The 52,785-nt window shown below is 64.0% G+C and carries 66 protein-coding genes (1 of these 66 cut by a window edge); 62 read left to right on the top strand and 4 right to left on the bottom strand.

Translation table 11 applies throughout. The features are described 5' to 3' along the window. Positions 1-414: 414 nt before the first annotated feature. The 3 genes from ACODSN_RS11995 to ACODSN_RS11985 form a co-directional block, all read right to left on the bottom strand. The gene (locus tag ACODSN_RS11995; RefSeq protein ID WP_489055689.1) at positions 415-609 is read right to left on the bottom strand and encodes a helix-turn-helix domain-containing protein; all 195 of its coding nucleotides are present in this window, start codon (positions 607-609) and stop codon (positions 415-417) included. A gap of 282 nt (positions 610-891) precedes the next feature. After that, a complete protein-coding gene (locus ACODSN_RS11990; protein ID WP_489055687.1) occupies positions 892-1,101 on the bottom strand; it encodes a hypothetical protein in 210 nt (69 codons plus the stop codon). Positions 1,102-1,229: 128 nt separating this feature from the next. Further along, positions 1,230-1,958, bottom strand: coding sequence for a helix-turn-helix domain-containing protein (locus ACODSN_RS11985; protein WP_489055685.1), 729 nt, complete (start codon positions 1,956-1,958; stop codon positions 1,230-1,232). A gap of 40 nt (positions 1,959-1,998) precedes the next feature. Between ACODSN_RS11985 and ACODSN_RS11980 the strand changes: the two genes are divergently transcribed. The 53 genes from ACODSN_RS11980 (at position 1,999) to ACODSN_RS11720 (ending at position 39,426) form a co-directional block, all read left to right on the top strand. Next, a complete protein-coding gene (locus ACODSN_RS11980; protein WP_489055684.1) occupies positions 1,999-2,274 on the top strand; it encodes a helix-turn-helix domain-containing protein in 276 nt (91 codons plus the stop codon). A 3-nt stretch (positions 2,275-2,277) separates the two neighbouring features. Continuing rightward, entirely contained in the window at positions 2,278-2,979 is a 702-nt protein-coding gene (locus ACODSN_RS11975) for a BRO-N domain-containing protein (protein WP_489055682.1), read from the top strand. Continuing rightward, a complete protein-coding gene (locus ACODSN_RS11970) occupies positions 2,979-4,214 on the top strand; it encodes a Ros/MucR family transcriptional regulator (protein ID WP_489055680.1) in 1,236 nt (411 codons plus the stop codon). Before ACODSN_RS11975 ends, ACODSN_RS11970 begins: the two co-directional genes overlap by 1 nt. After that, complete coding sequence (locus ACODSN_RS11965; protein ID WP_489055679.1) at positions 4,207-4,518, top strand: hypothetical protein; 312 nt, start codon at positions 4,207-4,209, stop codon at positions 4,516-4,518. Before ACODSN_RS11970 ends, ACODSN_RS11965 begins: the two co-directional genes overlap by 8 nt. Beyond that, positions 4,508-5,176, top strand: a complete 669-nt coding sequence (locus ACODSN_RS11960) for a hypothetical protein (RefSeq protein ID WP_489055677.1) — start codon at positions 4,508-4,510, stop codon at positions 5,174-5,176. The genes ACODSN_RS11965 and ACODSN_RS11960 overlap by 11 nt, the downstream gene beginning before the upstream one ends. Next, the gene (locus ACODSN_RS11955; protein ID WP_489055675.1) at positions 5,176-5,589 is read left to right on the top strand and encodes a hypothetical protein; all 414 of its coding nucleotides are present in this window, start codon (positions 5,176-5,178) and stop codon (positions 5,587-5,589) included. Before ACODSN_RS11960 ends, ACODSN_RS11955 begins: the two co-directional genes overlap by 1 nt. Then, positions 5,586-5,816, top strand: a complete 231-nt coding sequence (locus tag ACODSN_RS11950; RefSeq protein ID WP_489055673.1) for a hypothetical protein — start codon at positions 5,586-5,588, stop codon at positions 5,814-5,816. Before ACODSN_RS11955 ends, ACODSN_RS11950 begins: the two co-directional genes overlap by 4 nt. A gap of 4 nt (positions 5,817-5,820) precedes the next feature. Further along, positions 5,821-6,045, top strand: coding sequence for a hypothetical protein (locus ACODSN_RS11945; protein ID WP_489055671.1), 225 nt, complete (start codon positions 5,821-5,823; stop codon positions 6,043-6,045). A 169-nt stretch (positions 6,046-6,214) separates the two neighbouring features. Then, on the top strand, positions 6,215-6,571 hold the full coding sequence (locus ACODSN_RS11940) for a hypothetical protein (protein ID WP_489055669.1): 357 nt from the start codon (positions 6,215-6,217) through the stop codon (positions 6,569-6,571). Continuing rightward, positions 6,568-6,912 carry a hypothetical protein gene (locus tag ACODSN_RS11935; protein ID WP_489055668.1) on the top strand — a complete coding sequence of 115 codons (345 nt, stop codon included), beginning with the start codon at positions 6,568-6,570 and terminating at the stop codon, positions 6,910-6,912. Before ACODSN_RS11940 ends, ACODSN_RS11935 begins: the two co-directional genes overlap by 4 nt. Before the next feature lie 200 nt (positions 6,913-7,112). Beyond that, entirely contained in the window at positions 7,113-7,598 is a 486-nt protein-coding gene (locus tag ACODSN_RS11930; protein WP_489055666.1) for a hypothetical protein, read from the top strand. Next, the gene (locus tag ACODSN_RS11925; RefSeq protein ID WP_489055664.1) at positions 7,576-9,573 is read left to right on the top strand and encodes a transposase domain-containing protein; all 1,998 of its coding nucleotides are present in this window, start codon (positions 7,576-7,578) and stop codon (positions 9,571-9,573) included. The genes ACODSN_RS11930 and ACODSN_RS11925 overlap by 23 nt, the downstream gene beginning before the upstream one ends. A 73-nt stretch (positions 9,574-9,646) precedes the next feature. Then, positions 9,647-10,588, top strand: coding sequence for an AAA family ATPase (locus tag ACODSN_RS11920; RefSeq protein WP_489055662.1), 942 nt, complete (start codon positions 9,647-9,649; stop codon positions 10,586-10,588). 24 nt (positions 10,589-10,612) lie between these two features. Then, a complete protein-coding gene (locus tag ACODSN_RS11915; protein WP_489055660.1) occupies positions 10,613-11,269 on the top strand; it encodes a DUF3164 family protein in 657 nt (218 codons plus the stop codon). After that, entirely contained in the window at positions 11,269-11,514 is a 246-nt protein-coding gene (locus ACODSN_RS11910) for a hypothetical protein (protein WP_489055658.1), read from the top strand. The genes ACODSN_RS11915 and ACODSN_RS11910 overlap by 1 nt, the downstream gene beginning before the upstream one ends. Further along, positions 11,511-11,711 carry a hypothetical protein gene (locus ACODSN_RS11905; protein ID WP_489055656.1) on the top strand — a complete coding sequence of 67 codons (201 nt, stop codon included), beginning with the start codon at positions 11,511-11,513 and terminating at the stop codon, positions 11,709-11,711. Before ACODSN_RS11910 ends, ACODSN_RS11905 begins: the two co-directional genes overlap by 4 nt. Further along, positions 11,708-12,055: a helix-turn-helix domain-containing protein gene (locus tag ACODSN_RS11900; protein WP_489055654.1), complete on the top strand. Its 348-nt coding sequence runs from the start codon at positions 11,708-11,710 to the stop codon at positions 12,053-12,055. Before ACODSN_RS11905 ends, ACODSN_RS11900 begins: the two co-directional genes overlap by 4 nt. A 2-nt stretch (positions 12,056-12,057) precedes the next feature. Next, positions 12,058-12,759, top strand: a complete 702-nt coding sequence (locus tag ACODSN_RS11895; RefSeq protein ID WP_489055652.1) for a gp16 family protein — start codon at positions 12,058-12,060, stop codon at positions 12,757-12,759. Then, positions 12,756-13,040, top strand: coding sequence for a hypothetical protein (locus ACODSN_RS11890; protein ID WP_489055650.1), 285 nt, complete (start codon positions 12,756-12,758; stop codon positions 13,038-13,040). The genes ACODSN_RS11895 and ACODSN_RS11890 overlap by 4 nt, the downstream gene beginning before the upstream one ends. Before the next feature lie 3 nt (positions 13,041-13,043). Next, on the top strand, positions 13,044-13,313 hold the full coding sequence (locus ACODSN_RS11885; RefSeq protein WP_489055648.1) for a hypothetical protein: 270 nt from the start codon (positions 13,044-13,046) through the stop codon (positions 13,311-13,313). Beyond that, positions 13,310-13,732 carry a hypothetical protein gene (locus ACODSN_RS11880; RefSeq protein WP_489055646.1) on the top strand — a complete coding sequence of 141 codons (423 nt, stop codon included), beginning with the start codon at positions 13,310-13,312 and terminating at the stop codon, positions 13,730-13,732. The genes ACODSN_RS11885 and ACODSN_RS11880 overlap by 4 nt, the downstream gene beginning before the upstream one ends. A 96-nt stretch (positions 13,733-13,828) precedes the next feature. Beyond that, positions 13,829-14,380, top strand: coding sequence for a lysozyme (locus ACODSN_RS11875; RefSeq protein ID WP_489055645.1), 552 nt, complete (start codon positions 13,829-13,831; stop codon positions 14,378-14,380). After that, positions 14,377-14,988 (top strand): hypothetical protein, encoded by a 612-nt coding sequence (locus ACODSN_RS11870; RefSeq protein ID WP_489055643.1) that lies wholly within the window; start codon positions 14,377-14,379, stop codon positions 14,986-14,988. The genes ACODSN_RS11875 and ACODSN_RS11870 overlap by 4 nt, the downstream gene beginning before the upstream one ends. A gap of 11 nt (positions 14,989-14,999) precedes the next feature. Then, positions 15,000-15,353 (top strand): DUF2730 family protein, encoded by a 354-nt coding sequence (locus ACODSN_RS11865; RefSeq protein WP_489055641.1) that lies wholly within the window; start codon positions 15,000-15,002, stop codon positions 15,351-15,353. Beyond that, a complete protein-coding gene (locus tag ACODSN_RS11860; RefSeq protein ID WP_489055639.1) occupies positions 15,350-15,646 on the top strand; it encodes a VpaChn25_0724 family phage protein in 297 nt (98 codons plus the stop codon). Before ACODSN_RS11865 ends, ACODSN_RS11860 begins: the two co-directional genes overlap by 4 nt. Position 15,647: 1 nt before the next feature. Beyond that, the gene (locus ACODSN_RS11855; protein ID WP_489055637.1) at positions 15,648-16,238 is read left to right on the top strand and encodes a phage protein Gp27 family protein; all 591 of its coding nucleotides are present in this window, start codon (positions 15,648-15,650) and stop codon (positions 16,236-16,238) included. Beyond that, a complete protein-coding gene (locus tag ACODSN_RS11850; protein ID WP_489055635.1) occupies positions 16,238-17,635 on the top strand; it encodes a phage terminase large subunit family protein in 1,398 nt (465 codons plus the stop codon). The genes ACODSN_RS11855 and ACODSN_RS11850 overlap by 1 nt, the downstream gene beginning before the upstream one ends. Beyond that, the gene (locus tag ACODSN_RS11845) at positions 17,632-19,692 is read left to right on the top strand and encodes a phage portal protein (protein ID WP_489055633.1); all 2,061 of its coding nucleotides are present in this window, start codon (positions 17,632-17,634) and stop codon (positions 19,690-19,692) included. Before ACODSN_RS11850 ends, ACODSN_RS11845 begins: the two co-directional genes overlap by 4 nt. A 4-nt stretch (positions 19,693-19,696) precedes the next feature. After that, complete coding sequence (locus tag ACODSN_RS11840) at positions 19,697-20,410, top strand: HK97 family phage prohead protease (RefSeq protein ID WP_489055631.1); 714 nt, start codon at positions 19,697-19,699, stop codon at positions 20,408-20,410. A gap of 313 nt (positions 20,411-20,723) precedes the next feature. Beyond that, entirely contained in the window at positions 20,724-22,034 is a 1,311-nt protein-coding gene (locus ACODSN_RS11835) for a phage major capsid protein (RefSeq protein ID WP_489055629.1), read from the top strand. Positions 22,035-22,164: 130 nt separating this feature from the next. Continuing rightward, positions 22,165-22,710, top strand: coding sequence for a hypothetical protein (locus ACODSN_RS11830; RefSeq protein ID WP_489055627.1), 546 nt, complete (start codon positions 22,165-22,167; stop codon positions 22,708-22,710). Between the two features lie 11 nt (positions 22,711-22,721). Next, on the top strand, positions 22,722-23,441 hold the full coding sequence (locus ACODSN_RS11825; RefSeq protein ID WP_489055625.1) for a hypothetical protein: 720 nt from the start codon (positions 22,722-22,724) through the stop codon (positions 23,439-23,441). A gap of 3 nt (positions 23,442-23,444) precedes the next feature. After that, positions 23,445-24,011 (top strand): hypothetical protein, encoded by a 567-nt coding sequence (locus ACODSN_RS11820; RefSeq protein ID WP_489055623.1) that lies wholly within the window; start codon positions 23,445-23,447, stop codon positions 24,009-24,011. Then, a complete protein-coding gene (locus ACODSN_RS11815) occupies positions 24,008-24,292 on the top strand; it encodes a hypothetical protein (protein WP_489055621.1) in 285 nt (94 codons plus the stop codon). The genes ACODSN_RS11820 and ACODSN_RS11815 overlap by 4 nt, the downstream gene beginning before the upstream one ends. Further along, positions 24,289-24,474: a hypothetical protein gene (locus ACODSN_RS11810; protein WP_489055619.1), complete on the top strand. Its 186-nt coding sequence runs from the start codon at positions 24,289-24,291 to the stop codon at positions 24,472-24,474. Before ACODSN_RS11815 ends, ACODSN_RS11810 begins: the two co-directional genes overlap by 4 nt. After that, complete coding sequence (locus ACODSN_RS11805) at positions 24,471-25,007, top strand: hypothetical protein (protein WP_489055617.1); 537 nt, start codon at positions 24,471-24,473, stop codon at positions 25,005-25,007. Before ACODSN_RS11810 ends, ACODSN_RS11805 begins: the two co-directional genes overlap by 4 nt. Continuing rightward, positions 25,004-25,690 carry a DUF7168 domain-containing protein gene (locus ACODSN_RS11800; RefSeq protein WP_489055615.1) on the top strand — a complete coding sequence of 229 codons (687 nt, stop codon included), beginning with the start codon at positions 25,004-25,006 and terminating at the stop codon, positions 25,688-25,690. The genes ACODSN_RS11805 and ACODSN_RS11800 overlap by 4 nt, the downstream gene beginning before the upstream one ends. Beyond that, positions 25,687-26,034, top strand: coding sequence for a hypothetical protein (locus ACODSN_RS11795; RefSeq protein WP_489055614.1), 348 nt, complete (start codon positions 25,687-25,689; stop codon positions 26,032-26,034). Before ACODSN_RS11800 ends, ACODSN_RS11795 begins: the two co-directional genes overlap by 4 nt. Continuing rightward, positions 26,034-26,501 (top strand): hypothetical protein, encoded by a 468-nt coding sequence (locus tag ACODSN_RS11790; protein WP_489055612.1) that lies wholly within the window; start codon positions 26,034-26,036, stop codon positions 26,499-26,501. The genes ACODSN_RS11795 and ACODSN_RS11790 overlap by 1 nt, the downstream gene beginning before the upstream one ends. Further along, positions 26,494-26,910 (top strand): hypothetical protein, encoded by a 417-nt coding sequence (locus tag ACODSN_RS11785; RefSeq protein ID WP_489055610.1) that lies wholly within the window; start codon positions 26,494-26,496, stop codon positions 26,908-26,910. Before ACODSN_RS11790 ends, ACODSN_RS11785 begins: the two co-directional genes overlap by 8 nt. A 55-nt stretch (positions 26,911-26,965) precedes the next feature. Beyond that, entirely contained in the window at positions 26,966-27,565 is a 600-nt protein-coding gene (locus ACODSN_RS11780; RefSeq protein WP_489055608.1) for a hypothetical protein, read from the top strand. 12 nt (positions 27,566-27,577) lie between these two features. Beyond that, positions 27,578-28,048, top strand: coding sequence for a hypothetical protein (locus ACODSN_RS11775; protein WP_489055607.1), 471 nt, complete (start codon positions 27,578-27,580; stop codon positions 28,046-28,048). Further along, complete coding sequence (locus ACODSN_RS11770; RefSeq protein ID WP_489055605.1) at positions 28,045-28,275, top strand: hypothetical protein; 231 nt, start codon at positions 28,045-28,047, stop codon at positions 28,273-28,275. The genes ACODSN_RS11775 and ACODSN_RS11770 overlap by 4 nt, the downstream gene beginning before the upstream one ends. Then, a complete protein-coding gene (locus ACODSN_RS11765; protein WP_489055603.1) occupies positions 28,268-31,015 on the top strand; it encodes a hypothetical protein in 2,748 nt (915 codons plus the stop codon). Before ACODSN_RS11770 ends, ACODSN_RS11765 begins: the two co-directional genes overlap by 8 nt. Continuing rightward, positions 31,012-31,620 (top strand): hypothetical protein, encoded by a 609-nt coding sequence (locus ACODSN_RS11760; RefSeq protein WP_489055601.1) that lies wholly within the window; start codon positions 31,012-31,014, stop codon positions 31,618-31,620. Before ACODSN_RS11765 ends, ACODSN_RS11760 begins: the two co-directional genes overlap by 4 nt. Continuing rightward, complete coding sequence (locus ACODSN_RS11755) at positions 31,604-32,197, top strand: hypothetical protein (protein WP_489055600.1); 594 nt, start codon at positions 31,604-31,606, stop codon at positions 32,195-32,197. The genes ACODSN_RS11760 and ACODSN_RS11755 overlap by 17 nt, the downstream gene beginning before the upstream one ends. Further along, on the top strand, positions 32,182-32,610 hold the full coding sequence (locus ACODSN_RS11750; RefSeq protein ID WP_489055598.1) for a hypothetical protein: 429 nt from the start codon (positions 32,182-32,184) through the stop codon (positions 32,608-32,610). The genes ACODSN_RS11755 and ACODSN_RS11750 overlap by 16 nt, the downstream gene beginning before the upstream one ends. Further along, positions 32,595-34,445 carry a phage tail protein gene (locus ACODSN_RS11745; RefSeq protein ID WP_489055596.1) on the top strand — a complete coding sequence of 617 codons (1,851 nt, stop codon included), beginning with the start codon at positions 32,595-32,597 and terminating at the stop codon, positions 34,443-34,445. Before ACODSN_RS11750 ends, ACODSN_RS11745 begins: the two co-directional genes overlap by 16 nt. Then, the gene (locus ACODSN_RS11740) at positions 34,446-35,249 is read left to right on the top strand and encodes a hypothetical protein (RefSeq protein WP_489055595.1); all 804 of its coding nucleotides are present in this window, start codon (positions 34,446-34,448) and stop codon (positions 35,247-35,249) included. 62 nt (positions 35,250-35,311) lie between these two features. After that, positions 35,312-35,653: a hypothetical protein gene (locus tag ACODSN_RS11735; RefSeq protein ID WP_489055593.1), complete on the top strand. Its 342-nt coding sequence runs from the start codon at positions 35,312-35,314 to the stop codon at positions 35,651-35,653. Continuing rightward, positions 35,650-38,211 carry a hypothetical protein gene (locus ACODSN_RS11730; protein ID WP_489055591.1) on the top strand — a complete coding sequence of 854 codons (2,562 nt, stop codon included), beginning with the start codon at positions 35,650-35,652 and terminating at the stop codon, positions 38,209-38,211. The genes ACODSN_RS11735 and ACODSN_RS11730 overlap by 4 nt, the downstream gene beginning before the upstream one ends. Beyond that, positions 38,208-38,972: a hypothetical protein gene (locus tag ACODSN_RS11725; RefSeq protein WP_489055589.1), complete on the top strand. Its 765-nt coding sequence runs from the start codon at positions 38,208-38,210 to the stop codon at positions 38,970-38,972. The genes ACODSN_RS11730 and ACODSN_RS11725 overlap by 4 nt, the downstream gene beginning before the upstream one ends. Positions 38,973-39,228: 256 nt before the next feature. Beyond that, positions 39,229-39,426, top strand: coding sequence for a hypothetical protein (locus ACODSN_RS11720; RefSeq protein WP_489055588.1), 198 nt, complete (start codon positions 39,229-39,231; stop codon positions 39,424-39,426). Between the two features lie 241 nt (positions 39,427-39,667). Here ACODSN_RS11720 and ACODSN_RS11715 read toward each other — a convergent pair whose 3' ends face one another. Further along, positions 39,668-40,654, bottom strand: coding sequence for a GlxA family transcriptional regulator (locus ACODSN_RS11715; RefSeq protein WP_489055586.1), 987 nt, complete (start codon positions 40,652-40,654; stop codon positions 39,668-39,670). Between the two features lie 430 nt (positions 40,655-41,084). On the opposite strand from ACODSN_RS11715, the gene ACODSN_RS11710 reads away from it, so the two are divergent. The 9 genes from ACODSN_RS11710 to ACODSN_RS11670 form a co-directional block, all read left to right on the top strand. After that, positions 41,085-42,338, top strand: coding sequence for a hypothetical protein (locus ACODSN_RS11710; RefSeq protein WP_489055584.1), 1,254 nt, complete (start codon positions 41,085-41,087; stop codon positions 42,336-42,338). A 1-nt stretch (position 42,339) separates the two neighbouring features. Next, a complete protein-coding gene (locus ACODSN_RS11705) occupies positions 42,340-43,806 on the top strand; it encodes an acyl-CoA reductase (RefSeq protein WP_489055583.1) in 1,467 nt (488 codons plus the stop codon). Then, on the top strand, positions 43,803-44,687 hold the full coding sequence (locus ACODSN_RS11700; RefSeq protein ID WP_489055581.1) for an SDR family oxidoreductase: 885 nt from the start codon (positions 43,803-43,805) through the stop codon (positions 44,685-44,687). The genes ACODSN_RS11705 and ACODSN_RS11700 overlap by 4 nt, the downstream gene beginning before the upstream one ends. A 182-nt stretch (positions 44,688-44,869) precedes the next feature. Beyond that, positions 44,870-47,059 carry a TonB-dependent receptor gene (locus tag ACODSN_RS11695; RefSeq protein ID WP_489055579.1) on the top strand — a complete coding sequence of 730 codons (2,190 nt, stop codon included), beginning with the start codon at positions 44,870-44,872 and terminating at the stop codon, positions 47,057-47,059. Positions 47,060-47,161: 102 nt separating this feature from the next. Then, positions 47,162-48,433 carry an MFS transporter gene (locus ACODSN_RS11690; RefSeq protein WP_489055577.1) on the top strand — a complete coding sequence of 424 codons (1,272 nt, stop codon included), beginning with the start codon at positions 47,162-47,164 and terminating at the stop codon, positions 48,431-48,433. A gap of 76 nt (positions 48,434-48,509) precedes the next feature. Further along, the gene (locus ACODSN_RS11685; protein ID WP_489055575.1) at positions 48,510-49,529 is read left to right on the top strand and encodes a DUF6473 family protein; all 1,020 of its coding nucleotides are present in this window, start codon (positions 48,510-48,512) and stop codon (positions 49,527-49,529) included. A 369-nt stretch (positions 49,530-49,898) separates the two neighbouring features. Further along, the gene (locus ACODSN_RS11680) at positions 49,899-50,123 is read left to right on the top strand and encodes a hypothetical protein (RefSeq protein ID WP_489055573.1); all 225 of its coding nucleotides are present in this window, start codon (positions 49,899-49,901) and stop codon (positions 50,121-50,123) included. A 7-nt stretch (positions 50,124-50,130) separates the two neighbouring features. Further along, positions 50,131-50,991, top strand: coding sequence for an alpha/beta hydrolase family protein (locus tag ACODSN_RS11675; protein ID WP_489055571.1), 861 nt, complete (start codon positions 50,131-50,133; stop codon positions 50,989-50,991). Positions 50,992-51,193: 202 nt separating this feature from the next. Further along, positions 51,194-52,785 carry the 5' portion of a TonB-dependent receptor gene (locus ACODSN_RS11670; protein WP_489055570.1) on the top strand. Its footprint extends 823 nt past the window's final position, so only the first 1,592 of its 2,415 coding nucleotides appear in the window; its start codon is at positions 51,194-51,196; its stop codon lies beyond the right edge, outside the window.

The following is a 52,785-nucleotide window of genomic DNA, read 5'->3' as shown; positions in this document are numbered from 1 at the left end:
GGAAATCCTGGACCTCGAAGCTCTTGTCGAGCGCGGCCAGTTCGATCCGGATTATTGTTAGATGACAAGAGAGGCTGGACTCCGGGATTTTCCGGGGAGACCCGACCTTTCGCGATTCAAACCAACAGAAAATGGGGTTTTCTGCCGTTTCTCTCGCGGCGGGTCCCGGTGAAACGACTGTCTGGACTCTTAGTTAATTTAGGCGGTCGATTGCCGCGACAGGCTGGAGTTTGGCCTGATCGTGTGAAACGCGTCTGAGGCGCGGAAAACGGGCGGTTGAGAGCCGTCTGAGGCACGAGCGAGACGCATATAAGTGGGGATGAAGTGGGGTTTTCGCGTCCCCACTTTGAAAACGGGCCGAAAATGGCTGAAACCCGACAGTTTTACCGATCGTCGCCCGTCATTGAGCAGCTCTTAAGTGGGGCCGTTTTCGGCGGCGTCGGGATGATCGCGCAGATAGAGAGCGGCCAGCCAGGTGCGTCGTTCCACCGGCTTCTCGCCGCGCTCCATCAACCCGATGAAGGTGCCCGAAAGGGCGAGGGCATCGGCCATCTGCCCTTGCGTCCAACCAAGGCCCTTGCGGATCGATTTGAGTTCGTCACCTTGCATTAACTGCGCTCCGCCTATATTTTCGCAGTTGGAGTTCGGTGCCGATATTTCGGTCACCGAACCCCGGTTAGGTTAGAAGCGGATTTCCAGTTCTATGGTCATCCACTTTGTTACCAACCGAATGATGAACCTAATCATAGGTTTCTCCTTCGGTTTGTCGTCAGGGCTGCTTCCCTGCCGACATCACTTTAGTAACCCAGTTACTGTTTTCGATCAAGCGAAAATACGTAACTGGGTTATCTTTTTTATCTATTCAGTTGGCCACATGGGAGTCATTTCGTCCTACTTGCAATCCGAAATGAGCTTTACCTGCCAAAACTGATACTGCTCCTGATTTCCATCCTCTAAATACCCAGCGGATACTTTTCTCGCTTGCTCGCACAGCTGGCTTTCGCGATCAACAACAGCGGATTGTCGCACGATTTCATACCGCTTTTCCTCGGCTTCTCCCTTGCTGCAAGCACAGACGATCAAACAGCCGACGATTATCATGGGAAATCTCATGGAATATCCTTTAGTCTGTCATCTGACCCCACCCTGCCGCAATCAATTAGAGGAAGGACGGCTCGATCGAAGAGGTTGAGGATTATCTGTAACGAGCTGGCGAGGATCGGGACGCCTCAATCTTCGCCGCGATAATTTGGCTTTGTGCTGTGGAGAGTGGCCTGTTCATCCATGATTGCGACTTCCCCCGATCGAACCCTAGCCACCATAGATTCTATCAGGGTTTCATAGGGCCAGCTTAGCAGATCGAGGGAAACATCTTCGAGCTTCGTCAATATCAACTGACCTGACAGGGACAAGAGAGCCGTTCTGAGGCCTTCTCCCAGATCAAAGCCGGTAATTCGTTCCGCATTTTCCAGCGCTTCCGCAATGGTTTTTCGCGCATTGGCGCGCTTTTCTTCCCATTTTGTAATGAACGTCCCCCGACGTGCCCTAGCGCTCATGTCGCCCATCATCGACAATATAAAATCGGCCCGGTTTTGCAGCGCATCCTCAAGATCGGGATCATGGGCAATGCCTTCCAGATCGGCCCGCAACGCATTGACCGCGTCATCATCCCCGGCCTCGATCAGCTTGTCGATCTGGTCGAGCAAGCGACTGGCCGTTCCATTGACGCCGCCTACCAGCCATCGCGGATCTATCTCAAGTGCGTCGGCCAACGCGATCAAATTGTCACGCGATGGGCGGGTCTTACCATGCCAATAAGAGCTAATCAGCTGACGGTCTAATCCTGCACGACGGGCTAACTCCGCCTGGTTCCAGCCTTTTTTGGCCGCGCTTTCACGCAAGCGCACCTCCAGAGCCATTTTCGCAATGTCGCCTTGATTGTCTTGCTCAATTGACATATTGTCAGTCCATCATGACAAAAGTTAGCGAGGCATGACAATGACCACGGAAGAGCGGCACCGTCGCGAGGACATCAAGACGATGATCCGCAAGCGGTTTCTGAGCATCCGCCAATTCCAGCGGGATTTCGGCTTGCCGTATGGTTCGGTGAACGACGTGCTGGGCGGCAAGAGCCGCCCGCAAGTCGCGCAGGTGATGGCCGACGCGCTGGGCGTTGGGATTCATGAGCTGTTTCCTGATCGCTACACTGCCAATGGCGACACCATTATCAGGCGCACAAGAAAGACGCATCGTCTAAGTGCGGAGGCGCAATAAGCGATGGGCGCCCTTGTCCCCTTCGCTTACGGCGACGCGCTGGTGCGTGTGGTCGAGGTCAATGCCGCGCCCTGGTGGGTCGCAGGCGATGTCGCCAAGGTGCTTGGCTATCGCGAAGCCCGCGATATGACCCGCCACCTCGACGATGATGAAAAGGGTCCGCACATTGTGCGGACCCTTGGCGGTGAGCAGGAGATGACCATCATCTCCGAGAGCGGCCTCTATCACGCGATCCTCAAATCGCGCCGGTCCGAAGCGAAGCCGTTTCGCAAGTGGGTGACCTCCGAAGTCCTGCCCGCAATCCGCCGAAACGGCTTCTATGCGATGCCCAGCGCCGAACCCGCGCCCCGCGATGACGATGCCTGGCGGCGGATGGAACAGCGGATCGTCGACCTTGAGCGGCTGCTCCAGTCGCAAGCGATGGCGGAAAGCCCATCTTACGCCGTGGCGATCACCTATGCGCCATCTGTGTTCCGGCTGGAGCGGCCGGACGGGACGCTGCGCAGCCAGCGCTATGCCAAGTGCTGGGCGGACGTACCGGTTCGCGAAGCGGTCATCGCCTTGCACCGGCAGATGACCATCGCGCAGGCGGTGGAAGAGATAGCAGCCCGCTTCGGCGTGGTGCGTGCGCCATCGAGATCGGCACTTCATCGCATCTGGAAACAATTGGACCTGATCCGTGGCGTCAAAGGGAGGGTCCACTGATGAGCGGTCGCGCAGACTTGCTGGCGGGTGCCACGCTGTTCGAGCTGGAGCCCTCCGAAATCGAGACGGGAGACCGCATCGGTTTCCTGCACACGGACAAAGCCGCCGCGCTGGGCCGGCTGATGGCGGTCGATGGCCAGCGCGATCCGATCAAGGTGGTCAAGAACCGCAAGGCGGCTACGCGCCCCTGGCGGCTGGTCACCGGCATGCATCGCACGCACGGCGCCGAGCTGGAGGGCATCCGCGTCTGGGCAATTGAGGTTTCCGGTAAGCCGGAAGACTTGGCTGAACTGGAGGCATCCGAGAACCTGCATCGCAGGCCGCTGGGGCCTATCGAACGGGCGAAGTTCACGGCTGCGCTGGCGCAGGCTGCACGTGAGCGTATCGCGCGCGCTCGTGGAGACCTCAAGCAACAACAGATTGCCGTCAAAGCGCGCTGGGCTCGGGTCAAGTCCGGCGAAGTTCGCGCCGAACAGGCGCTCCAAGAGGAGGCCGAGGATACGCAGTGCCAGTTTGGCACTGCGTATTCATGGGAGGAATCCGTTGGAGCAGCGCTCGATCTGGCGCGGCGGGATATCTATCGCGACCTCAAGCTGTACCGCCTGCTAATCGAGCCGTTTCCCGATCTCATCGAAGCGTTAGCGCGGCATCCCCTTGTCGGCGAGACGGCTTCGCAGTTGAACGTGATCACAAGCCTCCACGGCGAAGAAGCGCGTCGTGCCGTTATCGAAGCTTTGTTGGCTAATCACGGCCTCAACGCTGTCGATGCGTGCTTGTCGGCCGGTGTGTCGCCGAAAGACGGGCCGACCCCGCTGGAGCATGAGAAACATGTCAGTGCCGTTAAGGGCGGCCTTAGCCGGCTCAACGCCACACTGCAAAAGCGCCATCTTCCCGACTTCATTCTTCAACTGAAAACGGATGAGGTGAAGCGGCAATTGCGCGACCTGCTCAATGAGGAGCTGGGCGATGCCAAGGTTCCCGTTAATGTCGATAAGCCCGTGCCGGCCGTCGCCGTCCGCGCGTCGGTGAGACTTGAATACATCGTGTGTCTCGACTGCGGCGAGCAGCATCAGCAGCTAAAGCGCCATCTGCGATCGGCGCATGGCCTTCAACCCGGCCAGTACATCGCAAAATGGGGCCTCCCCACGGACTATCCGCTGGTTGCGCCCAACTATGCCGAGGAACGCCGCCGCCAGGCGATGAAGCTTGGGCTGAAAGGCGAGACCGATGCATAGGAAGATCGTCGTCGGCATGGCGGAATTCCATGCGTTTCAAGCAGATGAGCGTTGTCATGATGCCGCAGCGGTTCGCTACGCCGCGTTGGCGATGGTCGATGCCTACCGCTGCTGCGGTCATGACGTAGCAAAGGCGATATCGCGCGCAGCGCGCCAAATGCGTGTTTCCGAGCAGTCGATCAAACGCTGGCTTCGCCGGGTGGAAGGAATCTCCAGACTTCCCGTTCAAGACAGGCTCAAGGCCCTGATATTTGAGCCTGAAGATCGTCTCGCGCGAGGGGAAGGATGCCTTGATGCGCGGTGATATCTCCACGGGCCGCGCGAAGAACCGGCATCCGCTTGACTGGTATGTCGAGGAAGGTTGGGAATGGCATCAGGTCGCGCGCGAGATCGGTCTCGCGCCCGAGCTGGAACCGGACTGCCATATCTGGGACCCTGCGGCTGGCTATGGCCATTCCGCGCAGGGGCTTGAGGGCCTTGGCGTCGATGGGCGGTTCATCCTGTCCGACCTGGTCGAGAATGTCGAATGGGACATGTTCGATACCCCGCCGACGTTTTTTTCGGCCGATTTTCTTGAACTGGATCATCGGCCGCTGGGCGTGGCGCGCTGCTCGATCTGGACGAACCCGCCCTATTCCTATCGCAAGGGCATATTGGAAGCCTTTGTGCGGCAGGCGATGCGCCTGGCGACGGACCGCGTCGTCATGCTGGTGCCGCTCAAGTGGCTGGCGCCGGGCCGGAAGCGCTCCGTGCTGGTCCGCCGCGACCATCCGCCCAAGCTGATCCTGATCTTTACCCAGCGGCCATCGATGCCGCCCGGCGACCGGGTCCATGCCATGGGCAACCGGGCCTATCGCGGCGGCGTGATCGACTATGCGGCGTGCGTCTGGGACGTGCGCGAGCCGACCGCGCCCGGCGACACGCGGACGATCTGGCTGCCGTTGCTGGGAGGGCAAGCCTGATGGTTGCCTATTCCTACAAAAAGCGGTTTTCGCCACTCATTGTCACGCTGGAAAAACGGCAGACGGTCCGGGGCAGGCGCAAGCGCCACGCGCGGCCAGGCGAGCCGATGCAGCACTATGAGGCAATGCGCACAAAGCATTGTCGCAAGCTGCTGGATAATGACCCGATCTGCCGCGACGTGCGCGATATCGAGATCGTCATAGATGCCGACCATGCCGAGCTGATCGGGTCCATATCGATCGACGGCGTTGCTCTGGACGAAGGCCAGATAGAGGCGTTCGCCTGGGACGACGGCTTCCGGCCTGATGCCGAGAGTGCATCGGCGCGCCGGGATATGGGCCGGTTCTGGCTGCAAGAGCATGGCGAAGCGCTTTTTGAAGGCGTCGTGCTGCGCTGGGACCCCGTACCGTGACCCCCGCCGATCGCTTCCGCGCGGCCCGTGAGGCTTTTGAGCTGGCGATGCGGCTGGGCTGCACGCCGTGCGAGGCGGCGCGTGAACTGCGCAAGCGGCGGCTGGCCTGCGGGCGGCGGGCGGAAGCGACCGAGGCCGCGCCGATCGGCGCCGATGACGCGGGCGAGACGCCCGCACCGGCCAGCAATTTCCAAGCCTGGAACAACCCCTGGATGATGAGGGAGTAGCGCCTTGAGCAATGTTCGCCCCGCGCCTTTGTGGCTCACACCTGAGATCGTTCGATCGCAGACGGTCGGCACGCCAGCCCGTAAAACCCTGCACCTGCGGATCGAGCGCGAGAATGTCGTACCCGCCGCTCGCACGCCGGACGACTTTCGCAACGCGGCGATCCGTGGTGCCAGCAAGAAGTTGATCGAGGCGCTCCGGCTTCACCATCCTGAAAGGTGCGGCCAGTGAGTGTCCCGCGCATCTTGGGCCGCCCTGGTCCCGCCCAGCGCCATCCGCGCGGGCATCGCGAAATGATCCTGCCGTTGTCGCGCCGCGCGCCGCGCGCCGTGGGCTGCGGCGAGTGCATCGTGTGCCGCTCAGACATGGCCGATATCGTGCCCTGCCTGCGGAGGCCGTCATGAGCGGCGAGCATCAGAAAAGCGACATTCAGAAGCTGATCGTCTGGGCCAGCGGTATGGTCGAGTTCATCGGCGGCCGAAAGGAACCGGATGGCGCCATTCTCGTCTGCACGGCGCGCGGTGAAGCGGCAATAGAGGCCCTATTCGTCGAAACCGCAGCCTGCATCTGGTTTCATGATTTTGGCGGCCGGGTCGCGGCGCGCATTCCCGAAATTGATCCGGATCGGCCGAATGTGGGCGAGGATATAGACCCCGCCGTGCAGGCGCTGATTGAATGGGGCGACCTGATCCGCGAGGGCATTGAGCGCAATTTCGAGCCTGAGTGCGCAGTCGGCATTGAATGGGTGCGGGCATGAGCAGCCCCAAGCCCACGCTCGGCTATCCCACACGCACCGCTGCTATTCATGGTCTTCGTGCCGAGAGCCTCGATACGCGCCAGATCGCCATAGCCATCGGCATCGAGCCGAAGACGGTCTGCGCTTTGGAGGCGGGTTCAGGGCGGCGGAGGCCCATGCGCGCGGAGCGCCCTTCCGAGCAGCTTGGCCGGACTGTCGTGGTGCCGACGGATGTCCTTGACGCACTCGGCCCGCACGCAGCCAGGCGCGGTATCCACGTCAATTCGCTGGCTCGGCTAATCATCACCACCGTGGTCGATGACTGCATGATCGATGCCGTCCTGGACGATGGCGATGACTGATTTGTTCGGCAACACTCGCCCGCGCCGGTCGCCGCGCGTCATGATGAGCGTCGTCGATGCCGGAAATTTCCCGGACGATCGGTCCTGCGCACGTCTGCACTGTGGCCGTTGCGAGCATGACACTGGCTGGATCGCCTTTCCTGCGACCCGGACGGCGTTGCTGCGCGGCCTGCCTTGCCCTGTGTGCAATGGAGAGCCTGATGCCCAAGGCTAAGGCGCATCCCGGCCAGATCGGATTCGCGTTCGACGCGCCGACGCTGCCACGCGCGGCAGCGGCGCTGGCGGGGCTGGAGAAGCGCATTTCCGCGATGGTCGGCACCATCCTGGCCAGCGCCGCCGCCGAGGGGCGTAGCCGGGCGGTGATCGCCGCCGAGATGGGCGAGCTGCTGGGCGAAGAGATCAATGTCGCGATGCTCGACGCCTATGCCAGCCCCGCGCGGGAGGGGCACAAGGTCATCATGTCGCGCTGCCTGGCGCTGGTCGCCGTGTGCGACCGGCAGGATTTGCTGGACCCGATCATGCGGGAGATCGGGGCGGCGCTGCTGGTCGGCGAGGAAGTCCATACCGCGCGCCTGGGTCATATCGACCGGCAGATCGCCCAGCTCAGAGAAGAACGTCAGCGGATCGCCGGACAGGCGCCGCTCATCCGGGGGGAAAAGAATCGTGACAGCCATCGCGCTCATTAAGGCCGGGGACATTGATTTCGGACGCCAGCAAGACGGCGATGAAACGGCGGCGGAATGGTTCACCGCCGCCGAGCTGGCGGACCTGCGCCTGCCCGGCCTGCCGACGGACAAGAGCGCGATGAACCGCCGCATCCGGGACGAACGGTGGCGGTTTCGCCAGCAGGACGGCGCGCCGCTGTGCCGACCGCGCAACGCGCGCGGCGGCGGCACCGAATATCATGTCTCGCTGTTGCCCGGCTCCGCCCGACTGGAGCTGGCCAAGCGCGGAATCGGGGCGCGCCCGGCCCCGGCCGAAGCGGAAGCCGTCGCGAGCGGTAGCTGGCGCTGGTTCGACCTCCAGGGCGAGGCGACCAGGGCCGAGGCGGAGAAGCGCCTGGGCATCGTGCGCGACATCTATCTTTTGAAGGAGAGTGGAATGACCTGGACGGCGGCGGTGATTGGCATCGCACGGCGGGAGCGCGTCGGCGTGTCCACCGTGCGGGTATGGATGTCTTTGGTCAAAGGGGTGGCGCGGGCCGACTGGCTCCCGGCGCTGGCCCCGCGCCGCCAGGGCGGCGGCAAGGAAGCCGAGATCGATGCCGAATTGTGGACCATCTACAAATCGGACTGCCTGCGCGCATCCGGCGCCACCTATGCGAGCTGCTACGAGCGCGTCGCCGATATCGCCAAGGCCATGGGCCGCGTGCTGCCGTCCGAACGGACGATGCGCCGCCGCCTGGAGAGCGAGGTCCATCCCGATGTGCTGAAGCTGGCGCGCGAGGGCGAAGAGGCCCTGCGCCGCGCGATTCCGGCCCAGCGCCGCACCGTCGAGCATCTGCACGCGCTCGAATGGGTCAATGTCGATGGCCACAAGTTCGACGTGTGGGTCACGCCGCCGGGCGGCGGCAAGCCGATCCGTCCGATCATGATCGGGTTGCAGGACGTGCATTCGAGCAAGGTGCTGGCCTGGCGGATCGGCGAGACCGAGAGCGCGGCGCTGGCGCGGCTTGCCTTTGCCGACCTCATCACGAACTGGGGCATTCCGGTCCATTGCCTGCTGGACAATGGCCGGGGCTTCGCCAGCAAATGGCTGACGGGCGGCGCGCTGACCCGGTTCCGCTACAAGGTGCTGCCGTCCGATCCGACCGGGCTGCTGACGGCGCTGGGCATCCAGATTCACTGGGCGCTGCCCTATCGCGGTCAGTCCAAGCCGATCGAACGCGCCTGGCGCGACCTGTGCGACACGATCAGCCGCCATCCCGCGACCGAGGGCGCCTATACCGGCAACAACGCGCTGAACAAGCCGCATAATTATGGCGCGCGCGCCATGGGCTGGGCCGAGTTCGTCGCGCATGTCGATCGCGGAATCGCCCGGCACAATGCGAAGCTGGGCCGCCGTGGCCGCCATTATGCGGGGCGCAGCTTCGACGATGTGTTCGCGGCCAGCTACGCCGCCGCGCCGATCGGCAAGGCCAAGCCCGAGCATATGCGCATGGCCCTGCTCGCCGCCGAGCAGAAGCGGGTGAACAGGGAAACCGGCGAAATCGACCTGTTCGGCAACCGCTACTGGGCGGAAGGGTGCAGCCATCTGCGCGGCGAACAGGTGACCGTGCGCTTCGATCCCGACGATCTGCACCGCGAGATCTACCTTTATGACCGGGGCGGCCATTTCCTCACTGCCGCGCAGCTGATCGCCGACAGCGGATTCGGCGATGCCGAAGGCGCGCGCACGACCGCCAAGCGCTGGAAAGACCATCGCCGCCGCATCCGTGACGGGCTGGAGGCCGAGCAGCTGCTTGCGGCCGAACAGGTGGCAGCGCTTCAGGTCGATGCCCCGACCCCGGCCATGCCCGAGCCGGGCGCGGTGCGGATGGTGCGGCATCGCGGCCAGACGGCCGCCGCGCTCAAGGCCATCGCCCCGGCGCCGGCATCGGATCCCAAACCATCGGAAAGCAGGATTTTCGGCGCGCTCGGCAGGTTGCGGGCGGTCGATTGAAATGGGCGCGCGGGCAGTTTCTCACCGCCACCCGCGCGCCCGCCCCACCGAAGAGAGACAGGAGACGCATAGCATGAATGACGAAACCACACAGGCCATCGATGTCGAGGAAGAGCGGCGATGGATCATCGATCATCGCACCGCGATTAATGTCGGCACGCGCGAGATCGCGCGGCTGACCGGCATCCCGCATGGCACGATCAGCCAGTTCATGTCCGACAAGGGCTATGGCGGTCGGGAAGAGAATGTTGCCGAGAAGGTCGCGCGCTATCGCCAGTCGCTTGCCGCGCAGGCGGCGGTCGAAATCGAGCCGCGCACCATGCCCGACTGGTTCGACACGGGGACCAGCGCCCGCCTGTTCAAGCTGTTCAACTTCGCTCGCCTGGGCGAGCTGGTTGCGGCCGCCATGGTGCCCGGAACGGGCAAGACGAAAGCCGCCAAGCGCTTTGCCTGGACATATCCGAACGTCTTCCATGTCACGATGACTTCATCGACGGCCGGCGTACCGACGATGCAGGCGGCCGTGCTGGAGGCGATGGGCGAACGCGACGCGAAGGGAACGCCGCAGGCCCTGTCCCGCAAGATTCGCAACCGCGTCGAGCAATTGCGCAATGCCCTCATCATCATTGACGAGGCACAGCATCTGTCGGCGAAGGCCCTCGACGAAATTCGATCCTGGAACGACCTGTCCGGCGTCGGCATCGCCCTGCTGGGGGACACGAACCTGCTGACCCAGCTGGCGAAATTTTCGCAGCTCTTCAGCCGCATTAGCGCCCACCATGTGCAGACCCAGGCGATGGAAACCGACGTGGCGCCGCTCGCCGCTGCGTGGGCCATCGAAAAGCCGGAAATGATCGCCTTCATCCGTGACCTCGCGATGCGGCCCGGTGCCCTGCGCCGGACCAGCAAGGCCCTGCGCCTCGCCCACATGATGGCCGATGCGGAAGGCCTGCCGCTGGAGCTGGCGCATCTCAAGGACGCCGCCGCGCAAGTCTCTGTCCAGGCCCGCGCCTGATCCCCGTATCAAAGGAGTTTTATCATGAACGCACTGAACCCCACTGCCATCGCCCCGACCGATGGCCGCCGCGAGATCGACGGCACCATCTACCTGATCGACGGCAAGGGCGGCCTGATCCCGCTGACAGCGGTCAAGCCGCAGGACGTGTTGCAGGACGAGCTGGTCCGCAAGATCATGGGCTTTGCCGAGCCGATCAGCGCCCAGGTGGCGCGATTCCGACAGCATACGCTGGATGATGTCGATGCCTTCGTCGCGCTGCTCGAACAGGAATATGGCGCGCGCCGCGGCGGCAAGAAGGGCAATCTGTCCTTCCTGTCCTATGACGGCCTGCAAAAGGTGGATGTCGGCGTCGGCGAGAATATCGCGTTCGGCCCGGAATTGCAGATCGCGAAGGAACTGGTCGACGATTGCCTGCGCGACTGGAGCCAAGGCACCCGCGATGAGCTGAAGGCGGTCATCAACCGCGCGTTCGACGTGGACAGCCAAGGCAAGGTCAACCGCAACGACCTGTTCTATCTGCTGCGCCTGGAGATCGAGGACGAACGCTGGAAGCGGGCGATGAAGGCGATCCGCGATTCCATCCGCGTCATCGGGTCGAAGCGCTATGTCCGCATCTATCGCCGCCCGAACAACCAGGCGGCGTGGGAAGCCGTCTCCATCAACATGGCGACGCTGTGATGGGCGGCCCTCCGGAAATAGGGATCGGCACGGCGGTCGATGACAGCGGCGAGGCTGTCGTGCGCCTCGTCTTCGTCCTGGACGGCGCGCAGCAATGCGTTGCCGACCTGATCCCAGATCAGGCGCGGCAGATGGCCGGCGTCCTGATCGATGCGTCAGCGCGGGCGGAGATCGAGGACGCCGACAACACGCGCGTAGCTAAGGCTCTGCTCGCCGATTTGGAAGCGCGGGAGGCCGGGCAATGACGCGCGCGCGCGATCAGCAGCGGGCGAGCGCGCCGATCCTCGCCAGGGCGATGGACGCGCTGTTCGTCGATCCCGACACCGGCGCGCCGGTGCGCAACACGCTCGACCGCATCTCCATCCTGATCGGGGCGATCCAGGGCGTGGTGCTGGTCACCGCGATCCTGGCCATAGCGCTCGGGCTGGGAGGCGGTCGATGATCGGCCTTGCATTCTTGCCCGGCCGCGCGACGCAGCCGGTCCGGCTGGTCAGCGTCGCGGCGATCATCGCAGAGGTCGGCTATCAAATGGGGCTGCGTCGCGCGGACATCATCGGCCCCGTTCGGACCATGCCGCTGTCGCGGGCGCGATTCGCCGTGGCCTGGCTTGCCCGCGAGGTCACGCCTGCGAGCTGGCATGTCATCGCCCACGCGCTGGGCGGACGCCATCACAGCACGATCATCAGCGCGCGCCGCAGGGGCGATGCCCTGCGCCAGCGCGATCCCGCCTTCCGCCGCCTGACCGATCGGCTGCGCGAACATTTCCGCGACCTTCAGGAGGATTGACCATGGCTTACGCTGCCCGTTCCGGTGCCGCAGATCCGCGCCGGCTGCTGATCGCCAAGCTGCACATCGCACCCAAGCAACTGGGTATCGAGAAGGAGGATTATCGCGACATTCTGGCGCGGGTCACCGGCAAGCGCAGCTCGGCCGACATGGACATGGGCGAATTGTCGGACGTGCTGGCCGAGTTCGAACGGCTGGGCTTTACATCGTCCGCGCGGTCCGGCGCCCAGCGCAAGCCGCAGGCTGAGGCGCGCGTGGAGAATCCATCAACCCGCAAGGCGCTGGCGCTTTGGATTTCGCTCTACCAGCTGGGCGTGGTGCGCAATCCTCGCCGGTCCGCACTGGAGACATTCGCGGCACGGCAGATGAAATGCGAGCGCATGGCCTGGATGCGCCAGTCCGAAAGCTACAAGTTGATCGAGGCGCTCAAGAATATGGCCGAGCGCAATGGCTGGGCACAGCGCGGGCTGGACGGCGAAGCGCTGTCGGTCGAGCAGCTCCAGCGCGGGCTGTGCATCGCGATATTGGGCCGGCTGAAAGCGGCCGGCGTGGCACGGCAGGACATGACTGTCGAAAGCGCGACATTCGTCTTCGGTGGCCTGCGCCAGGGACGCGACGCGATCTGCTGGAAGCGTGCGTCGGCCAGCATGGGCGACTGGCTGCGCAAGGCCGGCCTCGCCCGCGCAGAGGAGGATCGGCCATGACGATCGCGGACGCCATTGCGCTGGTCGATCGCCTGGTCGCGGATCACAACGCCGCGACCGATCATGTCCAGGCCTCCACGAACTATGATGCGTGGCGGAAAGCGCATCGTGAAGCCGATGCGGCGCTGGCATCCGCCCTGGTCGCGGCCGGCGCGACGGTTCGGGAGAACTGGCAGGGCGCCAGCGTCAAGCTGGCTGGCGTCCGATCGACATCGACCGGGGGGCTGAGGGGCGCGACCACGAACTGGCTGCGCGCCGCGCAGCAGCGGCTGGAGGCCTGATCCATGGCCGGCCCGCGCATCTCCGACAATGTGCTGCTGCGCTTCCTCGACGGCGGCGACGCCCTGTCGGCCGAGCAGACGCGCCAGGCGCTGTCGGCCTCGCTGGCGCGGGCGCATTGCGCGGCCCGTTCGATTGGCGCGACCGATTTCCTCATCACCTTGGACCACACCAGCTTCGTCGTCCGTGACGATGTCGTGGTGACGGTGATCGCTGAGCCGCGCCCGGCCTGTCGCTTCATGGCGATCGGCCAGGATCGGAAGGCCTACCGGTGACTGTCAACGCGCCCCTTCCTCTGCCCGGCGTCCTCGCCCAGATCGCCGCAGTGGCGGGCGAGGAGGCGGCGCTGGCCATCGCGCGGGCGCGTGGCGGCACGCAAATCTATGTGCCGCCAGCGCCTGGTCCCGATCACTGGCTGAGCCAGCTGGTCGGCAGCGAGGCGGCCAGCGCGATCGGCGAGGCACTGGCCGATGGCCATGCCGGCGTGCGCATCGATCTGCCCCTGGGGCCGACCGGCGCGGTCGCGCGGCAGGCGGCGGCGCGCAACGCGCAGATGGATGCGATGATCGCGGCGGGCCGCTCCGAACGTGACATCGCCCTGGCCACGGGCTACACGGTCCGCTCTGTCCGCCGTCGCATCGCCAGGGTCGGCCGGCCGGTCGATGATCGCCAGTTGGGGCTGTTTTCGAACTAGGCCGGACAGGCGTCCGGGGCGCTTGAGCCGCTTACCTCCCGCACAAGGCGGGCATGGGCAAAGGGCAAAAATTCTATCATCAGGCGGGGTTCCGCCGTGGCTGACGCATCGGGCCGGTCCCTGGTCGGCGTCGCCGCCGCCGCCGCGCTGGTGACGGCGCCAACCGCGATCGTCGTGAGCGATCCGGCGGCGCAGGTTGCGAGCGGGCTGATCGAGAAATGGGAGGGCACGCGCACCGTCCCCTATCGCGATATCGTCAAGAAATGGACCGTCTGCACCGGCGAAACGCGGGTGAAGATGCGTCCCTACACACTGGCCGAATGCCACGCTTTTCTCAACAAGGCGATCCGCAGCGACTACGGCCTTGGCGTTCTGAAATGCACGCCCATGCTCCAGCGGAGCGTCTATCAGCTCGGCGCCGCGATCAGCGTCGCCTATAATATCGGGGTCGCCGGCTATTGCGGATCGACCATGGCGCGGCAGTTCAAGGGCGGCGACTGGTACGGCGCCTGTCAGGCATTCGCGCTGTGGAACAAGGCGGGGGGCGTCGTCGTCACCGGCCTCGACAATCGCCGCAATGACGAAATGCGCGCCTGCTTCACCCTGTTGCCGCCAGAGCGGACGATGACGCCGAAGGTGGCGGCATGATCGCGCTGTTTCGCCTGCTATCCGGCATCGGCCCCGGCCTCGCGCTGCTGGCGCGGGCGTTCCGCTGGCTGGTCGAACGGCCGGTGCGGCTGTTCATCCTGCTGCTGGTCCTCAACCTGCTGTGGCTGTCGGTTTCGTTGCAACAGGCGCGTGAGCTTGCCCAGCACCGGCAGGCCCAGGCGGCGGCGTGGCACGGCAAGTTCTTAGGCCAGAAAGCGGAAATGCAGAAGTTCGTCGGCCTGGTCGCCGCCGCCCGGATCGAGGCGGCGCGGCGCGACCGCGCCAATGCCGCACGGGTCGCGGGCGAATGGCAGGGCCATCTTGCGGAGGTGACATATGATTATCGGACGGACCTTGCCGCTGCTCGCGCTGCCCTTGCTGCTCGCCTGCGGGGCGCAGGAGCGGGTGCAGACGGCGGTGCCGGTGGTGGCGCAGGCGCGGCAGTGCCCGGCCTTCCCACCCTGTCCAGCGGCGCTGTGCGGCCCGGTGGAGCCGCTATCGTGGATGCCGCCGATCTCGACGCCTGCACCGTCAACTCGCTGAGGCTCACCCATCTGATCGACGCCTGGAAGCGGGCCGCCTCGATCGACATTGACGGCCAGCCCTGAGGGGGTCGGCCATGCTCACGGAATCGGGCGGCACGGGGGATATTGTGGAAAGTGGCGGCGTCAACCTGACTGCATTGCTGGCCCTGCTGGTCAGCGGCGCGAACATGCTGTGGACCTGGTATGAAAAGGGGCGCGGGGCGGAAGCCGAGCGGGTCAAGAAGGTCGAGGATCGCCTTGACCTGATGGAGGACCGCCAGCTGCGCGTCGAGGGCGAACTGGCCCATCTTCCGACCAAAGACGATGTGGGCGCGGTGAAGCTGCAACTGGTCGAGTTGCTGGGCATCACGAACCGCCAGCAGAGCGAACTGGGCACGATCGTCCACACCGTCCGCCGCATCGACGATTATCTGCGAGAGAAAGCATGAGCTACGACGCCAAGGTGAACGAGGATGGCCGGCTGATCATCCTGAAGGAACTGGTCCGCCAGGTGGACGGCCGCATGAACGAGGTCAGCCTGATGCGGGTGCTCGACGCCTTCGCCATCCGCCGATCGCGCGAATGGGTGCGCACGCAACTGCTCAAGCTGGCCGAGCTGGGCGCGATCGAGACCAGCGAGGCCGGGACGGTGATGATCGCGCATGTCACGAAGCTCGGCCGCAACCATGTTGCCGAGCGGGAAGTGGTCGTGGGCATCACGCGTCCCGGCGACGACAACTGAGATGAGCGACGGCGGCTCCGATCCGCGCCCCGATCGCCGTGACGGGCGCGGCCGGCTGTCGTCGATCGACCAGCTGCCCGACGATGCCGATCCCGAAATCATGTGGGCGGCCGAGCAGCTGCGCGATCGGAGCATGCCGCAGACGGCGATCCTCAAAGAGTTCAACGCGCGCCTCGCCGATCGTGGGATCGGCAGCGTCAGCAAGTCCGCCTTTTCGCGCTGGTCGATCCGCAAGGCGATCCAGTTCCGGCGCCTGGACGAAGTGCGCCACATCACCGGGGAAATGGTGACCAACCTGGGCACGGATGGCCCGGACCAGGTGACGATCGCGGTTGCCGAAATGGTCAAGGTCGCCGCCTATGAGCTGCTGGAGGGCGGCAAGGTGGACAGCAAGGGCCTTCAGGAGATCGCGCGCGCCGTGCAGTCTTCCGTCCTCGCGCAGAAATCGTCCGCCGAGGCGCGGCGCAAGCTGGAAGAAGATGTCGCCCAGCGGCTGGCGAAGGCGCGCGCCGATATCGAGAGCGTGGGCAAAAAGGCGGGCGTTTCGCCCGAAACGCTGGCGGAGATTAATCGCGCGCTTGGGGTCGGTTGATGGGCAACGCCAGGATCATCCCGGCCAATCGCGACGCGATTTTCCTGCCGTTTCAGGGCAAATGGATCGCCGACGAAGGCCGGCTGAAGCTCATGGAGAAGAGCCGGCAGATCGGCATCAGCTGGTCCACCGCCTATGCCGCCGCCGCGCGGACCGGACGCCAGGGTGCGCGCTTTGATCAGTGGGTTTCGTCGCGGGACGACGTTCAGGCGCGGCTGTTCCTGGAAGACTGTAAGCTCTTCACCGGCATTCTCGACATGGCGGCGCGTGACCTGGGCGAACAGGTGATCGACCTGGATCAGCGACAGACGGCTTATGTGCTGAGTTTCGACAACGGCCGCCGCATCAACTCCATGTCGTCAAATGCCGACGCGCAGGCGGGCAAGCGCGGTGGGCGCATACTGGACGAGTTTGCCCTTCATCCCGATCCCCGGAAATTGTGGGCCATCGCCTATCCGGGCATCACCTGGGGCGGTTCGATGGAGCTGATCTCCACGCATCGCGGCAGTCATAATTTCTTCAACCAGCTGGTTCGCGAGGTGAAGGAAAGCGGCAATCCCAAGGGCATCAACCTGCACACCGTCACCCTTCAGGATGCGCTGGATCAGGGCTTCCTCTACAAGCTCCAGCAGTCCCTGCCCGACGACGACGAACGCCAGGCCATGGACGAAGCCGCCTATTTCGACTTCGTGAAGTCGGGCTGCGCCGACGAAGAAAGCTTCCTCCAGGAATATATGTGCCAGCCGGCGAACGACGACGCGGCGTTCCTGGAATATGACCTGATCGCCTCGGCCGAATATCCGGCTGGAACCGACTGGGCGCGGGTAGAGGGCGGACAGTTGTTCCTCGGCCTCGATATCGGCCGCAAGCATGACCTGACCGTCCTGTGGGTGCTGGAGCTGCTGGGCGACGTTCTCTACACGCGCCACGTCGAATCGCTCAAGAACATGACCAAGGGCGAGCAGGAAAAGATCATCTGGCCTTGGGTACAGCGCTGCCAGCGATCCGCCTTCGACGGCACCGGCCTTGGCATCGGCTGGGTCGATGACGCGCAGAAAATGTTCGGCGGTTATGCGGTCGAAGGCGTCACCTTTACCGCTCAGGTAAAAGAAAAGCTGGCCTATCCGGTGCGCGGCAAGATGGAGGACAAGCGGCTCCGCATCCCATACCGCCCTGAAATCCGCGCCGATCTTCGCGCCGTCACCAAGCAAACCACGGCGGCGGGCAATATCCGCTTCACGGCCGAGCGCACGAAAGACGGCCACTCGGACCGCTTCTGGGCGCTGGCGCTGGCGATCCATGCGGCGTCCAGCGCCAACACCGCCCAGTGGCGCCCGATGATCGCGGCGCCGACCGGCCGTACCCTCACCCTTGACGATGTCTGGATTCCCGGATGAGCTGGCTCACCAAGGCGGCGAAGGCCGTCACTTCGATGTTTCATCCGGGCGGCGTGCCTTTCGTGCAGCAGCTGCTGAAGCGGACGCGGTTCGACTATCGCAAGGAAGTCGGCGACGGGCTGGACAGTTCGGTCGTTACAGCGCCGGTGCTGTGGATCGGCCGCGCGCTTCCCGAGGCCAATCTGTGCGTGAAGCGGCGCACCGGCAAAGGCGATCTGGAGGATGTCCAGGCCAACCCCATGCTGGCGCTGATCCAGCAGCCCAATCCCTTTTACGGCGATATCGCGCTGTGGATGGCGACGCTGGTCAGCTTCCTGATTTCCGGCAACGCCTATTGGATCATCGTGCGCAACGGCGCCGGCCGGCCGGCCGAGCTATGGTATGTGCCGCACTGGATGATGGAACCCAGATGGTCGCAGCAGGGCGACGATTTCATCAGCTATTATCGCTACAGCCCAGGCGGCGGCATGGAGGCGATGAAGATCGAGCCGGCCGATGTCGTGCATTTCCGCCATGGCATCGACCCGCGCAATATCCGCATGGGGCTTTCGCCGATGGATGGCGTCATCCGCGAGATCTTCATCGATCTGGAAAGCAGCAACTTCGTCGCCTCGCTCCTGCGCAACATGGGCGTGCCCGGCGTCGTCATCAGCCCCAAGGGCGGGGCCATGCCCGCGCCCGAGGATGTCGAAGCCACCAAGGCCTGGTTCAAACAGGCGTTCGGCGGCGACAATCGCGGCGGGCCGCTGGTGATGGGCGCGCCGACCGACGTGCAGGCCTATGGCTTCAACCCGCAGCAGCTCAACATGAGCGAGGGCCGCGACGTGGCCGAAGAGCGCGTGTGCGCATGCCTGGGCGTGCCGGCCGCCGTGGTCGGCTTCGGCGCGGGCCTGCAAGCGACCAAGGTCGGCGCGACCATGGAGGAGATGCGCAAGCTCGCCTGGAACAATGGCGTCCTGCCCTTTGCCCGCATGCTGGCGGACGAGTTGCAGCGTTCGCTGCTGGGCGAGTTCGGCAATGCTGCCGGCTTGGTCGTGAGCTGGGACACGAGCGAGGTGCTGGCGCTCCAGGAAGATGAGGACAAGCGCACCGACCGCTGGGGCAAGAAGCTCGCGACGGGCGGGATCACCGTCTATGAATATCGCGTCGGGATCGGGGAGGACGCCGACGACAGCCACCGCTTCTACCTGCGCCCGATCAACCTGATCGAAGTGCCCGAGGGCCAGCCGGCGACGCCGCGTGTCGTGCCCGCGCCGAAAGGCAGCAAGGCCGAGCGCCGCGCCAGCCAGGACGCGATGAAACGCGGCGAGGCCTTCGTGCTGATGACGCAGCGGAGCGGCGACGCGCTGGCAAAGGCGTTTGAGACGCCGCTCAGAAGCGTCTTCAACGGGCTGGGCCCGGCGGCGATCGACGCGGCGCTGCCGCTGCTGGAGGCGGATGTGTCGCTTCCGAAAGAACGCGGCGAGAAGTCGGATGACCTGCTGGTCGCGATGATCCTGGACAAGCTCGGCATCGACGCGTGGTCGGGGCGGATGCGCGCGGGCTATGAGGCGCAATATCTGGAAGTCGCCAAGTCGATCCAGGAAGCCTCGGAACATGCGGGCCTCGGCGCGTCGATGCCCGACCAGGTGGCGCGCGCCATCGTCGCGGCGGGCGGGCGGCGCGCCGGCCTCATCGACCTGTCCGGGCAGAGCCGGTCCGCGCTGTACGAGGCGCTGGCCGAAGGGCGCGCGGCGGGTGAAGGCGCGCAGGCGCTAGCCAACCGGATCGGCGGCCATGTCGAGGGCGGTCCATGGGCCAGCGCCGAAGTGCGCGCCCGCGTGATCGCGCGGACCGAGACCAAATATGCGCAGAATATCTCGACGATCGAGCGCGGCAGGGCGGCCGGCGTCGGCAGCTTCATCATATTCGACGGGCGGCTGGGGCCGGGCCGGTCGTTGCTGACGCACATGGCCCGCAACGGCCAGATCGTGTCGGCCGATGCGGCGCTGGCCATGGCGGCGGCCGAGCATCCCAACGGCACATTGAGTTTCGCACCCAGTTTCGAGGAGGACTAGAGTCATGATGTTTTCGGGCATCACCAAGAGCGTGACGATCGAGAAGATGGACGAGGCCGGCACCGGCCGCGCCCGCATCGCCCAGCTGGCCGCGATCGACAGCGACGGCGATACCTATGCGCCCGGCGCCTTCAGCTGGAAGGAAGGCGGCGGCCAGTGGGTGCAGATGATCCCGGCGCATGACCGGCGATCGATGCCGTTCGGCAAGGCCTGGCTGCACGAGACGGACGGATGGGCCGTCGCCGACTTCACGCTCAACCTCGCGAGCCAGGCGGGCAAGGAATGGCATGCGGCGCTGTCCTTCGATCTGTCGAAGGGCCGGCCGGTGCAGGAATGGTCTTACGGCTTCCAGGTGATGGACGCGGGCTATGAGCAGCGCGACGGCAATCGGGTGCGCGTGCTCAAGCGCCTGGACGTTGACGAAATCTCGCCGGTGCTGCGCGGCGCGGGCGTGGGCACGGGGACGCTGGCGATCAAGGCGCTCAAGGATGCGGCCTTCGCCCCGCTCATCACCCAGCTGGGCGAACTGGCGGGCGCGCTGGCCACCGATCCGTCCAGCCTGACCGCGACCGGCCGCAAGCAACTGGCCGATATTCATCTGGCGATCGGCAAGGCGCTGGCGCCCGATACCGACCGGAGCGCGCAGGAACTGGCCGCGACCGATACGGCGCTGGCCGGTTATCTCAAGACCCTCGCGCGCGACCATCTCAAGAGCTGATCTGGCCGGCCCCGTAGGAGGCTCAGGAGGCCCCGCCAGAGTGTTTCCGCACTCTGTGGGCCTCCATCGGCATCGCCTGCTGTCTTAGAGCGTCTCAAATCGCTTTTCGGGCCGTTCTGATCCCGGCCGGCGCGTCCGTCCTGCGGCGGGCCGTCGTCGGCGTTGCGCGTCGCCCCCGTGATGGGGTAACAGGCATGCCACCCCATTCCATCGTCGGCCCGCTCAGCCACGGACACGCGTCCGGGGCGAACGGCCCCCGCGCCTCCCGCCATATGGCTCCAACATCAACGGGCCGGTGAGCGGGAGCAAATATATGTCGGTAGCGGAATTGACCCTGAAGGCGGCGCGCGAAAAGCTCGTCGCCAAGCAGGACGAACTGGGCAAGGTATTCGCCGAGGCGAAGTCGGACGAGGGCTATGATTTCCGGAAGGTGACCTGCCTGGGCGCCGACGTGAAAGGCTCGATCGCGGTGGCCGAGAAGGTCAAGGCGATGAACGCCGAGATCAACGAGATCGCCGAGCATGCCGAAAAGCTGGAAGGGGCCGAGCTGGCCGCGAAGGAGCATGCCGATCGCGAGAAGTCGCGCCGCCGCTTCCCGCTGCCGGGCCAGGGCAAGGGCGGCGAGGATGGCGGTCAGGTCATCAAGTCGCTGGGCGAGCTGGTTTCCGAGGAAAAGCGGTATCAGGATTTCGCCACGCGCGGCGAGAAGGGCGGCATCACCTTCAATTTCGAGGATTTGTGGCCGTCGGATATGCTGGCCAAGGGCGCGGCGTTCGCCACGATCGGTTCCAAGACGCTGATGTCGCGCGGTGCGGGCTTCGCGCCGGAAAGCATCCGCGCGCCCGGTTTCGTGGAAATGGCCGCGCGGCCAATCCAGCTGCTGGACATCCTGCCGATGTTCCGCACCGATCAGGCCGCCTATAAATATATGGAGGAAACGACCCGCACGCATGGCGCGGCGGGGACGGCCGAGGGCGGCACCTTCGCCGAATCCACCTTCGCCTTCACCGAGCGCAGCCGCAATGTCGAGAAGATCACGGACAGCGTGCCCGTCACGGACGAGCAGCTGGAGGATGTGCCGGCGATGTCGGGCTATCTCAATGGACGCCTGACCTTCGGCATCCGCCAGAACCTCGACTATCAGTCGATCGCGGGCGACGGCAGCACGCCCAACCTGCGCGGCATCAAGAATACGGCGGGCATCCAGACGCAGGCGAAGGGCGCCGATCCCGTGCCCGACGCCTATTTCAAGGGCATGACCAAGGTTCGCCTGGTCGGCCGCGCGGTGCCGACCCATCACCTGATGCATCCGACCGACTGGCAGGGCATCCGCCTGATGCGGACGGCCGATGGCGTCTATATCTGGGGCAGCCCGAGCGAGGCCGGACCGGAACGGCTGTGGGGCCTGCCCGTCATCCAGCAGGACGCGATCGCGGCCGGCTGGGGCATGACGGGTTCGTTCCAGCCCGCCTGGATCAGCCTGTTCGAACGCAAGGGCGTGGATATCCAGATCGGCTATGTCGGCACCCAGTTTGCCGAGGGCAAGCGCACCGTGCGCGGCGACATGCGTGCCGTCCTGGTCGTGTTCCGCCCCGCCGCCTTCTGCGAGGTCACGGGCCTCTAAAAGGTCAAGGCCTCTAAAGGTCACTGGCCTTTTAACGGCCAGTCGTCAGGAGCGCCCGAGCCGGGGGGCAGTCGGTGCAAGCATGCACTGGCCGGGCGCTCCTTCTTCCGTCCTCCCAGGAGACACAGCCATGAAAGTTCCCGGTTCCTCCTCGCGCGTCCTATCGCTGCTGCTCGGCGTGGCCGCGCTCGGCGTCAACAGCGCGGTGCTGGCCGATACGGCCATGGCCAGCGGCGCGACCACCGTCGTCACCGTGTTTGCGGGCCAGCCGGACATCGCGCGCTGCCTGACGGTCAAGGGCAATGACGCCAACGTCACTGGCAACGTCGTGATCGTCGGCACCAATATCGGCGGCGAGATCATTACCGAGACGATCGCGCTGGCCGGCGTCGCCGTCGTGTCGGGCAACAAGGCGTTCAGGACGATCACGCAGGTGACGCTGCCCGCCTATGCGGTGGCGAATACCGAGCGCGTGCGCGTCGGCACCGGCGCGAAGCTCGGCCTGCGCTTGTTGCTTACTCGCAACAGCGTGCTCTTCGCCTTCCTGGGCGGAGTTCGCGAGGGCACGGCACCGACTGTCGCTTTCTCCCCCACCGCGCTGGAGAGCAACACGGTCACTCTCAGTTCGGCGCTCAATGGCTCGGCCGTGATCGTTGATCTCTACGAAACCCTCTGAGGAGCATCCCGATGAAAGCTACAGCCAGGCTCTATCTGACCGCTTGCACGACCGCCCTGGTCGCGGCGGGCGATCCACGCGCCGCCACGCTCTACGCCTCGCCCGGCGACGACATCCCCGACAGCGCCGCCGAGAAGTTCGGCCTGGTTGATGGCGATATCGCGGACGGCACGCTGACCGATGCGATCCTGCGCGTGGCGACGGTGGATGGTGCGCCGCCGATCACGGTCGACGGGATCGACTTCACAGCGGATTGGCGGGCCTTCGCCAAGGGCGAAATCCATATCGGTCATCTGCTCGATATCCTCAAGGAACCCAGCCTGAAGGTCGAGGCGCTCCAGTTCGTCGGTGACGAGGCGCATCAATGGGCGCCGCTTCCCGGCCTCGCCTTTTTTCTGCCGGTGCTGGAACGCCAGGTCGCCGCCGCGCAGGCACTGGGCCTGCCGCTCCCGCGCATCGGCGAGGAAGTACCGGACGAGATCGCCACGCTCGCCAGCGCGCCGATCGCGCGTGATGAGCCGGGCCTGCCTGCTCAGCCTGAACCTCCGATCGACGATGTGCCGCCACCGCCGCCGCCCGTCACCTCCGAAACATCCCCACAACAGGAGCCGCCCGTGAAGGAAGCCGACGCACCCGCCCAGGACAAGGAAGCGGCCCCGGCCGCGAACAAGGAAGCGCGGCGCGCCGACAATAAGGGCGCGGGCAAGCCCGCCCAGGGCACGAAGGGCTGATCCATGGCGCTGGTCGATCTGGTCAGGGCGCGCGCGGGTTCCGACCTGTCCGATATCGAGCTTCAGGCGATGATCGACGGGATCGTCGCCGACATGGAAGCGCGGTTCGGGCCGGCCGGCGCGCACAGCGTCGAGCTGGGCGACCTGACCGATCCAGCCTCGCGCACCCTGCGCACGCTGCGGCTGGCGCGCCCGCTGGACGTCAATCAACCGGTCACGATCGTCGAGGTCGATCCGGGCAATAGCGGCCTTTCCGGCAATGAGATCACGCTCGCCACCGGCGACTATGCGATCCAGCATGGCGGGCGGACGCTGCAACGGCTGACGGGCGGGCCGAACGGGCGGGCCTGGTGGGCGCCGCTGGTCCGCGTCACCTACACGCCGATCGGCGAGCAGGCCGCGCGCGACGAAGCCGTCATCAAGCTGATCCAGCTCGACCTGTCCTATCGCGGCGGCCTCAAGAGCGAGCGGGCCGGCGACTATCAATTTACGCTCTCGGGCGATCCCGTCGCCGATCGGGAAGCGATCTTCACGGCGCTGGCCAGCCGGCGCGGGATGGTGATGGCATGAAGTTTCCGCGACAGATCATCCCGAGCTGGGGCGTCGAGACCATCGGCCTGCTCGTCCTCTTGGTCGGCTCGCCCTTCTTCCTGTTCGGCGGCGTCGTCGTCGGCGCGATCTGGGCGAAGCGCCGCGCGATCGGCCCCGGCAAGCGGTGGAGCCGCTGGTTCGCCTGGTATCCCGTCCGCGTCGATTTTCAGGACAGCCGCTGGCTGGAGATGGTCGAGCGCCGCAGCACCGGCATGCTCGCCGACACCCATTATCGCGCCACCGACGGGAGGATCGCGTGAACGATCTGCTCGAAAAGACCGGCGAAGCTATGATGGCGGTCAAGGCGATGCTGGACGCGATGGCGGGCCAGCCGGGCATCGACAAGCGGTCGCTGGCCGCGGCGAAAACCGAGTTTGAAACGGGTTTCCTGTGGGCCGCCAGCGCGGTCGGCGGGTCGGGCGTTCTGGATGGCGAGCAATGAACGCGGGCGACATCGTCATGAAACCCCGCGACGCGGGCCATAGCGGGGCCGTGATCGTGCGCGTCTACACCCTCGCCGATATCATGGCAGTCTATGCCGGATCGGACGGCGACGCGACCAAGGCGCTTTACCAGCAATTGCAGCTGGCCGGTCCGCGCGGCTTGGTCGCGATCGACCTGTTCCGCGCCTGCAAGGCGAGCGAGCGGGCGAAAGTCTATCGCGGCGGGCAGCGCGGTCGCGGCTCCTATCGGCGCATGGCCTATGAAAAGAAATCCTGGGCGATCGACAATCTTGCCGCGAACCTGACCGATCGCGCCGATGATCTGGGCATCGCCTGGGGCTGGAGCATCGATCCGGCACAGGATTTCCACCGCGACGTTCTCTATATCGACCTGCCGACCGGCCAGGTCAGCTTCCACACGCATCCACGCGGCAAGGGGCCAGACTATCCGGGCGAATGGGACGGTGCGCGCGGCCAGGCGCCAGCGCGCATCTGTCACTATTGCGTCCAGGCGCTGGGGGCGGCGGCATGATCGACAAGGCTCTTCTCGCCAAAATCCGCAAATGCTTCGCCCTGGCCAAGTCGGCCAATGAGCATGAGGCGGCCGCCGCGCTCGCGAAGGCGTGCGCGCTCGCGAAGGCGTGCGCGCTCATGGAGGAGCATGGCGTCACCGAAGCGCAGTTGGCCATGGCCGACATCGAGGAGGCCACAGCCCGCGCTTCCCGAACGCAGAAACCGCCGCGCTGGGAGAATTATCTCTGCCAGGCGGTGCAGCGCGCGCTTCGGGTAGAGGGCTTCATCAGCGCCAAGGGTGACCGGACGTTCATCGGCCGGGGCGCCGCCCCCGAAGTCGCGACCTATGCCTTCGCCGTCCTGTTCCGGCAGCTGAAGGCGGCGCGGGCCACCTACATCGCCAGCCAGCTGAAACGGTGCAAGCCGGGCCGCAAGCGCCAGCGCGCGGACATTTTCTGCGAGGCCTGGTCCTATGCGGTGTTCAGGAAGATCGAGGCGCTGCTTCCCGAAGTCGCGGAGGATAGCGGCATCGGCCAATATCTGGCCGTCCACTATCCCAATCTCGTCCCCGTCACGGGCCGCAGCGCCCAGATGAAGGGCCGGTCCGTCTGGGACGATTATAGCCGTGGCCGCAGCGCCGGCAGCGCCGTCGATCTTCACCAGGGCGTGGGGGCCGCTGCGGCTCCCCTGATGATCGCATGATCGGCGCCCGTCTCACCATGCGAGCGCAGATCGAGCGCAACCAGGTGACCGGAAAGGACGCCTGGAACAATCCGCAAGCGCCGCAGATGGCGCCGATCGGCGCGCCCCTGCCATGCTTCGCCTGGTCCGACGCCTCGCGCGAGCTGGTCGATGGGCAGAAGACGGCCCTCGTCGAGGACATGCGCGCGATGTTCGCTGTCGGCGCCGATATCGCCGAGGCGGACGAGATCGCGAACATCACCGATCGCGGCGGCACCGTGCTGCACGCCGGGCGCTGGCGGATCGAGGGGCGCGTGCAGTTCAAGCACAACCATCTCGAAGCTGCGCTGAAGGCGATCAGCTGATGGCGGAAAGCTCCCTCATCTGGAACGGGCCGGCCGTGACCGAGCGGATGCGCGCGGCGCAGATCGCCGGCATCAACCACACCATGGCGCAGGCCGTCACCCATGCGAAGGCCAACCACACATGGCAGAACCGGAGCGGCATATTGGAAGGCGGGATCGATATCGTCGATTATGCCGCCCCGATCGCGAATGGCGTCAAGGGCGTGTGGGGCGTGCATGACGTGCGCTATGCGCTGATCCACGAGCTGGGCGGCGTCATCTTTCCCAAGACGGCAAAGGCGCTGGCGATCCCGCAGCCGGACGGCGGCGTCAAGTTCGTCGGCAAGGTAACGATCCGCGCGCAGCCCTATCTGCGCCCCGCCGCCGACGCCACCTATCCGCGCCTCGGCGACAATATCCGCAAGGCCTATGACAAGTCGGCGCCGGGCGGCGGCGATGACGCCGGCACTGGAGGCAGCGATGGCTGATCCCGTCGGCGCCCTGGTCACGATCCTGAAGGCGGACCTCAACCTGACGCGTGTGTTCGGCGGCGAGCTGCCCGCGCACGAGGCGGCATCGATGCGGAGCGACACGATCGTCATCCGGCCGTCGGGCGGCATTTCCCTGACCGGCGACAGCAATGTCGAGCATGACACGCAGCGCGTCGATCTATTCGGCTATGGCGCAACGCCGCGCGACGCGATGGCGCTGGTCGAACGGGCCGGCCTCGCCCTGCGCAGGGTAGAGCGCCGGGTCGCGGCCGACACGCTGGTCCACTGGGTCAACAGCGCGGGCGGCTATTCGTCGGGACGCGAGCCGGACACCGACTGGCCCCGCGTCTTCCAGTCCTTCCAGATCTTCTACGCGCTCGAATCGATCCCCGCGCCCGATCCCTGAGACGCGTCTCAGACCCGCTTTTTCTGCCTCTCAAGACCTGTCGAAAGGACATATCATGCAACCCTATGAAATCCTCGGAGCGCCGCTTTCGCTCTGGCTGGCCCCGGTCGGCACCGCCTTCCCCCTGATCGACGCCGCGCCGTCTGGCAGCTGGAACAAGGTCGGCACCAATCAGAGCCGCAACACGTCCGGCGAGGGCGTGACGGTCTCGCATCCCCGGACCTTCCAGAAAGTCCGCCCGGCCGGCGCGACCGGGCCGGTCAAGGCGTTCCTGGACGAGGAAGAGCTGATCGCGCGGCTGACGCTGTGGGATTTGACGCTGGAACAATATCAGACGGTGCTGGGCAGCAACACGCTGGGCACCACAGCGGCCGGCGTCGGCACGGCGGGCTTCAAGAAGATCGGCCTCAGTCACGGCACCGCCGTCAAGGAATATGCGCTGCTGGCGCGCGGCGTATCGCCCTATGCCGAGACGATGGCGGCGCAATATGAAGTGCCGCGCTGCTATCCCTCCAGCTCGCCCGAACTGGTCTATCGCAAAGCGCAGCCATCCGGCCTCCTGTTGGAGTTCACGGCGCTGGAGGATCTGGCGGCGTCGACGCCGGCCGAGCGGTTCGGGCGGATCATCGCCCAGCACCAAGCCCCACTCCCATAAGGAGGATGGCTGGTGACCGAACCGCTCCTCAACCTCGACACGCTGATCGTGCGCCCGGTGATTTCGATCGACGGAAAGCGTTACGAGATTTTGAGCGCCGACGAAGTCTCCATCCTGGACGGGCATCGCTTCGGCGTGTGGGGCCGCCGCATCGATGCCCTGTCCGCCAGCGACGATGCAGACGACGCCGTCGAGCTGGACGCACTGTACGAAAAGGTGGCGCGCGCCGTCATGATCGACGTGCCCCCCGATGTGTTCGATCGGCTGAGCGGGTCGCATAGGATTGCGGTGGTCGATGTTTTTACCAGTCTCCTGCTGCGCAACAAGCTGGGCGTGGCGGGAGCGATGGAGACAGCGATGGGTCCGGAGGCGATGGCCCAGTGGACTGGGGTACGACCCTCCCGAGGCTCCAGCGATTCTATGGCGGAACGCCGCAGTGGTGGCTGGCTAAAGCGCCTGCGGCACTGGTTCGCGCGTACATGAAGATGCTGCCCCGCCTTCATGCCGAAGAGCAGCTCAGCGCGATCGAGGCCACCGGCCTCGCATCGGGCAATTTCGAGGCGCATGACGCGCGCACGATGACCGAAAAGCTGCGCCAGACGGCGGGCGGTCGCGCGCATGCGGCGTCGGCAAAGCGGGCCGAACCGGACCAGCTGGCGGCGATGGGCATTGCGATGACGGTGGTCGAGCCGGGGCAGAATAATGGCTGAGACACTCGGCGATGCCGTCCTCGTCCTGCGCACGGACGATCGTGGCCTCAATAGCGGCATCGACCAGGCCGAGGCCAAAAGCCGGGGCCTGGGCAAGACGCTCGACGCCACGTCCGGCAGTGCGACCAGGATGGGCGGCGCGCTGGTTGAGGCGGGCGCCAAGGCCGGGTCCGCCGCGAACGTCATCGCTGCCGCATCGAACAAGGTGACCACGGCGACCGGCGCGCAGCGCGCGGGCACCCAGCAGCTCATCATGAATCTCAACGACATGACGACGATGTGGAGTATGGGCGCGCGTCCGGCGCAGATCTTCTCGTCCCAAATCGGCCAGGTGACGCAGGCGGTCCAGCTGATGTCGGGCGGAACCAGCAAGCTGGCCGCGTTCATGGGTGGGCCATGGGGTATCGGGATCATGGCCGGCGTTTCGATCCTGGGGCCGCTCGTGGCCAAGCTGTTCGAGACGGAAGACGCGACCGACAAGGCGAGCAAGGCCAGCGAGACCTGGGCGCAGAAGCTGGACATCAGCAGGCACAGCCTGGCCGAGGTCACCGCCGCGATGCGCGAATATAGCGCGGAACAGAAAAAGGCGAATGAGATCACGCTCGAATCGGCGGCGAATGAGGTCAGGCACGCCAATGGGGCATTGCAGGCGGCTCTGGCGCTTCGCCAGAAGCTCGCCGCCCAACTGGCTGCCGACCAGGCTTCCGCGAATGCCAATGCTGGCCAGGGCACGGGCGGCGCGGCGGGCGCCTATACGGGCGGTCAGGTGGACAAGACCACGGCGCTGATCGCGAAAAACGACGCGGCCATCGAGGGACTGAAGGCCGGGTATCAGGACGCGGTCGGCAAAGTCGCTGATGCGTTGGCCAAATTCGACACCGATCCGACCGTGCGAATCAAGGCGGGCTTCGACGGGCTGCGCAACAGGGCGCGGGAGACGATCAAGGATATCGCGAAGCTTCGCGCCGAGCTTGCTCAAATCAATCGCGACGAAGCGACCGAACTGAAGAAGGCCCAGGACGCCAAACGGGAGAGCCGCGCGAGCAACAGTCAGTTTGGCCGTGAGATCACGATCGCCGATGCCAGGCGCATCGCCGGTGGCGAGGGCTGGAACGTCACCAGCGTCGCGCGGTCCTATGACAAGCAGAAGGCGCTCTATGACCAGTGGGTGAGCGCCGGCCGCCCCGCAGACAATCCCGTCGCCCGGCCCGGATCGAGCGCGCATGAGAAGGGAAACGGGCTGGACATAGCGTTCGGCGCGGGTGTCACGCCGGCTTCCATCCGCAAGGCGTTTGCGGACGAGGGCGTGCGCCTCACCAAAATCCTGAAGGAGCGCGGCCACTTCCATATCGAGTGGAGCACGGCCGGGGCCGACAAGCAGAATAACGAGGCCGAGCGCGAGCAGGAGAAAAGGGAGCGCACGCAGGAAGCCTATAGCCGGGACCTGTCCGGCCTCATGGTCGATGCGATCAAGCTGCGCCAGCAGATGGCGCGCACCGTCGAGGATCGGTACAAGATCGAGCTGGAGCAGCTCGACATCGCGACGGCCGAGCAGGCGCGCCGGATCACCGACAACCGGGACTATTCGGCGGCGCAGAAGGCGACGCTGCTGACGCAGCTCAAGGTCAAGGATGAGCTGGAGCGCCAGCTGATCGAGCAGCGCAAGAAGGAAGAGCAGGCCAAGCAGGATTATGAGGTCGCCCAGGCGATCCGTTCCAATGACATCGACCTGCTTCAGAAGCAGGCGCAGATCACGACGATCCGCGAAAAGCGCCGCGACATCGAGCAACAAATTCTCGACGAGTCCTACAAGCAAAAGCGCGCCGCGCTCGAATATACCATCGCCAGCCAAACGGCGACCGAGCAGGCCAAGAAGGAGGCGCGCGACGCCCTCAACAAGCTCGATCAGGCGAAATCCTATGACCAGCAGGCGCATGATCGCGAGTTCGCCAGCCCCGGCCAGCGCTATCTGCGCGAGGTCAAGGGCCTCGACACGTCGCTCAATGACCAGATGGAGAATGTGGCGGTCCACGGTCTCCAAACGCTGGAAGACAAGCTGGTCGATGTCATCATGCAGGCCAAATCGCTGGGCGCCGCGTTCAAGGAAGTCGCCAAGCAGATCATCGCCGACCTCATACGCATCGGCATCCAGCGCGCGATCATCGCGCCGCTGGCCGGCCTGCTGTTCGGGCCGGCACCAGGCGAAGGTGGCGGATCGGGTGGCGGCGGGTTGCTGGGCGCGCTGCTCGGCGGTGGCAAATCGAGCGGCGGCGGTGACATGATTTTGGGCGGCGCCCTGACCAAGTTTCTGGGCGGCGGCAGCAGCGGGTTCATGGCGGGCGACCAGGAGTGGATGAACGTCATGAGCCAGACGGGGATCGGCGGCGTGCTGGGCCGGATGGGTGGCGGCGGTGGCGGCGGTCTCCTGGGTGGGCTGTTTTCCGGGATGTTTGCCGATGGCGGCCTGATCCCGACGGGCACCTTCGGCATCGTCGGCGAGCGCGGGCCGGAACCGATCATCTCTACTGCCCAGGGCGCGATGGTGCGGCCCAACAGCACTTTGAGCAGCATGGGGCGCGGCAACGCCGGCCCCGGCAAGCTGGAGATCAGCGTGTCGGGCGCGCGGGGCAATAGCGAGATCATGGCGATGGTACGCGCGGGCGTGAAAGAGGGGCTGGTAGCCTATGACAGCGTCGTCGGCGGCCGGGTGAAGGACAATCTGTCGAGGCGCGGTCTATGAGCCTGTTCGACTGGCCATCCACCCTGGTTCCGCGCAACATCGTCATCCGCCCGCCGCGCAAGACGGTGGGCCTGACCAGCAGCCTGTCCCAGTTCACGCAGGCCGTGCCGGCGATCCGGCCGCCCTTCGGCCTGACGATGGAGTTCGACACGATCTTTGACGATGACGTGCCCGCCTGGCGCGCCATCCTTGGGCTGCTGGAGGGCCGCGCCAACCGGGTGCGCGTGCCGGTGTTCGATCCCTGGCACCTGCCGGCCGGGGTGCCGCCCGGCGACCTTGCCGGCGTCACCGTCACGGGCGTGCAGGGCCAGCGCACGATCAGCGCGGATTTCGGCGGCTATGGTCAGTTGCTCAAGGCGGGCCTGCATTTCGGCCTGGGCGAGCATCCCTATCTCGCCACCATCGTCAGCTGGGTAGGATCGGTCGCGACCATCCGCTGCACGCCGACGCTGCGCACGGATTATGTCGCCGCGCGGCTCAAGCTGCGGCCCACCATGATCTGCCGCCTGACAAGCGACGATGGCGGCGAACTGATGCTCAAGAACCTGCGCGCGGGAACGCCGACCATCGACCTGGAGGAGACGTTCGATGAGCCTGTTTCCTGACACGATCGCCGCCGCGCTGGGCGGCGGGCGGGTCGAATGCGCGTTCCTGGTCCGCTTCGATTTCACCACGACGCCGATGCGGCTGTGGCGCGGCAATGGCATGCTCAAGACGAATGACGGCGCGCAGTGGCAGGGCATCGGCAATTTCGGGTCGATGAGCGGCATCGAGCAGGCCGTGAACGGCGAGGCGCCGGAAATGACCTTCGTCCTGTCGGCGATCGACGCCGACATCATGCGGCTGGCGCGGGACGAGTTCGAGGCGGAGGTGAAAGGCCGTCTGGTCTATGTGCTGATGCAGTTTTTCGGTGTGGACGATCCGGACGATCCGGACAATCAGCGGCCGCTCGACAATCCCTATCCCGTCGCCTGCGGTCGATGCCTCAAGCCCAGCTTCAGCCTGACCGAGGAAGGCGACCGATCGGTCACCATCTCGGCCGAAAGCCTGTTCTCGCTGCGCTCACGGCCGAACTGGGCGATGTATACGGACGCCGACCAGCAGCGCCGCTTTCCCGGCGACAAGGGCTTCGAGTTCGTCGGCAGCCTGGTCAACAAGGTGGTGACATGGCCGGACTATTGAGCGCCCGGATCGAGCCGATACTGGCCGACACCATCTGCGCCTGGGCCTCGACGCCCTGCGATCCCTTTCCCTGCGGACAGGATGTCTGGGCTTTCGCCTGTGCGGTCGGCGGCGTGCCGGAACCCGCATTGCCGCCCCATGGCACGCGCCGTGAAATGGCCGCGCTGTTGCGGGCGAAGGGTGGCCTGTGCGCTTACGCGGGCGAGCTGATGCACGGTCTGGGCTGGGAGATTGCCGACCGGCCCGCGCGCGGCGACGTGGGCGTGGTCAATCTGCCGGACATGGGGCTGACCTGCGCAATCTGCCTGTCGGCCGGGCCGCCGCCGCGCTGGATGGTGCGCGGTGACCAGTCGCTGGTCGCGATCCGCACCGTCGCCCTCATCACCTGGAGGGCGCCTTGCCCCAAGCGCTAGCGGCTCTCATCATCACGGCGGTCGGCGCCACGGGACTGGCCGCCGCCGCGATCACGGCGGTGGTGACATTGGGCTTCACGCTCGGCCTGTCGCTGCTCGCCAACCTGCTGTTCGGGCCGAAGCGCCCCAAGCCCACCGACAACCAGTCGATCATCCGGCAATCGGTGGCGTCGCGGAAGCGGCGTTATGGCATCGTCCATGGCGGCGGGCTGATGAGCTTCCTCGAAAGCTATGATGGGCAGCTCGGCATGGTCGTGACGCTCGGCACCGGGGAGGAAGACAGCATCCTGGAGCATCGCATCAACGACAAGAAGGTGACGGTGAACGGCGGCGGTACGGTCACCGAATCGAGTTATCGGGGCGCGATCCACATCTATACGCGGTCGGGGACGGACAATCAGACGGCGATCAGCCAGCTGACCGCGCGCTTCTCGGAATGGACCAGCGCGCATCGTCAGCGTGGCTGCGCCCATGCCGCGATCCTGTGCGACCCGGTCAAGCAGAAATATTTCAGCGACGTCTATAATGGCCAGATGCCGGTCTATAGCCAGATTACCAAGGCGGCGAAGCTGTACGACCCGCGCAAGGACAGCACGGCGGGCGGGGCGGGGTCGCACCGGCTGAACGACAAATCGACCTGGGCATGGAGCGATAATGGCGCGCTGGTGATCGCCGACTATATCGCCCACCCCGACGGCTATGGCCTGGGCTATGACAATATCAACTGGGCCAATATCGCGGCCGAGGCGGACATCGCCGATCAGGCGTGCGTGACGGTGACGGGTGCATCGGTCGCGCGCTGGCGACTTTGGGCCAGCTACGCGCTGGCCGATGACGAGCGGCGGCAGATATTGGCGGACATGCTCAAGGCGGTCGATGGCTTCTGCTGGCAAGGCGCGGACTATAAGTTCAACCTCCATGTGGGCCGCTACGAAGCGCCCGACATCGTCCTGACCGACGATCATATCCGGGCGATGAAGGCGACGATCGGCCCCGAAGCCCAGCAGCGGGTGAGCGCGCTCAAGATGCTCTATACCGAAGCGGCGATCGGCTATCGCGAGCAGGAGAGCGCGACGATCGACGATCCGGCGTCGCCGACCGACCCGAACACCAGCCCGCAGGCGGTGCAGCTCTATTATGCGCCGCACCACAACCAGGCTGTGCGAGTGGGCAAGCTGACCATCGCACGCCTCGGCGACCGCTGGCATATCGACGCCACGCTCAATCTCTATGGCCTCAACCTGCTCGGCCGCCGCTTCTGCCGGTTGGACTCCGCGCAGCTGGGCGTCAGCGCCGACTTCATGATCCAGAGCGGCCTTCAGCTCAACATCACCCCTTTGGAAACGACGATCAGCGTCAGCCTGGCCGAGGTGCGAAGTTCGGACTGGGATTTCGATGCGGCGACCGAGGAAGGCATTCCGCCGATATCGCCAGGCGACGGCGTCGCCACGCCGATCGTCATCCCGGCGCCGACCGGCCTGACCCTGGCCGAGGTGCCCATCGTACTTGGTGCCGGCAATGGCGTCGCGATCGAGGCGAGCTGGGACGAGGGCCGCGCGGATCTCGTCTATCAAGTCCAGTATCGCCCGACCTCGGGCGGGACATGGATGTTGATGAGCGTCGATGAGGATGCGTTCACCGCGCGCAGCGGGCCGGTGGACAGCGGCACGGAATATGAAGTGCAGGTGCGCGCGATGACGCTCGGTTATCGCGCGAGCAACTGGAGTGTCAGCGTGACGATCACGCCGGTCGCGCCGGCCGGTCTCTGGCTGACCGAAGGCGGCGCCCAATGGCTGACCGAGACGGGCGATAAATGGGTTACGGAGGCAGTATAAATGGCGGGCAATCTGAAATCATCGACGGCGACGGTGGCGAGTTCGCTGAGCGGCACGGACCGGGTGATCGGCGCGCAGGGTTACCCGTCCGCGCCGGTCGATGCGGTGTTTCCCCTCTCCGCCCTTGCGACATGGATCATCGCCCAGGTCGTGGCGGCCGCGCCCTCGACGCTCGACACGCTCAACGAACTGGCGGCGGCGCTGGGCAACGACGCGAGTTTCGCAACAACGATGACGACGGCGCTGGCAGGCAAGCAGCCGCTCGACAGCGACCTGACCGCGATTGCCGCGCTCGCCACCACCAGCTTCGGCCGATCTGTCCTCACACTGGCCGACGCTGCGGCGCTCAGGACGCTGGCCGGCGCCGTGATCGGGACGGACGTGCAGGCCTATGACAGCGATTTGGCCGCCATCGCCGCGCTGGCGACGACATCGTTCGGCCGAAGTCTTCTAACCATGGCCGACGCGGCCGCACTGCGCTCGACCGCAGGCACAGCGCCTGCGGTCGAGGTGCTTTCACCGACCAACGGCAGCACGGTCACGCCGTCCAACACAAGCTCGCTATACAAGCGGGTTTATCTCAATCATGGCTCGACGATAGCGACGCTGACCATCAACATGCCGTCATCCCCGGTTGATGGTCAGAGCTTCCAGTTACGCACCGGCGCCAGCTCGGCCGTGACAACCCTTACGATGAGTGGCGGCAGCAACACACTGCGCGCACCGCTCGCCGCGGTGGCGGCCGATGATGGCGGTAGCTGGGAGTTCGTCGCCGCCGCCACGACATGGTTCCGTTCACGCTAATCTGATCGGACCGGACAGCCGTCCGGGGCGAGGCTTCCCCGCGCACGCGCGAGAGAGGAGCTATGACGACGGACAATTTGCTATTGGACACGATCCGGCACAAGCGCGGCGCCACGCTGCGCATACGCCTGCCCTTGCCGATGGCGCCCGATGGCTGGGACATCACGGCCCAGCTGCGGGGCGGCAACATCGTGGAGCCGTTCGATGTGCGGGTCATCGATCCCGCCGCTTTGGGCGCTCCGCCCGGAACCAAAGGCATGGTCGAACTGACAATTGCTGCCGAGCGCACAGTTAACTGGCCGATCCGGCTCATGCAGTTCGACTTCCGTGGCACACTGGGCGACGAAGTCGTCTATTCGCGCACCGGCGGCGTGATCATCGACCAGGAGGTCACAAGGCCATGAGCGACGTCAACTATGGCGGCGGCCAGATCGGTCCGTCGGCGTATGAATCCTATGTCGCGCTTATGAGCGAGGCCGGTGAAACGCCGTTGCCACTGGCCGACTGGCTCGCCCGGCCTGAGCAGATCGCGACCGAGGCGGCGGCCGCCGTTGTCGACAAGATCGCCGAGGCAGATATCAAGATCGCGGCGGTGGTCGCTGCAACCAGTGGCGCGCAGCAGGTGATCGACGATGGCGCTTTCGTGCTCACGGCGAGAAACGAGGCTGAGGTTTTCCGTGACGATGCAGAGCAAGCCAAGCTCGACGCGCAAGATGCGGCCGACGGCATTCGCGAATATCCGAGTGATCGCGATGGCCCTACGCACTATGGCGTTGTGGTCGGCGACAACGGCCAGGGCTTCATAGTCGATCTTCTGAAGCTTCAGCCTATTATACGGTCGATCACGGTATCCTATTCATCGGACCGCGATCGTGAGGGGGCGATACTTCCCTTACTCGGATCACGAAGCGGCGTCTCCGCCTTCGGCTTCAATCTGATCACACAGCGTTTTCGCCTGCCGCGTTTCGAGCAGGCGCCTAGCAGAGATCGCGACAGCGGTTCTGAATGGCTGTCGCTCCTTGGCGACCGCACCGCCGCGACCGCCTTGGGCTACAGTGCTATTTTGGGCGGCTTTGCCATGCCGCGGCTGCTTCTGACCGAAGGCCGCGACCGCGACAGCAGCGCCGGAATTATATCGATGCTGCGCGATCGTCCGGGCGCTTTAGTGCTGGGCTATGATTTGGTTCGCCAGCGCAGTCTTGCCGCGCCGATCCTTCGGCGCGTCTCAACCGATCGGGATAAAGGGCCACGCCTGCCCCTGATCGAGGGCCAGAACAGAAGCGCAGCGCTGGCCTATGACGAAGCCCGTGCGGCGCTGGCGTTTCGCACGGTCGTGCGCGCGGCGAGCACCGATCGCGACAAGGGCGCCGTGCATCCGGTGATGGGCGACGGCCAGCGCGCGTTGATCGGCTATGACGAAGGCGAGCGTGCCTTGGTGGCGCCGCCGATGCTGCGCCGCCGTTCGTCCAGTCGCGACAATGGCAATCATATATTCCCGCTTCTCGCCAGCCGCTCGGGCAGCGGTCCGCTGGTTGTTGATGAGCTGGAAGGCGGGATTGACCTGGTGCCGACCAGGGCGCTGCGCCAGCGGCTGGAATATCATTCGCCGGCCGAGTTTCTCGGGCCGCACCGGGCGTTCAACGTGCGTCTCGGCCGGCTGTTTCGCTACGCGTCGATCCAGGAAGCCGATGGCTATGTCGGCGATGTCCGTCAGCGCTTGACCGGCTCCACCGCCGCCATTGCGGATGCCGGCGACAATGTGGTGGATCTGATTCAATATCAGGGGCAGTCGAATGCTGGCGACGGGTCGATTACCGGCCAGTTGATCACCGGCGTGCCCGGCCCACGGCATTTGATTGTGACGGACGGCTGGTACAGCTATGGCGACAGCGCGATACCGGCATCGCCCGCTGCTGCCGATTTTTCCGGCATGCCGATGCCAAGCTACGGCGGCGCCATCGGCCAGCTGCCGGCCGCGCTCATGGTCATGGCGGCATATGATCTCGACCGTCGCGACACCTCGCGCCGCGTGCCGCCGATGAGCGTTGCGACAAATTGGCGCGGCTCAGATCAGCTCGATAAATTCTTTCCGGCGACCGCCAGCCGTTTCAACCACGAAAACGCCCTCGAAGCGGCTCGACGCGCGCGGGCGGTAGCGCGGCTTTACAGCTGCACGCTGCGGCACGACTTCATTTTCATCCAGGGTGAGGCTGGCGCGGTTGGCGATTACTATACGACGCTGAACAGCTATCTCGACACGGTCGTTCCTCTCTACGGCACGAACAAGGGTTCCGGCGACGCGGCCTACAAGGTGTTCATCCTCCAGACCAATTCGACCAGCTCGGGCGCGGCCTATGACGCCGCTGCGCTGGCGCAGCTCAGGGTCGGACGTGAGCGCTATGCAGCCGGTGTGACGACGCTCGCCAGCGTCATGTATGACGGGCCACTAGAAGATCAGGCCGGGCCGGACATCCATGGCAGCGTGCTTGGCCGCATGATCGTTCATGAGCGGGTCGCGCTGGCGCGGGAGTTCGTGCGTCGCAAGGCCACCGCCTTCCATCCGACGTGGCCAGTGGCTGGCGGGATGACGGCTGTGGGCAATGTCGTCACCGTGCCGATCAGTCTTGCCACGGGCGCGCTGGCGCTCGCGATCGACACTGACCGCGTCGCGGCTGTCGATAAATATGGCTTCGTCTGGAGCCGCCCCGGTGGCGGCGGCCCGACAGTCAGCAGCGTGGCGATCAGCGGCACGAACATATTGGTCACGCTGTCAGGCGCTCCCGCCTCTGGCGACAGGCTTCGCTATGCGCTCGACAACACCAACCCGCTCGAAACCTGGGCGGGCGGTCGCGGGCAAATCTACGCCACCACAGACGTAGCCAGCCCCTTCGCTGCGCGAGGCTTCAACGTCCCGGCAACCATTCGTCAACCGCTCGTCCGCTTCGAGGAGACCTTATCATGACAGACGCCGTCGTCACTTTGACCCAGAATATCTCCGGCCCGACGGTCAAGGGGCTATACGAACGCATTGTCGCAGGTGACTTCGGTGCCGGCATCACATGGTTTCAGACCAATCCGGCGCTGGTGACAAAAGACCCGACCTCGGCCGCCGTGAGTGCGGTCAACCCCAAGGTGGGAACTGGCATTTCCTATCTTCAGGGCACGACGTCTTCTCAGCCCATTTTCTGGGAGAGCCAGTTCGGCGGCTTCCCTGGCTTCAAATTCGATGGCGTCGATGACAGGCTCATCACCGCATGGACTGGCGCCCCGAGCCGCTCGGGCGTTTGGGGCATGGCGGTCGTTTTTCGCCTTCCGGCCCCTTCCGCTCAGGTCACGGTGCTGGGCAGCTGGACGTCATCGAATGTTGGCACGCTCGTATATGTAACGACGGGCGGGGCGCTCTACGTCCAGCATGGCACCGGCCTGCTGGCATGCGGCAGCGTCAGCTACGGCAAGCCGATAGTCCTGCTCTTTGGGTCCGATGGCGACAACCTGTTCGCGCGCGTCAATGGCAAAGATTATGCGTCGATCGCTCACAACAATGCCGCATCGACGCAGGGGTGGGTGTTGGGTAGTCTTAACTCTGCCGGCGCTCAGCCCTTTAACGGTTCGCTCGGAGATGTCATTTTCCTGCCATTCGTGCCCAGCCTCAATCTGGATTTCGTGGATGCAATCGAGAGCTATTCGGTCAAACACTATGGCGCGCCGATGGCCTGGCTCTGACGTGTCGTTGCACGTCTGAGGCGGTTCTCAGACGATGATTTCAAGCGTCTGAGATGCGTGTGAATCCAAGGTGCCGAGGTGGACCATCGCGCCGCGGCGGTCCTGTCCGCACGCGATGGTTGATCGCTATTGCGCGGCGCTTTTAGTGCTCCAGAAACTCTTGTCCAAGACTCCAGAAACTCTTGTCGCGCTACAATTATCTCTACATCGCGCATCCTCCACTCCCTGACCCTCTCATCCCATGACGGAGCGACACATGAATCCAAATGCGAACGCGCGGCAGCCCGAGACAGAGCCGGGCATCGCGTCTGCCGAAGACGGACTGGTGATCCTCGACGGGCCAGATGGCGTGGCCGTGACCATGACGCCCGATGCGGCGTCTGGCACCGCCAAGAGCCTGCTCGCCGCAGCAGACAGGGCGAGGGGCCAACGCGCGGGAGGAAATGGGGAATGACGCCAGACAATGCGGGGCAGGGTTGGCGGTCGGCTGGTGCTGCGCGATGCAGCGGCGCTGCAAACTCCTCCTAATCCTTGTTTTTTTGCGTAGATTGCCGGGACGCTGCGTGTCCGCTTTGGTTTTCCCGATAGGCCCGACCATGGCCGGGCGTATGTTCGATCGAGAGAATGTCGATGTCGATATTAGAAGGTCATCGCCGCCGTCGTCCCTGAGCATAACGGCGAGCTGACAATCGGTCTTACGACATGGCTGGCACCGGCGTTGCTTCTTCAATGCGACCCGTCCTCAATCGAGCGGAGCGGGCCTGGGCTATCTCGCGCATGCTTTGCGGCGGCACGCCGAACACCCGAAGGAACGCGCGGCGCATCCGGTCGGCGCTGCCAAAGCCGACCTGACGGGCGATCGCCGATGGTGGCATGTCCGACCGGCCGACAAGCGCCAGGGCGGCTTCGAGCCGGATGCGCTCGATCGCCTTGGCCGGGGTTTGGCCCAATGCCGTGGTAAAGGCGGGAACGAAGTTGCGCGGGTGCATGCCCAGATGTTCCGCCATCTGCTCGACCGATAATGTTTCACAAAGGTTCTGCCGCGCCCAGTTGATGAGGCCTTTGAACCGTTCGTCCCCATCCATGATCTGGCCGTCGCTGGTGCTGTGCCGGTGATGGCTCAGCAATTCGCGCGTGGCGCGTCGGGCGGCGTCATGGCCCAGATCCTCGTCGATGATCCTCTGGGCGATATCGGCGCCGCCCATGACCGAGGTGGATGTCCAGAACTTGCCGTCCCGGACGAGGAATTCGTCGCCTTCAATCTGGATCGACGGGTACAGATCGGCCAGTTCGCCGTTTAGCGACCAGTGGGTCGTGACCCTGTGTCCCGCCAGAACGCCCGATGCGGCCAGCACCACCGTTCCGCTGGAAATGGCGGCGACATGACGGCAATGGGCGCTTTGATCCCTGATGAACGCGGCTATCGCGGGCGAGCGTTCCGCTTCGAAGCAGGCATAACCGCCGCTGATGAACAGAATGTCGAGCCGGCCGACTTCGTCAAAGGCCATCGTATCGACGCACACCCCGGCGGACGAACGAACCAGCTTCCCCTGTTCCGACAACAGCAGCGCGCGATAGACCGGAGCGCCATAGCCCGGCACGGCCTCGAAAATGGAAAGCGGGCCGGCGACATGCTGAAGCTGGAAGCCTTCATGCACGACGAATCCAATCGTAAATGTCACTGCCGTTCCTCACCATCCCCCGAGCCGCCAGCATTCTCCGCGCTGTGCTGACCCCGCCCGACTATGTCGTTTCGCGGGGTGGGATGCAAGGACGAGGCGCGCGCCCGCCAGCCTGCACACGAAGGAACCCGTGGCCTGCGGCCCGGTATGACGATTCCGGCAGGCCGCCGATTTAGGACTGGATTTTTTGCCCAGTTGACCCACCGGGCGGCATAACCGATCCTGATGGAAATATAGTATGGAGAACAGGATGTCGGATAATTCTGAACAGGCAAAGTCGTGGGGGCTTCATGTGGATGAAGCCGACAGATTTGCCGGTCTATTTTACTATTCGATTGACGATCTCCATTCCATTCCTACGCAAGAATTGCAGGAAATTGCTCTTAGCGGTTTGCGTGAGCGGTTCGAGAATTTAAAGTCGAAACTTCCCATGTTGGGAAAGCTGGCGGATGAGCAAGGCGTCGACCAAATATCTGACATCAACGACGCCGCGAAGCTGCTGTTTCAGCATTCGATTTATAAGTCCTATCCGGTCAGTTTCGTCGAAAAGTCCCAGTTCGATCGTCTGACCAAATGGCTGTCCGGTTTTACGACGGCGGATCTGTCAGGCCTGAACTTCGATGGTGTCGAAACCATCGATGACTGGATCATGATGCTGGATGCGCAGACAACGGTGCGGGTTCTCCATTCGGGGGGCACATCGGGCAAATTGTCGTTCCTGCCGCGCGGCACCGCTGAAACCGACCTGATGGTCCAGGGCTGGCGCCTGCTGCACGAGGGGTCCGGTCCCGATGTGCCGCCGATGGACGAAGTGCCCGTCATCTTCCCCGCCTACCGGACCGGGGCATTCGCGCAGCAGCGCATGTTCAACCGGATGGTTGAAACGGTATTCGGCGGCGATCAGTCCATGCTTGTTGCTCTGAACGACGGGCGAATGAGCGCTGATGCGCTGTCGCTTGGCGGGCGGCTGCAACTCGCCGCGCAGAAGGGCGAACTGGGCGAGGTGCGTCTTTCGCCCGCGCTAATCGCGCGGCGGGACGAATATGTCCGCAGCATGACCGAAGCCCCCACCCGCATGAGCGATTTCATCGACGCCGTCGCCAAATCGCTCGGCGGGCGTCCCGTGGCCATGCTGGCATGGGTCGGCCAGTTGTACGATCTTGCGCAGGCCGGACTGGACCGGGGCCTGTCGAACATCTTTGCCCGCAACAGCAACATCATGTTCGGCGGCGGTTGGAAAGGGCGCACACCGCCGGAAAACTGGGAAGCGGTCATCACCGGATTTCTGGGCGTCGACAAAATCCGCGACGGTTATGGCATGACCGAATGTATCGCCTCGGCACGGTCGTGCGAACATGGTCACTATCACATCTACCCGTTTCAGATCCCGTTCGTGCTCGATCCCGCGACCGGCGAGCCTTATCCGCGAGAGGGCCAGCAGACCGGCCGGTTCGGCGTGTTCGACCTTGGCGCCACGACCTATTGGGGCGGGTTCCTGACGGGGGACAAGGTGACGGTTTCGTACGAACCCTGCGCGTGCGGCCGCACCACGCCGATGGTGATGGCGAACAGCATCAGCCGGTACAGCGAAGCGGAAGGCGGCGACGACAAGATCAACTGTGCCGGCGCGCCCGAAGCGCATGACAATGCCCTGGCCTTTCTGATGGCTTCGGTGGAGGACTGACATGACGCAATATAAAGTGCCGCTCGTCATCCGGGGCAGGGTGATCGAAGACTATGACGCGCATTTCGGCGGGCGCGATGGCGCCACCGAACTCGTGACGCCATCGGTGGGCAAATATATGTCCGAACTCGCGCTGACCCGGCCATCGGCCATGAGCGACCTCTACGCCATCAGTTTCGAGGACATACTCGACTATCTCGAAGAACTGGGGACGCGACTGCATCTGAGGGCCAACAGCTATGTGCAGGACGCGCTCGACCTCTCGTTGCACACCTCGGGCCTTTCCGAAGGCATATTGCGGGACTGCTACGCCAATCTCCACAAGCTGTTCGCAAAGGAACAGTGGCGCCAGACGGTCGACAGGACCATCGGCATCGATCATGTCGAGGGATGGGTCGAACATGCCATCGGCAATGGCGGGCGCGCCGCGATCCGGGCCTTTGGCGCGCGCAGCGTGCATGTCATCGCGGGCAATGTGCCACAGGTCGCGGCCATCACGATCGCCCGCAATGCAGTGACGCGCGGCGACGCCATCATCAAGACGCCGTCCAACGATCCGCTGACTGCATCGGCCATCGCCAGAACGATGATCGACATGGCGCCCGATCACCCCCTGACCCGGCACCTGAGCGTCGCCTACTGGAAGGGCGGCACGGAAGCCGTCGAAGAGCGGTTGTATCGTCCCGCCAACATTGAAAAGATCATCGCCTGGGGCGGCTTCGCGTCGATTACGCATATCTCGAAATATCTGCAACCCGGCATCGACCTCATCACGCTTGATCCCAAGCTGTCCTCGACGATCCTCGGTCGGGAGACGTTCGTCGATGAAGCGACGATGCGCGCCGCCGCCGCCCTGGCAGCGCTGGATGTCGGCGTCTATAATCAGGAAGCCTGTTCGAACGCGCGGGTCATCTATGTCGAAAGCGGCACCGATCAGGCGGGCCTCGACAAGGCCAATGCCTTTGGCGAAATGCTGAACGAGGAAATCCGGGCGTTGCCCCCGCATTTCAGCGGCCCGGCGGTGCGCATGGAGCCGGCATTGGAAGCGGAGATGAGCGCGCTCCGCCTTGGCAGCGCCTGGCATAAAATTTACGGCGGCGGGCGCGAAGGCGCGGTTGTCGTGTCGCAGATGGACGAGCCGGTGGATTTCGCCAAGCTCCTCGCCAATCGCGTCGCCAACGTAGTGCCCGTCGACGACCTGGAAATTCCCGTCCGCGCGGTGACTGCCTATACCCAGACGATCGGCATCTACCCTGAAGCGTTGAAGGCGCAATTGCGCGACCGCCTGTCGATCCACGGCGCCCAGCGGATCGTATCCCTCGGCGGGTCCGGCTCGCCGGTATTCACCGGGCCGCAGGACGCGATCGAACCGATGCGCCGGATGTGCAAGTGGATCATCGATGAGAGCCGCCCGGAAAGTTACCTCAAACAGGTTCTCGTCAGGGAAGACGAGGGGGAACTGGCATGAGCGGCGCCCAGTCAGTCCTGCTCACCGGCGCAAGCAGCGGCATGGGCAAAATCATCGCGGAGGTGCTTGCGCTGCAAGGATTTCGGGTGTTCGCCGGTATGCGCGATGTGCATGGGCGCAATGCCGGGAATGCGGCGCACCTGCATGCGATCAGCGCCCCGCATCCGATCGTCCCGTTCGAAATCGACGTCACGGATGACTATTCCGTCATCAGGGGCGTCCATGAGGTGCTGGATCAGATATCCGATATCGACATATTGATTAACTGCGCCGGGCTGATGTCCGCCGGTCCGGTCGAGGCATTTTCCGCCGACCAGTTCAGACTGATCCTTGAAACCAATCTCCTCGGTCCGTTTCGGCTGTATAAGGCCGTGCTGCCCAATATGCGCGCGAGGAAGTCCGGCCTCATCATCACGATCGGCTCGGTGAGCGGGCGGGTGATTGCGCCGGGGTTGGGAATTTACACCGCAAGTAAATTCGCCCTGGAAGGACTGGCGGAATCGCTGGGCTATGAGGTTTCCGGCCTCGGCATAGACACGGTCATCGTCCAGCCGGGGCCGTTCGCCACCAATTTGGCGACCAACCAGATCGGACCCGCTGACCAGACGGTCGTCAGTGAATATGGCGACAATGGCCGGTTGGATACTATTCTGGGCGAACGGCTCTGGCCGCTGCTCGAAGCGTCCAAAATTTCGCTCGATCCCCGCGATGTCGCCGATCTCGTGCTGGATTTGATCCGGATGGAACCGGGCCATCGGCCGATCCGGACGACAGTGGGCATGGATGCGGGTGCTTCGAGGATGAACGCGTTCACCGAAGAGGTTCAGCGGGACTATCTGCGGACCGTTGGTTTTGAAGGGCTGGCGCGCATGCAACGCTGATCCTGAGCATGCACGCTCTCAAAAAGAGATCGCATGGGCAACATCCAATACGGTCGGAATAGCGTCGGCCGCCAACGACCAGTCTTGCTCAAAATAATAATGTGAAAAACATGGGGAGAGGTTTCATGATCAGGAGTTACTTGTCTAAAAGCAGCCGGTGCGGCTATGCCATGGCTGCATTGATGTCGACGTCGGCACTGGCCCAGCAGCCCGCTTCCGCGACGCAACCGGCCTCCACCGGAGCAACCCTCGAAGATATCGTCGTTACCGCCCAAAAGCGCAGCGAAAACCTTCAGGATGTTCCGATCGCGGTCTCCGCCGTGACCGAGCAAGGTTTGACCAACGCGAATATCCGCAGCACCGTGGGCCTTCAGGTCGCCGTGCCGGGCCTCGTCGCCTATCAGACCGTGACGTCCTTCCAGCCCTTCATCCGCGGCGTCGGCAGCAACATATCGAGCGTCGCCTATGAAAGCCCGGTCGCCGTCTATCTGGATGGCGTCTATCTCTCCTCCAAATCATCGGCGCTGTTCGATCTGGGCACGATCGACCGGATCGAGGTCATCAAGGGGCCGCAGGGCACCTTGTTCGGCCGCAACGCCACCGGCGGCGCGGTCAATGTCGTCACGCGCCAGCCCGGCGATCATCTCGAATATGGGGCTGAACTTGGCTATGGTCGCTATCACGAAGTAGCCGCGAAGGGCCATGTCTCGGTGCCCATCACCGACACGCTCCGATTGGCGGTGTCCGGCTCGTACCGGAATGACGACGGCTATATCAAGGATATCGTCGGCGGAGGTACGGTCGGCGACGTCAACAACTATGCCGCCATGGCCAAGCTGTCATGGGCGCCGTCCGATCGTTTCGATATGGAGGCGACCTATCTTCGCTACAGGACCGACAATAATGCTGGCGTTCTGACGCATAATATAAAGGGGATGCATGTCGCTTTCCCCGCCGGGACCATCAATGCGACAGGAGACTATCAGTCATCCTTCGATTTCGTGCCCGACATATCGTCCAAGGCCCAGATTGCCATCGGCAAGGTTCGCTTCGGGGTGTCCGACGGGATCGACCTGATATCCACGAGTGCCTATCAGGATGCCAGAGCCACGATCACGGTCGATGCGGATCGCACATCTGCCCCCAGCCAGTTCGCGTTTCAGGCCGAACGAAGCCGGACATTTTCGGAAGAACTGCAACTGTCATCAAATGGTGGCGGTAAGCTCACATGGATACTGGGCCTGTTTTATTACAAGAATGTCGCAAGGATTGAGCCGTCGGCCTTCAGCGTCGGCGTGTCCGCTGGTTTCGACCCGGCATCGCTGTCGGGAAAGCCGTTCGTCGCGCCCTATTTCTCGCCGACGCGCGCCCGGATGCCGACCGAAGCGAAGGCCGCTTATGCACAGGCGACCTATAGTTTGACCGACAGCGACCGGATCACGGTTGGCCTTCGCTACAGCGCTGACCGCAAAGGGCTGCGCAACCAGAATTATTATGTCGATACGACCGGCACCGAAATCCCGATCGCGGGCAGGAGCGCGGACACGCACCAAAATTTCAGGAAGCTGACCTGGCGTCTCGCCTACGATCACAAGTTCAACGACGATATACTGGGTTATCTGAGCTACAACCGGGGCTTCAAAAGCGGCGGTTATGTGCCGACCGCGTTTGCGACGGCGGCGGGGCAACCGGCTGCCCTCAATCCCGAAGTGCTCGACGCCTATGAAATCGGCCTGAAAAGCGAGTTGTTCGATCGAAGGGCGCGCCTTAATATCGCGGGCTTCTTCTACAAATATAATGATATCACCGTCCAGTTCGTCGATCCCGTCACCGTGCAGAGCCAGTTGCGCAACGCGGCCAAATCCGAAATCTACGGCGTCGACAGCGACCTGACCGTTGCCGTCAACGACCAGATCAACCTGCGGGCGTCGGCCACTTATCTCCACGCGGAATATAAGAAGTTCGAAAACGCCGCGGTCTTTGTACCGGGGCCGTCCGGCGGCGCGGTCGCGATCAGTCGGGATGCGTCGGGCGCCGACCTCACCTTTGCGCCGAAATGGACCGTCAGTCTCGGTTTCGACTATAAGACATTCTTGTCGGGAGGCTCGTCGATCCTGTTCAGTTCGTCCTATTATTATAATGCGGGCTTCGACACCCAGCCACTTAAAGGCCCGCTGTCGATCCCGTCCTGGTCGAATGTCACCGCATCGCTGACATGGCGGGCGGCGAACGAAAAATATTTCGTTCGCGTCTGGGGCGACAATCTCACGAATGAAAAACGCCCGATGTACACATTTGGCAACGGCTTTGGATTTTCCGAGGTGTTCGCCAAGCCGGTGACTTATGGCGCGACGATCGGCTTCAACTTCTGATCGACCGGGGGCGGGCGGTCGCGTGTTCGACCGGCCGCCCTTAAGGTGCGATGATAACGTTGAGCGCCGCGAGGAGGCGGTCCGGGCAGGAGAGGTGCAGTCATGAACAATGCCGCAAGCGACGCTATCCCTTTTGCCGCAGCGTCCCCCGCCGGGGATGAGTTCCGTCGCGGATGGCGCATACTGGTTCCGTCGATCATCGGCTGCGCCTTTTGCATGGGAACGCTCGCGACCATAAGCATCGGGCCGTTCGTGACCTCGCTCGGCCACGATATGGGCTGGAGCAGGACACAGGTTCAAACCTCGCTCCTCTTCGGCCAGGGCTTCAGCAGCCTGGGTGTCATAGTCACCGGCTTTCTGCTCGAAAAGTTCGGGGCCAGACGGGTGGCCCTTGTCGGTCTGCTCGCGACCGCGCTGGGATTGGCGCTGACCTCGTTCGTCCAGTCGATCGGCCAATTTTACGCGGTCATGGCGTTGACCGCATTGATCGGCGCAGGGGCGGGCGCCATCACATGGTCGCGAGCGGTCACGCGCTCCTTCGATCGCAGCCGGGGTATCGCGCTGGCGATCGTGCTGTCCGGGGCGGGGCTTGCGGGCGTGTTCCTGCCCTCCTTCCTCGCTTGGGTGATCGGTGGCTATGGCTGGCGCGCAGGTTATCTCGCGCTGGCCTGCCTGCCTGCTCTCGTGGCGGTGCCAGCGGTGTATTTCATGTTCACGCCGGATGAGAGCAGGCACGGGCCGACGCCGCTACCATCGTCCGGCCCGGTGTCATCCGTTCGCGCCACGACGATCGGCATATTCGGGCAATACCGCTTCTGGGTATTGCTGACCTCGATTTTCTGCATTTATTTCGCCATTTCCGGCGTCATGCCGAATTTCATTCCGGCGCTGACGGATCAGGGCTTCACGCTTGAACGCGCGGCGATGGCCCAGGGGGCATTCGGCGCGTCCCTGATCGTTGGCCGCCTTGCCGTGGGGCTGCTGGTGGACAGATTCTGGGCGCCGGGTGTCGGCGCGATGTTCCTGGCGCCGCCCGCGCTGGGCTGTCTGTTGCTGACATCGGACCCCTCCCTTATGTCGGCCATCATGGCGGCGACGCTGATTGGCCTCGCCACGGGCGCTGAACTGGATCTTCTGGCGCTCCTCACCTCCCGTTATTTCGAACAGAGTGTGTTTTCCCGCATATATTCCTGGATCTATGCGGCGGCGGCCTGCGCGGGCGCGATCAGCCCCATGCTGTTTTCATGGATGCAGGAACGGACCGGCAGTTACAGCGTCAGCTTTTACGTAACGGCCATCCTGTTTCTGGTGGGTGGTGGCCTGCTGTTGACGATGGGACGGTATCTGGCGGCGCAACCGCATCGAGCGCGATGAAACTCCGTGAAACTGGCTTGAGCTGCTCACGCGCAGCAACCCCCATTCGATCCACAATCTTCAGGAGACCTCGGATATGAAATATGCGCCCGATCGCCGAAAATTCCTGATAACCGGCATGGCGGCGGCATCCGCCGGGATCGCGGCCCAGTGCCTGCCCGCGCAGGCGAGCGCAGATGGCCGGCGTCCGATCGGGGTCGATGACCCTCGCCTCCCGCACGGCCTCACGGTGGATTACGCTCCGCTGCACCACGAGATTGTAGATTATGATTTCTACAGCCTGGAGAACATGCCCCGGCTGCACTTCCGGGGGCCGCGTTTCGATCCGCGCGCGGCGGCCACGGGCAGCTTTTTCACGAGCTTCGGCTCGGCCCATACCCTCGGGGTGCTTTCGCCTGTTACCTATACGCAGATCCTTGCCGGCAAGCTCGGCATGCCTGGCTGGAATACGGGCGTGGGCGGGATATCGGCGGCCTTCTATAACGCCCATCCGGCGATCATCGACTATGCCAATCGCGGGAAATTCGCGATCGTTCAGGTGATGTCGGCGCGGCTGGCGAGCAATGACCGCATCCAGACCACGCCTGCGGCGCAGACAGTGTTCGATAGCCGGCACGGCGATATGGTCGAGCCGGAATTGGCCTGGGCGCGGATCGAGAAGGAAGAGCCGGAAAAGCTGGACATCTATATCGCCCAAAGTCGTGCCTCATGGGCACGCGATTATGAAGAGCTGCTGCGCGCTTTGACCGTGCCGACCCTTCTCCTATGGTTCGCGGCCCGCCCGATCGAGGCGGGGGGCAGATCGATCAGGCAGGTCGGGTCCACGGCGGCGACCGCTTTCCCGCAATATATCGACAGAAGCGATGTGCAGAAGATCCGTGATCGCGCCGACGCGCTGATCGTGTGTGTCACCTCACGCGGCAGCGGTTATCCCCTTGTAAGCCGCTTTACCGGCAAGCGCGCCACTGTCACATACCCGACCGTCCATCAGGTCGAAGATACCAACAGCTACTATCCCTCGCCCGAAATGCACGAGGACGCCGCCGTAGCGCTCGAGGCGGTCCTGCGGGATATGAAATTGCCGCCATTGCGCTGATGATCGCTCCGTACCGATGATTTGGGGGGGGGCGAAATAATCTGGTCTCGACGGCCTGCAATGGCGCCGTACATAATATTGCCGCAATTGCGCTGCGGCTACGGACGGGTGGCCGAGGAAGCCGCAGTAGCTCCGCAAACGCGTATTCATTTCCCACGACAAACCTCACGGACCACTGCTGCAAACCTTGGCGCGAGCAGATGGATCCTCCGGCGGCAGTTTTTTGCTCAATTTCGATCGAGCGGTTGTGAAATTGCCTAAATGAGCAGCACTCATAACCATCATTATGATTAGTCGATTGAGTTCGATCGTCCAGCTCATATCCTGACAGATATAAAAGCCTGAGAAGTTTGGCTGAGAGGGGTGGCAATGGGCTCAAAAAATACGCGGAGCGCGCATCCGCTGCAGCATCTGCGCATGCAGGATGATATTGTCCGCAGCAGAAGCTGCCCGCCAGCCATGACGATGCCCAATGTTGAGAGCGTCGCCGTGGTGTCTGTGCAGCATCACCATATGCCTTTTTTGGGTCTGCACCGGCGTGCATATCGGCGCAAAACCGTTTTCGATATCGAGCTAGGATCAAATGATGAATGAGAGGGGGATGTTTGACCTCCGGTCTATCCTGGATTCCGCTGTATGCGATCCCTGCACGTTCGATCCTGATTTCCCGCCTGAACAGTTCGTCACCCATTTCATCAGCCAAGGTTCCGTCGTCCACGCGACGGTATGGATCGCGGAGGGGCGCGAGCCAAAAGGCACTGCCATCCTTAGTCCGCAGATGTTCGGCGGCGACCGGCTTGAAAGCGTCATCATTCCGCTGATGACGGCCGGGATCAATGTGATGACCTTTCATCCGCGCGGCATGTGGGACAATCAGCATATTTATACGCTGACAGGGTCGATCGACGATCTGCTGGCCGCCGCGGCCTATGTCCGCTCGACCGTCGATGGCGATATCACGACCCCGCAAGGCAAGCCCTGGCGCACTGACGCGACCCGCATTGCGGTTATGGGGCTGAGCGGCGGCGGCGGCAATGTCAGTATCGCCGCCTGCGCCGAGGATCCGCTGATCCAGTCGGCGATTGCGGTGGCGCCCGCGAACCGATCCGCCCCGCTGCTGCCTGAAATCATAGCCAGCATGGAGCCGGTGAAAGCCCGGACCGCCGGCAGGGTCGACGTCGTCGCGACGATGAACGCCATGACGCCGGCTGAGAACGACCGCATGAGTCCCATTTTTCAAGCGCCGCGCATGGTCGATAAAAACATGCTGCTCGTCGGCGGAGCGCGTGACGTCGTGTCGCCGCTGGACGAAGCCCACAGGCCGATCGCGCGGGCGATGCGCGATGCCGGCGTGCGCGGGTTCGACGAGGTGATTTTAGACGGCGATCACAGTTTTCTTACGAAGCGGATCGCTCTCGCTTGCCTAATGATCGAATGGTTAAGGAAAAGATCTGGATTCTAGGAATTAGAAATAGATTAGAATATTAATTATGTAGGTTATTCGCCTTGTTTGGGCTGATATTCATTATTAGTAAGAGTTTATTTTTTTGTCATTCAACAAAATTATTAGGGTGATGATATTGTTGCATCATGGAATGAAAATTATTCATTAGACGAATAATTCGGGTCGCGCATATATAAATATATAACAGGAGGGGAACGCTATGATTAATTCAGCCATAAGATCGGCTCTGCTCGTCACGTCCGCGCTCGCTACCTTGGCGCCGTGCGTTGCCGGGGCGCAGGATCGCGCCAATGTGCGCAATGTCGTGTCTGCCGACGACATCATCGTTACCGCACGCAAGCGCGACGAGACGTCGATAGCGGTTCCGGTCGTGCTGACCGCGGTCACCGGGGCGGAACTGACGCGGCGCGGGATCGCCAGTGCCGACGCGATTGCGCAGCTGGTTCCCGGCCTGACGATCCTGGGCGCCGGCGGCTCCACCCAGGGCGGTACGATCGCGCTGCGCGGCGTGTCCGGCCCCGACACCAATCCGCTCGGCGACCAGGCGATATCGTTCAACATCGATGGCGTTCAGGTGGCGAAGTCGAGCGTTCGCCGTCTGGCATTCATGGATCTCCAGCAGATCGAGGTGCTCAAGGGGCCTCAGTCGCTGTTCTTCGGCAAGAACAGTCCGGGCGGCATCATTTCGATCCGCAGCGCTGATCCGACGCCGAATTTCCAGGCCAAGGCGTCCGTCGGCTATGAGTTCAACGCCCATGAGTGGCGCGGCGAAGGCTTTGTGTCCGGCCCGCTGACGGACACGCTTGGCGCGCGCCTCGCCATTTATGGTTCGGACATGCGCGGCTGGGTGAAAAGCGTCGTCCCGGCGGACAGCATCGACCCGCCGTTCCACCGCTATGGTCCGCGCAACAGTGAATGGGCCGTGCGCGGCACGTTGAAGTTCGATCCGACCGATGCGTTCAGCGCTCGTCTCAAGATTGCCTATGGCAAGCTCAAGGGCGCCGGTCCCACCGCCAATGCGCAGATCGTCAACTGCCCCACTGGAACGGTGCAGCTCGCCGGAGTGGTCAGCGACTGTAAAGCCGACAACAAGGTCAATCGCACCGACAATGTCAGCACGGCCTTTACGCCCTATGAGGCGAACTTCGGCGACGGTCATACCTGGTCGAAGCAAAATCAGATCCTTGCCGGGCTTGAACTGAACTATAAGCTTAGTGACTCGATCAATTTGACGTCCGTGACAGGCTTTTACAAAGTTGATTTCAGCGCCGTCGATCATTTCGGGACCTACCCTGTCGTGCCGATCCTGATGTATGGCTTCAGCTTCGGTCTGCCGCAGTTTCCGGCCAACTATTTTTACAAAAACAGAGAGGTTTCGGAAGAGCTTCGTCTGAGCAGCGACTTTGACGGTCCGCTGAATTTCACCGTCGGCGGGATCTATTCCGACACGCGGTCAACCACCGGCACCCATGCCTTTATCAATCGGGACAATCCGTTCGAACTGGTCCAGTCCCGCACGACGCAGGACGGCACCGCCTATTCGATGTTCGGCCAGGCCCGCTTCGACGTGACGTCGCAATTGGAGCTGTCGGCGGGCGGACGCTATTCGCATGAAAAGAAGACGCTCCCCATCACCCTTGCGGATCTGACGTCTTCGCGGGTCAACCCGATGACGCCCTATGTAACGCCGGTGGACAAGGTTTCGTTTAACGATTTCTCGCCGGAAATTACCGCGACTTACCGGCCCACGGAGAGGCTGACCCTCTTTGGCTCCTTCAAGAAGGGCTTTTT

Source organism: Sphingobium sp. FG11, from assembly GCF_057809915.1.
The sequence above is the reverse complement of the archived record's forward strand: the minus strand, read 5'-3'. Positions and strand labels throughout refer to the sequence as shown.

Coding starts and splice junctions, on each gene's coding strand:
- ACODSN_RS11730 (WP_489055591.1), top strand. CDS start 35,650: ATGAGCGACGTCAACTATGGCGGCGGCCAGATCGGTCCGTCGGCGTAT.
- ACODSN_RS11765 (WP_489055603.1), top strand. CDS start 28,268: ATGGCTGAGACACTCGGCGATGCCGTCCTCGTCCTGCGCACGGACGAT.
- ACODSN_RS11975 (WP_489055682.1), top strand. CDS start 2,278: ATGGGCGCCCTTGTCCCCTTCGCTTACGGCGACGCGCTGGTGCGTGTG.
- ACODSN_RS11900 (WP_489055654.1), top strand. CDS start 11,708: ATGATCGGCCTTGCATTCTTGCCCGGCCGCGCGACGCAGCCGGTCCGG.
- ACODSN_RS11840 (WP_489055631.1), top strand. CDS start 19,697: ATGATGTTTTCGGGCATCACCAAGAGCGTGACGATCGAGAAGATGGAC.
- ACODSN_RS11805 (WP_489055617.1), top strand. CDS start 24,471: ATGAACGCGGGCGACATCGTCATGAAACCCCGCGACGCGGGCCATAGC.
- ACODSN_RS11970 (WP_489055680.1), top strand. CDS start 2,979: ATGAGCGGTCGCGCAGACTTGCTGGCGGGTGCCACGCTGTTCGAGCTG.
- ACODSN_RS11870 (WP_489055643.1), top strand. CDS start 14,377: ATGATCGCGCTGTTTCGCCTGCTATCCGGCATCGGCCCCGGCCTCGCG.
- ACODSN_RS11885 (WP_489055648.1), top strand. CDS start 13,044: ATGGCCGGCCCGCGCATCTCCGACAATGTGCTGCTGCGCTTCCTCGAC.
- ACODSN_RS11835 (WP_489055629.1), top strand. CDS start 20,724: ATGTCGGTAGCGGAATTGACCCTGAAGGCGGCGCGCGAAAAGCTCGTC.
- ACODSN_RS11855 (WP_489055637.1), top strand. CDS start 15,648: ATGAGCGACGGCGGCTCCGATCCGCGCCCCGATCGCCGTGACGGGCGC.
- ACODSN_RS11755 (WP_489055600.1), top strand. CDS start 31,604: ATGAGCCTGTTTCCTGACACGATCGCCGCCGCGCTGGGCGGCGGGCGG.
- ACODSN_RS11695 (WP_489055579.1), top strand. CDS start 44,870: ATGTCGACGTCGGCACTGGCCCAGCAGCCCGCTTCCGCGACGCAACCG.
- ACODSN_RS11815 (WP_489055621.1), top strand. CDS start 24,008: ATGAAGTTTCCGCGACAGATCATCCCGAGCTGGGGCGTCGAGACCATC.
- ACODSN_RS11860 (WP_489055639.1), top strand. CDS start 15,350: ATGAGCTACGACGCCAAGGTGAACGAGGATGGCCGGCTGATCATCCTG.
- ACODSN_RS11705 (WP_489055583.1), top strand. CDS start 42,340: ATGACGCAATATAAAGTGCCGCTCGTCATCCGGGGCAGGGTGATCGAA.
- ACODSN_RS11710 (WP_489055584.1), top strand. CDS start 41,085: ATGTTGGGAAAGCTGGCGGATGAGCAAGGCGTCGACCAAATATCTGAC.
- ACODSN_RS11930 (WP_489055666.1), top strand. CDS start 7,113: ATGCCCAAGGCTAAGGCGCATCCCGGCCAGATCGGATTCGCGTTCGAC.
- ACODSN_RS11915 (WP_489055660.1), top strand. CDS start 10,613: ATGAACGCACTGAACCCCACTGCCATCGCCCCGACCGATGGCCGCCGC.
- ACODSN_RS11685 (WP_489055575.1), top strand. CDS start 48,510: ATGAAATATGCGCCCGATCGCCGAAAATTCCTGATAACCGGCATGGCG.
- ACODSN_RS11750 (WP_489055598.1), top strand. CDS start 32,182: ATGGCCGGACTATTGAGCGCCCGGATCGAGCCGATACTGGCCGACACC.
- ACODSN_RS11960 (WP_489055677.1), top strand. CDS start 4,508: ATGCGCGGTGATATCTCCACGGGCCGCGCGAAGAACCGGCATCCGCTT.
- ACODSN_RS11980 (WP_489055684.1), top strand. CDS start 1,999: ATGACCACGGAAGAGCGGCACCGTCGCGAGGACATCAAGACGATGATC.
- ACODSN_RS11985 (WP_489055685.1), bottom strand. CDS start 1,958: ATGTCAATTGAGCAAGACAATCAAGGCGACATTGCGAAAATGGCTCTG.
- ACODSN_RS11820 (WP_489055623.1), top strand. CDS start 23,445: ATGGCGCTGGTCGATCTGGTCAGGGCGCGCGCGGGTTCCGACCTGTCC.
- ACODSN_RS11965 (WP_489055679.1), top strand. CDS start 4,207: ATGCATAGGAAGATCGTCGTCGGCATGGCGGAATTCCATGCGTTTCAA.
- ACODSN_RS11935 (WP_489055668.1), top strand. CDS start 6,568: ATGAGCAGCCCCAAGCCCACGCTCGGCTATCCCACACGCACCGCTGCT.
- ACODSN_RS11800 (WP_489055615.1), top strand. CDS start 25,004: ATGATCGACAAGGCTCTTCTCGCCAAAATCCGCAAATGCTTCGCCCTG.
- ACODSN_RS11785 (WP_489055610.1), top strand. CDS start 26,494: ATGGCTGATCCCGTCGGCGCCCTGGTCACGATCCTGAAGGCGGACCTC.
- ACODSN_RS11830 (WP_489055627.1), top strand. CDS start 22,165: ATGAAAGTTCCCGGTTCCTCCTCGCGCGTCCTATCGCTGCTGCTCGGC.
- ACODSN_RS11675 (WP_489055571.1), top strand. CDS start 50,131: ATGTTTGACCTCCGGTCTATCCTGGATTCCGCTGTATGCGATCCCTGC.
- ACODSN_RS11955 (WP_489055675.1), top strand. CDS start 5,176: ATGGTTGCCTATTCCTACAAAAAGCGGTTTTCGCCACTCATTGTCACG.
- ACODSN_RS11990 (WP_489055687.1), bottom strand. CDS start 1,101: ATGATAATCGTCGGCTGTTTGATCGTCTGTGCTTGCAGCAAGGGAGAA.
- ACODSN_RS11895 (WP_489055652.1), top strand. CDS start 12,058: ATGGCTTACGCTGCCCGTTCCGGTGCCGCAGATCCGCGCCGGCTGCTG.
- ACODSN_RS11795 (WP_489055614.1), top strand. CDS start 25,687: ATGATCGGCGCCCGTCTCACCATGCGAGCGCAGATCGAGCGCAACCAG.
- ACODSN_RS11700 (WP_489055581.1), top strand. CDS start 43,803: ATGAGCGGCGCCCAGTCAGTCCTGCTCACCGGCGCAAGCAGCGGCATG.
- ACODSN_RS11760 (WP_489055601.1), top strand. CDS start 31,012: ATGAGCCTGTTCGACTGGCCATCCACCCTGGTTCCGCGCAACATCGTC.
- ACODSN_RS11790 (WP_489055612.1), top strand. CDS start 26,034: ATGGCGGAAAGCTCCCTCATCTGGAACGGGCCGGCCGTGACCGAGCGG.
- ACODSN_RS11865 (WP_489055641.1), top strand. CDS start 15,000: ATGCTCACGGAATCGGGCGGCACGGGGGATATTGTGGAAAGTGGCGGC.
- ACODSN_RS11725 (WP_489055589.1), top strand. CDS start 38,208: ATGACAGACGCCGTCGTCACTTTGACCCAGAATATCTCCGGCCCGACG.
- ACODSN_RS11735 (WP_489055593.1), top strand. CDS start 35,312: ATGACGACGGACAATTTGCTATTGGACACGATCCGGCACAAGCGCGGC.
- ACODSN_RS11770 (WP_489055605.1), top strand. CDS start 28,045: ATGAAGATGCTGCCCCGCCTTCATGCCGAAGAGCAGCTCAGCGCGATC.
- ACODSN_RS11890 (WP_489055650.1), top strand. CDS start 12,756: ATGACGATCGCGGACGCCATTGCGCTGGTCGATCGCCTGGTCGCGGAT.
- ACODSN_RS11720 (WP_489055588.1), top strand. CDS start 39,229: ATGAATCCAAATGCGAACGCGCGGCAGCCCGAGACAGAGCCGGGCATC.
- ACODSN_RS11995 (WP_489055689.1), bottom strand. CDS start 609: ATGCAAGGTGACGAACTCAAATCGATCCGCAAGGGCCTTGGTTGGACG.
- ACODSN_RS11690 (WP_489055577.1), top strand. CDS start 47,162: ATGAACAATGCCGCAAGCGACGCTATCCCTTTTGCCGCAGCGTCCCCC.
- ACODSN_RS11910 (WP_489055658.1), top strand. CDS start 11,269: ATGGGCGGCCCTCCGGAAATAGGGATCGGCACGGCGGTCGATGACAGC.
- ACODSN_RS11845 (WP_489055633.1), top strand. CDS start 17,632: ATGAGCTGGCTCACCAAGGCGGCGAAGGCCGTCACTTCGATGTTTCAT.
- ACODSN_RS11740 (WP_489055595.1), top strand. CDS start 34,446: ATGGCGGGCAATCTGAAATCATCGACGGCGACGGTGGCGAGTTCGCTG.
- ACODSN_RS11850 (WP_489055635.1), top strand. CDS start 16,238: ATGGGCAACGCCAGGATCATCCCGGCCAATCGCGACGCGATTTTCCTG.
- ACODSN_RS11940 (WP_489055669.1), top strand. CDS start 6,215: ATGAGCGGCGAGCATCAGAAAAGCGACATTCAGAAGCTGATCGTCTGG.
- ACODSN_RS11825 (WP_489055625.1), top strand. CDS start 22,722: ATGAAAGCTACAGCCAGGCTCTATCTGACCGCTTGCACGACCGCCCTG.
- ACODSN_RS11905 (WP_489055656.1), top strand. CDS start 11,511: ATGACGCGCGCGCGCGATCAGCAGCGGGCGAGCGCGCCGATCCTCGCC.
- ACODSN_RS11680 (WP_489055573.1), top strand. CDS start 49,899: ATGGGCTCAAAAAATACGCGGAGCGCGCATCCGCTGCAGCATCTGCGC.
- ACODSN_RS11780 (WP_489055608.1), top strand. CDS start 26,966: ATGCAACCCTATGAAATCCTCGGAGCGCCGCTTTCGCTCTGGCTGGCC.
- ACODSN_RS11920 (WP_489055662.1), top strand. CDS start 9,647: ATGAATGACGAAACCACACAGGCCATCGATGTCGAGGAAGAGCGGCGA.